We start from the raw sequence: 57,671 nt of genomic DNA on the forward strand, positions 1-57,671 counted from the left end.
CCTTGATGTGATCGACCGGCAACTCGCCGAGCTCGCGCAGCTACGCACCACGATCGCCGACCTGCGCGAGGACGCCGCCGCCGGCGACCCGGCCACGTGCTCCCCCGAGGATGTCTGCCGCTACCTGTGACACCGAAGTTCACGGGCCCGTGGCAGCGCATGGCGGCCCACTCTGTTGCGTTGGGGTGTTAGACCTTTCGCAACGGTTCTGTTGCGCGGGGTGCACCCTATCGCGACGCCTATTCCTCCGGCCTGCCGTCGGCCGCTGTCCCGGTGAAGGATCGGCTTGCGGAACGTGAGCCTCACTCGCAGCGCCCTCTTGCCCGCGTGCTTGGAGGCCGCCACTGAGCTCCGACAGAACCCCGCCATATAGCGGCGCAAGCCACACATGACACCGGGCGGCACACCGAGCAGCCGCCACAAACGACCGATTTAGCCGTTACACGCCCGTGAGTCGGAGCATGACTGAGCCCATTGAGGCCGGAATGGGGGGCGAGGCCACTGTGCCGATTCTGATTCTTTGTCCACACCACCGCGGGGGCCGTTTCAGCGGCCCCCGCGGTGGTGTTGCCGAGGTGTGGACTCAAGCCGCGCGGGGCAACACTCCGCGCAAGACGTCGGTGAGGGTGACGACCCCAGTGAACCGGTTGTCCTGGGTTACTGCGGCCAGCTGGCGGCTGTTGCGGCGCATGGAGGCAAGTGCTTCGTGCAACGGTGTGGTGGAGGGCAGCGTCAGAGCCTGCTGGATAAGCGGCTGGATTGGCGCAGAAGGCTCCATCGTGAGGGTGTCCCGCACGTGGACGACGCCCGGAACGCTCTCAGGGGTATGGTCCGGCTGGACCAGGATACGCAAGTGCCCTGAGCACGCAGCGGCATTCTGGACCGCCTCGACGTCGGCGTCGGGGGCGACCTTGACCGGGTGCTGACCCTGGGGGAGGAGGTCCCCGAGAGTGAGGGTCTGAAGGTCCAGGGCACCGGCCAAGGCTTCATGGTTCTGCCGGTCCAGGGTGCCGGCGGCGGCGGAGTGCTCAACCAGCTGACGAATGGCCGCTGCGTCGTAGCCGCCCACGGCGGCTTGGTCCACGGGGGTGACGCCGCTGAGGGTCACCAGGCGGTTGGCCAGCCGGTTGGCCAGCAGCAGCAGGGGGCGAACGGTCCAGACGAAGGCGCGTGCGGGCACGGCCACGGCTTTGGCTGCGGTCTCGGGGTGGGCAATGGCCCAGGACTTGGGGGCCATCTCCCCGATGACCAGGTGAAGGAAGGTCACGGCCAGCAAGGACAGGACGAAGGAGGCGGTTCCGGCTGCCGCTGCGGGGATGCCCCAGTCCTCCAGGACGGGGCCGAGCCATGCGTCGACGGCCGGCTTGGTGATCGCCCCCAGGGCGAAGGTGCACAAGGTGATGCCCAACTGGGCTGCGGCGAGCATGAGGGTCAGCTCGTCGACTCCCTTGAGAGCGGCCCGCGCGGCGCGGCTGCGTCCTGCCTCGGCCTCTAGCCGGTGCCGGCGGGCGCCCAGCAGGGAGAACTCCATGATGACGAAGATCGCGCTGAGCACGATCAGCGCTGTGGTCACGAGCATGACGATCAGTGGACCGTGCATCATCGCTCCTCGTCCGTGGTGGCGTCGGGCTGGGCCTCGTGGGCGGCATGGCTGCCGGCGGTGTCAGAGCGGGGCACCTCGATGAGGTGGATCCGCAGTCGAGCCGGGACCCTGCGTTGGATGGAGAGGACCTCGACCTGCAGGTGGCGGTCGTAGACCTCCTCAGCCCCGAAGTCTCGTGGGTCCTCGGGCAGGTCGATCGTGATGACCTCGCCTTCCCGGGGCAGACGGCCCAGAGCGTCGATGGTCAGACCGGCGGCGGACTCGGCCTCGGTCACGGGCAGGGGGTGCCCGACGAGGCGCTCGAGCTCGTCCAGGTGGGCCTCTGCGCTCAGGACCCAGGAGTGCAGGCCTGTGGCGGTGATCTCCTCCTGGGGGTGCAGGTCGTGCTCGTCCGTGAGCTCGCCCACGAGCTCCTCCGCGAGGTCTTCCACTGTGAGCACGCCGACGAAGCCGCCGAACTCGTCCACGATGCACGCCATCTGCTGCCCTGAGCCGTCGAGCTCCCGGGCTGCGTCGGGCAGGGACATCATCGTGGGCAGCACCAATGCAGGGCGCATCAGGGCGGACACGGGGGTGTCCGGGGCCATCCGGGTCTCACCGAGCAGGTCGGTGAGGTGGACTACCCCGAGCGGTTCGTGTTCGTTCGAGATCACCGGGTAGCGGGTGTGGCCGGTGGCCATCAGGTCGCGCACCTGAGCCAGGGAGGTCTGGGGCTGAACCTCGTCCACACGCGAGCGGGGCACCATCGCGTGCTGCACGTCCTGGTCTGGGAAGTCCAGCACCCGGTCGATCAGGACGGAGACCTCCGCGGGCAAGGATCCGGAAGCTCTGGAGTCCAGGGCAATGCGGTCCAGGTCCTCGGCGGAGGCGGTGCTGTCGACGTCGTGCACTGGCTCGATGCGCAGGAGCTTGAGCAGCACCTCGGCCGCCTTGTCGAAGACCCAGATGAGCCAGCCGAACAGGCCGAGGTAGATCTGTGTGGGCCGGGCCAGAGCGCGGGCCAGGGGCTCGGGGTTGGCGATGGCCAAATTCTTGGGGTATAGCTCGCCGATGATCATCTGCACCAGGGTGGCCACCACCAGTACGCCCAGCGTGGAGATGGCGATGACCACTTCAGAAGGCAGTGCGGTGCCGCCGAGCAACTCGGTCAGGGCCGCACCCACCATCGGCTCTGCCACGTAGCCCACCATGAGGCCTGTGACCGTGATCCCCAGCTGCGCGCCGGAGAGCATGAAGGAGGTGCGGCGAGTGACCTGCAGTGCGCGGGCGGCGGCGCGGTCGCCGGCCTTGGCAGCGGTCTGCAGGCGGACGCGGTCTACAGACATGTACGCGAATTCCTGGGCCACGAAGAAGCCGTTGGCGGCGATGATCGCCAGGATGATGAGGGATCCGAGGATCAGTGTCAGGACTGGATCCATGCCTGAGTCACCTCCCCACGAGGTGCAGGCGACCCCGCCAGCTGCGGGGTGGGGTGGGGGTGACGCTCGGACTGTCACCAGGGCAGGCGGCTGGGCCGTCGCTCATGTATTCAGGGGCTCCATAAAGGGTCGAATGAATAATGGCGGCACATTACCACCGGTAACCGGTCGCAGGGCAAGGTGGGGTGTGGCCTCGCCGCCGACATCGGGCATCTGCCCGCCAGGATGTCCAGCCGGGTATACCCCTTTACACGCCCCGTCCGCCCACGAGAGCATCACGTCAGAAACGGTCCCAAACCGAGCTGTTGGACAGAAGTGTCGGAGGGTCTGAGACGTGGTGGGACAGACCGTCGGGTGCGTGTGAGGCCACCCCCGTGGGAGTCGGCCGACGCCCCGCACCCACGAACGTCGGCTCACGTCAGGGCGAGCATGGCGACGCGCCGAGGGGACGGGCGCCGAAGCCTTCTCCCGATAGAACGAGCACGTGGCGAGCCGGTGGTTGAGGGGGCCCGGCACCAGGTCTGCGACGAAGGCCCATGAGGATCTCCAGCCCCGGAAGCCAGGCTCCAGCGCTGGGCAGCTCGGCACTGCTGGGCAGCCGAGCCATCTCCACGAGCTGCGCATCACCGGGATCCCGCTCCCATTCCATGCCTTCCACCGCATTGCCCGTGGCCACCCGCCAGCGGGAGAGGATCTTCTGCGCTCGCTGCAACCGGGCGCTCACTCGGTGTGCGGGACGGGATGGGTCGCCTTCATCGTGGTGGGTCATGCTCCAGTTCGCGGGTCCGAGCGCGGGGCTCTGCTCCTCGTCCGGGAAGGGGAGGAGGGCCACGACGGCTACCCCCAGATCCTCTCGCCGCATCATTCCTGTTCCCCGTCGGCGACGTGGGCGCGGCCGCGCCGCCCGCCGGTGACCTCCAGGGCCTGGACCCGAGGCCCGGACGCGTGGACAGTCGACGAGATGGATGTGTGCGTCGCGGAAGAGATCTGGTGCGGTGGGCCCGGGCGGGGTTCGGGGCAGTGATCGACCTGGTGGTGTCTCAGGTGTGCAAGGAGCGGTGTCGTCGCTGGGGTCAGAAACGAGCGTGTCGTGCCCACCTGTCGGAGGTCGCCCGGGCCATGCGTGCGGACCGGACGGGCACGTTCAGCCCGTCATCCCCACGTCCACGGCCGCCTCGCGCGCGTGCCCCGATGGGAGTGAAGGAACGTGCAGACATGGGAGGGGGAGGACGCTGAGCGGCCGGCACGTCCCACGTGGGCCCGTAGGTGCAGCGCGTGGCGAAGACCCCGCCGTCCCGTACGTCACAATGACCGACTCCGGTCTGGGCTGGAGGGGCAGGGTCGCTAGGGTGGTCCCGTGAAGACCTTCGACGAGCTGTACGCGGAACTGACGCGCAAGGTGCAGGAGCGCCCCGAGGGCTCCGGCACCGTGGCCCAGATCGACGCCGGCGTCCATGCGATCGGCAAGAAGGTCGTCGAGGAGGCGGCCGAGGTCTGGATGGCCGCCGAGTACGAGTCGGATGAGGCCGCCGCCGAGGAGATCTCGCAGCTGCTGTACCACGTGCAGACCATGATGATCGCCCGCGGCATCAGCCTCGAGGACGTCTACCGCCACCTCTGAGGCCGCCGGCCCCGTTCCCCGCCCGCCCCACCGCACCCCGAGGAGACCGACGCGTGCTGCGCATCGCCGTGCCCAACAAGGGCGCCCTGTCCGAGTCCGCCCGTGAGATCCTGACCGAGGCCGGCTACCGGCAACGCCGGGACTCCCGCGAGCTCGTCCTCGTGGACCCCGAGAACAACGTCGAGTTCTTCTACCTGCGTCCCCGGGACATCGCCGTCTACGTCGGCCAGGGCACCCTCGACGTCGGCCTGACCGGCCGCGACCTGTTCTGCGACGCGCAGGTGGGGGACACCGCCGAGGAGATCATGGCGCTCGGCTTCGGCCGCTCCGTGTTCCGTCTCGCTGCCCCCGTCGGCTCCTTCACCTCCGCCGAGCAGCTCGCCGGCAAGCGCATCGCCACGAGCTACGACGGCCTGCTCTCCGACTACCTGGCCCGCACCGGCCTGGACGCCACGGTGGTCCACCTCGACGGCGCCGTGGAGTCCTCCGTCAAGCTCGGCGTGGCGGACGCGATCGCCGACGTCGTGGAGACCGGCAGCACTCTGCGCGCCGCCGGCATGGAGGTCTTCGGCGAGCCCATCCTCGACTCGGAGGCCGTGCTGATCGGCCGCGCAGGGGAGCGCCCCGAGGGCCTCGACGTGCTGCTGCGCCGCCTCAAGGGCGTGCTCGTGGCCCGCCGCTGGGTCATGATCGACTACGACATCCGCCGTGACCTGCTGGAGGCGGCCACCGCGGTCACCCCGGGGCTGGAGTCACCGACGGTCTCCCCGCTGCGGGACGAGACGATGGTCGCCGTGCGCTCCATGGTCCGCAAGCCGGACGCCAACCGCGTCATGGACGAGCTGTACGCCCTGGGCGCCCGCGGCATCCTGATCTCCGCGATCCACGCGATCCGCCTCTGACGGCCCGCGCCGTCCCGCCCGAGCCCCCCGAGACGAAGGAGCCGACGTGAGCCTCGCCGTGCGTGTCATCCCCTGCCTGGACGTGGACGCCGGGCGCGTGGTCAAGGGCGTGAACTTCGAGAACCTGAGGGACGCGGGCGACCCGGTCGAGCTCGCTCGCCGCTACAACGCCGCGGGCGCCGACGAGATCACGTTCCTCGACGTCACCGCCTCCACCTCGGACCGCGCCACGACCTACGACGTCGTGACCCGCACGGCAGAGGAGGTCTTCATCCCGCTGACCGTGGGCGGCGGCGTGCGCACCGTCGAGGACGTGGACCGGCTGCTGCGCACGGGGGCGGACAAGGTCTCCGTCAACACGGCGGCCGTGGCCCGGCCCGAGGTGATCACGGAGATCACCCGCCGCTTCGGGTCCCAGGTCCTCGTGCTCTCCCTCGACGCCCGGCGCACGGAGGACCCGGGCTGCGCCTCCGGCTACGAGGTCACCACCCACGGCGGCCGCCGGGGCACCGGCATCGACGCCGTCGCCTGGTGCCGGGAGGCCTCCGAGCGCGGGGTGGGGGAGATCCTGCTCAACTCGATCGACGCGGACGGCACCCGCGAGGGCTTCGACCTGGAGATGATCCGGGACGTGCGCGCCGTGACGCGCGTGCCGCTGATCGCCTCCGGCGGCGCCGGCGAGCCCGAGCACTTCCCGCCCGCCGTCGCGGCCGGCGCGGACGCGGTGCTCGCCGCCTCCCTGTTCCACTTCGGCCCGGACGACATGCTCGCCCGCGTCAAGGACGCCCTGCGGCAGGCGGGGCACACCGTCCGCTGACCCCGGCGGCCACGCCCCGCTCCGGCTCCCTAGACTGGACCTCCATGAGCATCTCCCCGCCCGACGACCTCGTGGCCTCCGTGACCTTCGACGACCGGGGCCTGGTGCCCGCCATCGCCCAGCAGGAGGGCACCGGCGAGGTGCTCATGATGGCGTGGATGAACGAGGAGTCCCTGCGCGCGACGCTCGAGACCGGCTGGGCCACCTACTGGTCCCGCTCGCGCGGCGAGCTGTGGCGCAAGGGGGAGACCTCGGGCCACCTGCAGCGGGTGCGCGCGGTCCATGCGGACTGCGACGGCGACACCCTGCTGCTCACCGTGGACCAGACCGGCCCCGCCTGTCACACGGGCACCCGCACCTGCTTCACCGGCCGCGAGCTCGTCATGCCGCCGGCCGCCGTCGACCCCGAGGAGGCCGCCCGATGACCGCCGCCACCACTCCCTCCCGTGCGGAGTTCCTGCGTCTGGCGGACACCGCCCGCGTGATCCCCGTGGTCCGCACGGTGCTGGCGGACGGCCTCACGCCGCTGGCGATCCATCGGCGCCTGGCCGGCTCCCGCCCCGGCACCTTCCTGATGGAGTCCGCCACCCCGGGCGCGGCCTGGTCCCGGTACAGCTTCATCGGGGCCGGCTCCGCCGTCACCCTGACCTCGCGAGACGGCGAGGCGCAGTGGCAGGGCACCCCGCCCGAGGGGCTGCCCACGCAGGGCCGAGCCCTGGACGTGCTCGCGGCGTGCCTGCGCCTGCTGCGCACGGACGTGCGCGCCGAGATCGGAGGCGTTCTGCCGCACCTCGTCTCCGGCATGGCCGGCTTCCTGGGGTGGAACACGGTCCGCGCGTGGGAGCGCCTGCCGCACCCGCCCGAGGACCACCTCGGCCTGCCCGACCTCGCGATGAACCTCGTCACCGACCTGGCCGTGCACGATGCCCTCGACGGCACCGTGACGCTGATCGCCAACGCGGTGAACGGCAACGGCCTGGCCACCGGCGCGGACCGCGCCTACGACGACGCGCTCGCCCGCCTGGACGCCATGGTGGAGCGCCTGGCCGCCCCGGCCGCGGACCCGGTCAGCGACGTCCCGCGCCGCTGGCTCGAGGCGGACGCGGACGAGGTCGCCGCCCAGGCCGAGGACCGGTGGGGTGCCGAAGGCTTCCGCGAGGCCGTCGCGAAGGCCCAGCGGGCGATCCGCGACGGCGAGGTGTTCCAGGCCGTCGTCTCCCGCCGCCTCTCGGTCACCACGGACGCCACCGGTCTGGACGTGTACCGCGTCCTGCGCATGGTGAACCCGAGCCCCTACATGTACCTCTTCTCCTTCGAGACCCCGGACGGGGAGCCGTACGAGATCGTGGGCTCCTCGCCCGAGGCGCTCGTCACCGTGCGGGACCGCCGTGTGGTCACCCATCCGATCGCCGGCTCACGGCGGCGCGGGGCCACCGAGGAGGACGACCGCCTCCTCGGCAAGGACCTGGTGGAGGACGAGAAGGAGCGGGCCGAGCACCTCATGCTCGTGGACCTCTCCCGCAACGACCTCTCGCGCGTGTGCCGCCCCGGCACCGTCGAGGTCACCCAGTTCATGGAGCTCGAGGCGTTCAGCCACATCCTCCACCTGGTCTCGCATGTGGAGGGCCGCATGCGCGACGACGTCGACGCGCTCGACGTCCTCCGCGCCGCCTTCCCCGCCGGCACGCTGTCCGGCGCCCCGAAGCCCCGCGCCCTGCAGCTGCTGGACGAGTGGGAGCCGACCGAGCGCGGGCCCTACGGCGGCGTCGTCGGCTACTTCGACCTGGCGGGCAACATGGACATGGCGATCAACATCCGCTCGGCCACGCTGCACCGCGGCCAGGCACATGTGCAGGCCGGCGCCGGCATCGTCGCCGACTCCGATCCCGACGCCGAGACCGCCGAGACCGTCACCAAGGCGACGGCGCCGCTGCGGTCCGTGCTGACCGCGGGCGAGCTGGGGCAGGCGTGATGCGCCGCCGCACCGTGGTCCTCGCCGCGCTGGCCGCCGGCGCGCTCGTGCTGCTCACGGCGGGCCGCACCTGGGTGACCGCCACGGGCCTGTCCGGCGGGATCGCCTCCGAGGCGACGACGTCGGGCGGCGCCGCCGCGCCCGTCGCCACCGCCATGGCCCTGGTCGTGATGGCCGGTGCCCTCGCCCTGACCACCGCCCGGCGCCTCGGCGCCGTGATCGTCGGCGTGCTCATGGCGCTGGCTGGGGTCGTGATCGCCTCGACCTCGGTCACCGCCGCCCTGGATCCGGCGACGACGGCGGCCGCCGCGGTCGCCGACGCGACCGGGACCACTGCGCTCGCGCAGGACTACGCCGTGACGGCGTGGCCGTGGGTCGCGGCGGCCGGCGGCGTGCTCGCGGCGCTGTGCGGCGTCGTGGCGGCACTGGCGGGCCGTGGCTGGCGTTCGTCCCGGCGCTACGAGAAGGCGCCTGCGGCCTCCGAGCCCGGCCCGGCCGCCGCCGGGGAGCAGCCCGCGCAGTCCGCCCGCGAGGCGGCCCAGCGCCGGCGCGTGGACCAGATGGACGCGTGGGACGAGCTGTCCCGCGGCAACGACCCCACGTGAGCGCCCGTCTCTCGGACCGCCCCGCACCGCCCGGGTCGTCCCGGGTCACGCGGGCCCGGTCCCGTGCCCGCATGGCACAATGAGGGACAGTCGTCATGTACACCACGCACCAGTGAGGGACAGCCATGAGCCACACCGCGAACACCGCGCACACCGAGCCCACCACCCGTCGCGCCGCCCGCCGCGGCGCCGTCGAGGACGTCGTCGTCACCGAGGACGGCCTGGTGCTCAACGACCCGACCCACCTCGAGCTGCCGGGCCACGGCAACTCGCCCGGCGCGTGGGCCATGGTGGCGCTCGTGCTCGTCGGCTTCGTGGCCGGCTGCGTCGGCCTGCTCGCCGACTGGAGCGTCGTCGTGTGGATCGGCCTGGCCCTGATGGCCGTGGGCGTCGTCGTGGGCATCGTCGCCGGCAAGGCCGGCGCGGGTCGCGGCCAGCACGGTCACTGATCCGCGTGTCCGTCCTCCAGGAGATCATCGACGGCGTCCGTGAGGACCTCGAGCCTCGCCGCCGTGCCCTGCCCGAGGCGCGCCTGTCCGAGCTGGTGGCCGCCACCCCTGCGCCGCGCGACGCCCACGCGGCCCTGCACGGCGGACGCACCGACCCCGCGGGGATCCGGGTGATCTCCGAGGTGAAGCGGGCGAGCCCCTCCAAGGGGGCGCTCGCCGAGATCCCCGAGCCGGCCACCCTGGCCCGCGCGTACGAGCGCGGCGGCGCCAGTGCCGTCTCCGTGCTCACCGAGGCCCGCCGCTTCGGCGGCAGCCTGGCCGACCTGGACGCCGTGCGTGCCGCCGTCGATCTGCCGGTCCTGCGCAAGGACTTCACCGTCACCGAGTACCAGATCCACGAGGCCCGCGCCCACGGGGCCGACCTGGTCCTGCTGATCGTGGCCGCCCTCGACGACGCCGAGCTGGCCGGCTTCCTGCAGCTCACCGAGTCCCTGGGCATGCACGCCCTCGTGGAGGCCCACACGCCCGAGGAGATCGAGCGCGGCGTCGCCGCCGGCGCCCGCATCCTCGGCGTCAATGTGCGCAACCTCAAGACCCTCGACGTCGACCCGGCCCGCTACGCCGCGCTGGCCGACGGGCTGCCCGAGGACGTCGTCCGGGTCGCCGAGTCGGGCGTCGAGTCCGAGGAGCAGATCAAGGCCTACGCCGCCGCGGGCGCCGACGTCGTGCTCGTGGGCGAGGCCCTCGTGCGCCACGGCGCCCCCGAGGAGGCGCTGCGCGCGTTCCGCGCCGCGTCCCTCACCGTCCGCTGACCGAACCAGACCCGAGGAGCGTGGTCGCCATGAGCGCCGACCGTCCGAGCACCGAGCCCGCGATCGAGTTCGAGGGGCCGTATCAGGGTCAGGCCGGGCCCTACTTCGGCGACTACGGGGGGCAGTGGATGCCCGAGTCCCTCATGGCCGCGCTGCAGGAGCTCACCCGCACCTACGAGGAGGCGCGGCAGGACCCCGCCTTCGAGGCCGAGCTGCGGACCCTGTTCCGGGACTACGTGAACCGGCCCTCCCTGCTGAGCGAGGTGCCGCGGTTCGCCGCGGACACCCCCGGCGTGCGCATCTTCCTCAAGCGCGAGGACCTCAACCACACCGGCTCGCACAAGATCAACAACGTGATCGGCCAGGCGCTGCTCGCCCGCCGCATGGGCAAGACGCGCCTGATCGCGGAGACCGGCGCCGGCCAGCACGGCGTGGCCACGGCGACGGCGGCCGCGCTGTTCGGCATGGAGTGCACCGTGTACATGGGGGAGGAGGACACCCGCCGCCAGGCCCTGAACGTGGCGCGCATGCAGATGCTCGGCGCCGAGGTGGTGCCCGTGGCGATCGGCGCCCGCACCCTGAAGGACGCGATCAACGAGGCCCTGCGGGACTGGGTCGCCTCCGTGGACACCACGCATTACCTGATGGGCACGGTCACGGGCCCGCACCCGTTCCCCGCCATGGTGCGCTACTTCCACTCCGTGATCGGCGAAGAGGCCCGCGAGCAGATCCTGGCGCAGGCCGGCCGCCTGCCGGATGCCGTCGCGGCGTGCGTGGGCGGCGGGTCCAACGCGATGGGCCTGTTCCACGGCTTCCTCGACGACCCTGGGGTGGAGCTCTACGGCTTCGAGGCCGGCGGCGAGGGCCTCGAGACCGGCCGCCACGCCGCGTCCATCACGCTCGGACGCACCGGCGTGCTGCACGGCGCCCGCACGTACCTGATGCAGGACGAGGACGGGCAGACGATCGACTCCCACTCGATCTCCGCGGGCCTGGACTACCCGGCCGTCGGCCCGGAGCACGCCTTCCTGCACGACACGGGCCGCGCCGTCTACGAGCCGGTCTCGGACACCGAGTGCATGGACGCCTTCCTCCGGCTCACGCGCACCGAGGGCATCACGCCCGCCATCGAGTCGGCCCACGCCCTGGCCGGCGCGCTGCGCCTGGCCCGCCGCTGGGCGGACGAGGGCCTCGTGGGGCCGGACGCCCCGGAGGGTCAGGAGCGGATCATCATCGTGAACCTCTCCGGCCGCGGGGACAAGGACGTCGCCACCGCGGCGGCCTGGTTCGGCCTCGGCACGGCCACGGAGGAGAAGGACCCGCTCGAGGAGATGACCCCCGGAGAGGAGCAGTGACCGGCATGACCGTGCACTCCAAGACCGCCGCGGCCCTGGATGCCGCGAAGGTGGCCGGCCGCACCGGCCTCGTCGCCTTCCTGCCGGCCGGCTACCCGTCCGTGGACGAGTGCGTCGAGGCCGTCGTCGCCGCCGCGGACAACGGCGCCGATGTCATCGAGCTGGGCCTGCCCTACACGGACCCCGTGATGGACGGCCCCGTGATCCAGGCCGCGACCCAGGCCGCCCTGCAGGCGGGTTTCCACGTGGCCGACGTCTTCGACATCATCCGACGGGTGACCCAGCGCACTGACGCCGCGGTGCTGGTGATGACGTACTGGAACCTCGTGGACCGCATGGGCGTCGACGAGTTCGCGCGCCGCCTCGCCGAGGCCGGGGGCGCCGGTCTCGTCACCCCTGACCTCGTGCCCGAGGAGGCCGGCGCCTGGATGGAGGCCTCGGACCGTCACGGCCTGGACCGCGTGTTCCTCACCGCGCCCTCGTCCACGGACGAGCGGGTGCGCCTCACCGTCGACTCCTCCCGCGGCTTCGTGTACGCGGTGTCGGTCATGGGCGTCACCGGCACCCGCGACGCGGTGTCCACCGTCGCCGAGACCGTGGTCCGCCGGGCCCAGGATGCCGGGGCGGAGCACGTGTGCGTCGGCCTCGGCGTCTCCCAGGCCGCGCACGTCCGCGAGATCGGCGCCTACGCCGACGGCGCGATCGTCGGCACGGCCCTGGTGCGCGCGCTGACGGACGGCGGGCCGCAGGCCGTCGGCGCCCTCGCCCGCGAGCTGGCCGCCGGCGCCGTCCGGGAGGGCTGAGCATGACCGCCCTGGCCTCCCTGGCGTCCCCCGCCGCCCTCGCACCCCTGGCCGCGTTCCCCGCCCCCACCTGGGACGGCTTCGAGATCGGCCCGGTGAAGATCCACGCGTACGCGCTGAGCATCATCCTGGGCATCGTCCTGGCGCTGTGGCTCGCCGAGCGTCGGTGGCGCGCCCGCGGCGGCCCCGAGGACCGTGTGCTCGACATCGCCCTGTGGGCCATCCCGTTCGGCTTCGTGGGCGGTCGGCTCTACCACGTGTTCTCCTCACCGGACCGGTACTTCGGGCCCGGCTTCGACGGCACGGGCGACCCGATCCAGATCCTGTACGTGTGGAACGGTGGACTGGGCATCTGGGGCGCGATCGCCCTCGGCGCCGTGGGCGCGTGGATCGCGTGCCGCCGCTACGGGCTGCGGCTGACGGCCTTCGGCGACGTCGTCGCGCCGGGCATCCTGCTGGCCCAGGCCATCGGCCGGTGGGGCAACTGGTTCAACCAGGAGCTCTTCGGCGGCCCGACGACCCTGCCCTGGGGGCTCGAGGTCGACCCGGCCAGCCCGAACTTCCCGGCCGGCTACGCCCCGGACACGCTGTTCCACCCCACGTTCCTCTACGAGTGCCTGTGGAACCTGGCCGGGGTCGCGCTGCTGCTCCTCGTGGACCGCGCGCTGCACCTGCGCCACGGCCTCATGCTGTGGTCCTACGTCGCCTGGTACACCGTGGGCCGCACGTGGATCGAGATGCTGCGCATCGACGACGCCGAGATGGTCACGCTCTTCGGCGTCACCCAGCGGCTCAACGTGTGGACGTCCCTGCTGGTGTTCGTCATCGCCCTCGCGTTCATCGTCGGGATCCTGCTGCGCCATCGCGGCGCGGCCGCCGGCCCCCACGCCCACCAGAGCGTGTGGCGCGCCGGGCACGCCCCCGAGGGCGACGACGGCGCCGCCGTCGCCGCGGGCCGCTCCGGGTCCCACGCCGTGGGCGCGGCGGAGGACGACGCCGTCCGGCGCTGACCCGCTCCCCGGCGCGCCCGCGAGGGGCGCCCGGGGCCCCGGTGTCCCACATGGTGGACATTCGGCGTGTCACAGTAACGTCCGGTTCCGCACAGTGGGACGTCGCGCCCGGTAGTGTGTCTTCCACCTCGGGGCCGTCGGCCCCGTGCGTCGGGGCCAGCGCCGTCCCCGTCCGAGCCCCTGCTCTCCGGAAAGGACGGCACCATGCCCGTGGCATCCTCGCCCGCCTCGGCCCCCCGCGCGGGGGGACCGGTGGATCCCTTCGTCCGCTATGCGGACATCCCCGCCGCCCAGGGCCTCTACGACCCGTCCCGGGAGACCGAGAACTGCGGCCTCGCCGTCATCGCCACCCTGCGGGGCACCCCGGGCCACGACATCGTCCAGCACGCGCTGACCGCCCTGCGCGCGCTCGAGCACCGCGGGGCGGTGGGCGCCGACGAGGGCACCGGCGACGGCGCCGGCCTGCTGACCCAGATCCCCGACGAGCTGTTCCGTGCCGTCGTCGACGCCGAGCTGCCCCCCGTGGGCGAGTACGTCGCCGGCACCGCCTTCCTGCCGCCCGTCGACGGCGAGCGCGCCGAGGCGAAGGAGGCCGTCGAGCGGCTGGCCGAGGAGGAGGGGCTGCAGGTCCTGGCGTGGCGCGAGGTGCCCACCGACCCCTCGGCCCTGGGCGTCGGCTCCCGGGCGGCCATGCCCGCGTTCGAGCAGCTGTTCCTGTCCCTGGCGGACGGTCAGGACGGCACCGAGCCGGGGCAGTCGCTGGACGTGCGGGCGTGGCGGGTGCGCCGCCGCGCCCAGTCCCGCGCCGGCGTCTACTTCCCCTCGCTCTCGTCCCAGACGATCGTCTACAAGGGCATGCTGACGACGGCCCAGCTGGAGCCGTTCTACCCGGACCTCTCCGACGAGCGGTTCACCACCCGGCTGGGCGTGGTCCACTCGCGGTTCTCCACCAACACGTTCCCCTCGTGGCCGCTGGCCCAGCCGTTCCGCACCATCGCGCACAACGGCGAGATCAACACGGTCAAGGGCAACCGCAACTGGATGCGCGCCCGTCAGGGCCAGCTCAAGCACCCGATGCTCGGCGAGGTCCCCGAGGACCTGTTCCCGCTGATCAGCCCCATCGGCTCAGACTCGGCCTCCTTCGACGAGGTCGCGGAGCTGCTCATGCTCTCCGGGCGCCCGCTCACCCAGGCGATCATGATGATGATCCCGGAGGCGTGGGAGAACCACGCGACCATGGACCCGGCCCGCCGCGCCTTCTACCAGTACCACTCCATGCTCATGGAGCCCTGGGACGGACCGGCCGCCGTCGCCTTCTCCGACGGCACCCAGGTGGGCGCCGTGCTGGACCGCAACGGCCTGCGCCCCGCCCGCTGGTGGGTCACCGACGACGGCCTCGTCGTCCTGGCCTCCGAGGTCGGCGTCGTGCCGATCGAGCCCTCGGCGGTGGTGCGCAAGGGGCGCGTGGCCCCGGGGCGCATGTTCCTCGTGGACACCGAGCAGGGCCGGATCATCGGCGACGACGAGATCAAGGCCGAGGTCGCCTCCGCCCAGCCGTGGGAGGACTGGGTGCGCCAGAACCTCCTGGACCTGGAGTCGCTCCCCGAGCGCGAGCACGTCCGCCACACCTCCGAGTCGATCCTGCAGCGTCAGCGCATCTTCGGGTACACCTCGGAGGAGCTGCGCATCCTCGTCGGGCCGATGGCCCAGACGGGCGCCGAGCCGCTCGGTGCGATGGGCACGGACACGCCCATCGCCGTCCTCGCCAAGCGGCCCCGGCTGCTCTTCGACTACTTCGTGCAGTCCTTCGCCCAGGTGACGAACCCGCCGCTCGACGCGATCCGCGAGGAGCAGGTGACCTCGATGCGCACCGCGATCGGCCCGCAGGGCAACGTGCTCTCCCTCGAGCAGGTGCGCACCCGCCAGGTCGACGTCCCGTTCCCCGTGATCGACAACGACCAGCTGGCCCGCATCCAGCACCTGCGCGACGCCGACGGCACCCGCCTGACCCTCAAGGTGAACGGCGTGTACCGGGTGGCCGGAGGCGTCGAGGAGCTCCGCGCCCAGCTGAAGGCGATCTGCGAGCAGGTCTCGGCCGCCGTCAACCGCGGCGTGGAGTACGTGGTGCTGTCCGACCGCGGCGCCACCGCCCAGTGGGCGCCGATCCCGTCCCTGCTGCTGACCTCCGCCGTGCACCACCACCTGCTGGCCTCGGCCAACCGCACCAAGAGCTCGCTGATCGTCGAGGCGGGCGACGTGCGCGAGGTCCACCATGTGGCCGTCCTGCTCGGCTACGGGGCCTCCGCGGTCAACCCGTACCTGGCCATGGAGTCCGCCGAGGAGCTCGTGCGCACGGGAGAGGTCTCGGGCGTCACCGCCGAGCAGGCCGTGGCGAACCTGATCAAGGCGCTCGGCAAGGGCGTCCAGAAGATCATGTCCAAAATGGGCATCTCCACGGTCGCCTCCTACACCGGCGCCCAGACGTTCGAGGCGCTCGGCCTGTCCCGGCGCTTCGTGGACCGCTACTTCGTGGGCACCACGAGCCCGCTCGACGGCGTGGGCATCGACGTCGTCGCCGCCGAGATCCAGGCGCGCCACGAGTTCGCGTATCCGCCGGACGGCAACGACATCAACCCGTACCGCGAGCTCGAGGTGGGCGGCGAGTACCAGTGGCGGCGCGAGGGCGCGCCGCACCTGTTCAACCCCGAGACCGTGTTCCGCCTCCAGCACTCCACGCGGGAGCGGCGCTACGACGTCTTCAAGGACTACACGCGTCGCGTGGACGACCAGGCGGAGGAGCTCATGACCCTGCGCGGGCTCATGCGCCTGCGCACGGGCGAGCGGCCGCCGGTGCCCGTCTCCGAGGTGGAGCCCGTCGAGTCGATCGTGCGCCGCTTCTCCACCGGCGCGATGTCCTACGGCTCCATCTCGCAGGAGGCGCACGAGACCCTCGCGATCGCCATGAACCGCCTCGGCGCCCGCTCGAACTCGGGCGAGGGCGGCGAGGACCCCGAGCGCCTGCTGGACCCGGAGCGCCGCTCGAAGATCAAGCAGATCGCCTCGGGCCGGTTCGGCGTCACCAGCCTGTACCTGGCCACCGCGACCGACCTGCAGATCAAGATGGCCCAGGGCGCCAAACCCGGCGAGGGCGGCCAGCTGATGGGGACCAAGGTGTACCCGTGGGTCGCCCGCACGCGGCACTCGACCCCGGGCGTCTCCCTGGTGTCGCCGCCGCCGCACCACGACATCTACTCGATCGAGGACCTGGCGCAGCTGATCCACGACCTCAAGCGGGCCAACCCGACCGCGCGGGTCCACGTCAAGCTCGTCTCCGAGTCCGGCGTGGGCACGGTGGCCGCGGGCGTCGCCAAGGCGCGCGCCGACGTCGTGCTCATCTCCGGCCACGACGGCGGAACGGGCGCCTCCCCGCTGAACTCCCTCAAGCACGCGGGCACCCCGTGGGAGATCGGCCTGGCCGAGGCGCAGCAGACGCTCATGCTCAACGGCCTGCGCGAGCGCGTCACCGTCCAGGTGGACGGGCAGCTCAAGACCGGCCGGGACGTCGTGATTGCCGCACTGCTCGGGGCCGAGGAGTTCGGCTTCGCGACCGCCCCGCTCGTGGTCTCCGGCTGCATCATGATGCGCGTGTGCCACCTGGACACGTGCCCCGTGGGCGTGGCCACCCAGAACCCCGAGCTGCGCGCGCGCTTCACGGGCAAGCCCGAGTTCGTCGTCAACTTCTTCGAGTTCATCGCGCAGGAGGTCCGCGAGCTGCTCTCGCAGCTGGGCTTCCGCACGCTCGACGAGGCGATCGGCCACCGCGAGCTGCTCGACGTGGACGCGGCCCTGCACCACTGGAAGTCCGAGGGCCTGGACCTCTCGGGCATCCTCGCGGACCCCTCCGTCGGCCGGCGTCCGGGCCGCGAGGACGCGCCCATGCGCCGCACCACCGAGCAGGACCACGACCTCGCCTCCCACATCGACCACCGGTTCATCGCCCGGCTGGGGGACACGCTCACGACGGGCACGCCCGTCGTGATGGACGAGGCCGTCGTGAACACGGACCGGTCCGTGGGCACGCTGCTGGGCTACCACGTCACGAGCACGCGGCTCGCCGACGAGCTGGACGACGACACGATCACCGTGCGCCTGACGGGCGAGGCCGGCCAGTCCCTCGGCGCCTTCCTGCCCGCCGGCGTCACCCTGCGGCTCTCGGGCGACGCCAACGACTACGTCGGCAAGGGCCTGTCGGGGGGACGCGTGATCGTCCGCCCCGACGCCGAGGCCCCGTTCGTGGCCGAGGAGAACACCGTGGCCGGCAACGTGATCGGCTACGGCGCCACCTCGGGCCAGCTGTTCCTGCGCGGCCGCGTGGGGGAGCGGTTCCTCGTGCGCAACTCCGGCGCCACCGCGGTGGCCGAGGGCATCGGCGACCACGGCCTGGAGTACATGACCGGCGGTGAGGCGCTGATCCTCGGCGAGACCGGCCGCAACCTCGCCGCCGGCATGTCCGGCGGGCGGGCCTGGGTGCTGGACCTGGACCGGGAGGACCTGAACCCACTCGCCGTCCGCGAGGACGCCCTGATCCTCGAGGCGCCGTCCGCGCAGGACCGGCTGCGGATCGCCGAGCTGCTGGAGCTGCACCGCGCGGAGACGGGCTCCGCCGTCGCCGCCGCGCTGCTCGCCGACCTGCGGGCCGGCGGGGACGCCGCCGACGCCGCGTGGGACCGCTTCACGACCGTCCTGCCCCGGCAGTACGACCTCGTGCTGCGCACCCGTCAGGCCGCGACGGCCGAGGGACTCGACCCGGACGGGGAGGCCGTCTGGGACCGACTGCTGGAGGTGACCCGTGGCTGATCCGCGCGGATTCCTGAAGAACCGGGAGCGCGTCGAGCGCCCCACGCGTCCGGTGCCGGTGCGCATCATGGACTTCAAGGACGTGTACGTCCGCCAGGACGAGGCGATCGTGCGCACCCAGGCCGGCCGGTGCATGGACTGCGGCATCCCGTTCTGCCACTCCGGGTGCCCGCTGGGCAACCTCATCCCGGAGTGGAACGACCTGGTCCGGCGGAGACGCTGGGACGAGGCCGCCGCGCGACTGCACTCGACCAACAACTTCCCCGAGGTCACCGGGCGGATCTGCCCCGCCCCGTGCGAGGACTCCTGCACCCTGGGCATCAACCAGCCCGCGGTCACCATCAAGCAGACCGAGGTGGCGATCGCGGAGCAGATCTTCGACAACGACTGGCTCGAGCCGGTCGTGCCGGCCCGCCTGAACGGCCACACCGTGGCCGTCGTCGGCTCGGGCCCGGCGGGACTGGCCGCGGCGCAGCAGCTCACCCGCGCCGGCTTCACCGTGGTGGTCTACGAGCGCGACGAGCGCCTCGGCGGCCTGCTGCGGCTGGGCATCCCGGACTTCAAGCTGGAGAAGGACGTCCTGGACCGGCGCCTGGCGCAGATGGAGGCCGAGGGCACCCGGTTCCGCACCGGCGTGGAGATCGGCGTCGACCTGCCCTGGGACCAGCTCAAGGCCCGCTTCGACGCCGTGATCGTGGCGACCGGCGCCCCCGTGGCCCGCGAGCTGCCCGTCCCCGGCCGCGGCCTCGACGGGATCCACCTCGCCATGGACTACCTCGTGCAGTCCAACCGCGCGGTCGCCGGCGACGAGGTCCCGGACCAGATCTCCGCCGAGGGGCGCCACGTGGTGATCCTCGGCGGCGGCGACACGGGCGCGGACTGCATCGGCACCGCGCACCGCCAGGGGGCGGCGTCCGTGACGACGCTGGCGATCGGCCAGCAGCTGCCGGTCGAGCGCCCCGTCCACCAGCCGTGGCCCACGATCCCCAAGGTCCACCAGCAGACCACGGCCGACGCCGAGGGCGGCGCCCGCGCGCACCTTGCCTCCACGGTCGAGTTCCTCGGCGACGAGCACGGCCGCGTGCGCGCCCTGCGCGTGGCGGAGACCGAGTACCGCGAGGACGGCACGCGCGGGCCCAAGGCGGGCACCGAGCGCGAGGTCCAGGCAGACCTGGTGCTGCTGGCGCTGGGCTTCACCGGCATCGAGGAGGGGCTGCTCACGCAGCAGCTCGGCGTGCACGTGACACGCGGGCTCGTGGCCCGGAAGGACGGGTACGAGACCGACGAGCCGGGCGTGTTCGCGTGCGGCGACGCCGGGCGCGGCGCCTCCCTGGTGGTCTGGGCCATCGCCGAGGGGCGTGCGTGCGCGCAGGAGGTCGACGAGTCGCTCGAGCGCTGGTCCCGACTGCCGCACCCCGTGGACCCGGACGACCGCGGCCTCGTCCTCGGCTGAGTTCTCCGTCTCATCTTCCGACGCCACGCGGGCCCGCCCTCCACCGAGGGCGGGCCCGCCCCCTATCGTGGGTCGCATGCGACACGCGAAGATCATCGCCACCTTTGGGCCCGCCACCGACTCCGACGAGACCACCCGCGCCATCATCCGCGCGGGGGCGGACGTCGTCCGCCTCAACATGAGCCACGGCGACCACGCGGTGCATGAGACGTCCTACGAGCGGGTGCGTCGGCTGAGCGTGGAGGAGCGGCGCCCGGTCGCGATCTTCGCGGACCTCCAGGGCCCCAAGATCCGCCTCGGCCGCTTCACCGACGGCCCGCATCTGCTCGAGAGGGGCGATCGGATCACCATCACCACCCGGGACGTGCCCGGGACCCGCGAGCTGGTGGGCACCACCCACAAGGGGCTGCCCGGGGACGTCGCCCCCGGTGACGTGCTCCTGGTGGACGACGGCAAGGTGCGCCTGCGCGCCGTCGAGGTCACGGACACGGACGTGCTGGCCGAGGTCGAGGTGCCGGGCATGGTCTCGGACAACAAGGGGATCAACCTGCCCGGCGTGGCGGTGAACGTGCCGGCCCTGTCCGAGAAGGACGAGCGGGACCTGCGCTGGGCGCTGCGCACCGGCGTGGACATGGTGGCGCTGTCCTTCGTGCGGGACGCCGCGGACGTGGACCGGGTGCACGAGATCATGGACGAGGAGGAGCGCCGGGTCCCGGTCATCGCCAAGATCGAGAAGCCCCAGGCGGTGGAGAACCTCGAGGCCATCGTGGACGCGTTCGACGCCATCATGGTGGCCCGCGGCGACCTCGGCGTGGAGCTGCCGCTCGAGGACGTGCCCGTGGTGCAGAAGCGCGCGGTGGACCTCGCCCGCCGCTGGGCGAAGCCGGTCATCGTGGCCACGCAGGTGCTCGAGTCGATGATCGACAGCCCGCGCCCGACGCGCGCCGAGGCCTCGGACTGCGCCAACGCCGTGCTCGACGGCGCGGACGCCGTCATGCTCTCGGGCGAGACCTCGGTGGGCGCATATCCGGTCGAGACGGTCCAGACGATGGCCCGGATCATCGAGTCCACCGAGACCCACGGCCTCGAGCTCATCCACCCGCTCGGCTCGCGTCCGCGCACGCGCGGCGGCGCGATCACCCGGGCCGCCGTCGAGGTCGCGAACCAGCTCGAGATCCCGTTCCTCGCCACGTTCACCGAGTCCGGCGACTCGGCCCGTCGGCTCAGCCGCCTGCGGCCGCGTCAGCCGATCTACGCGTTCACCCACCACGAGCACACGCACAACATCCTGTGCCTGACCTGGGGCGTCTACCCGAAGATGGTCCCGTTCCAGGACTCCACGGACAAGATGACCCTCCAGGTGGAGCAGTCGCTCACATCGGAGGGCATCGCCCAGCACGGCGACCTCGTGGTCATCGCCGCCGGGTCCCCTCCCGGGGCCGTGGGCTCCACGAACACGCTGCGCGTGCACCGCGTGGGCGACGACGCCGCGGGCGGCTCGTCCGCCGCCTCGCCGCAGACGCGCGAGCCGCTCGGCTTCTGGCCGGCCCGCTCCCCGCTCTGACGAGCGCGCGGGCGCCGCTCAGCCGACCTGGTCGATGACGGCCTGCGCGACCTCCCGCATGGTCAGGCGCCGGTCCATGGAGGTCTTCTGGATCCAGCGGAAGGACTCGGCCTCGGTCAGGCGCATCCGCTCCTGGAGCAGCGCCTTGGCCCGGTCCACGATCTTGCGGGTCTCCAGGCGGTCGCCCAGGTCCCGCACCTCGGCCTCGAGGCTGCGCAGCTCGTCGAAGCGGGCCACGGCCAGTTCGATGGCGGGGACCAGGTCGGCCTCGGTGAAGGGCTTGACCACGTAGGCCATGGCCCCGGCGGTCCGGGCGCGCTCCACCAGCTCGCGCTGACTGAAGGCGGTCAGCATGACCACGGGGGCGAGCCGTTCCCCGGCGATCTCGCTCGCGGCCGCGATGCCGTCCATCACGGGCATCTTCACGTCCATCACCACGATGTCCGGGCGGTGCTCGCGCACGGCCTCGACGGCGGCGCGGCCGTCGCCGGCCTCGGCGACCACCCGGTATCCCGCCCCGGTGAGCACCTCCACCAGGTCGAGGCGGATCAGGGTCTCGTCCTCGGCGACGACGGCCCGCAGGCCGGTCTCCTCGGGAGGCGTCAGCGTGGACACGGCAGCTCCTTCGTGCGGGCCGGGACGGCGTCGGTGCGGCGCCGCTGGTGGTCCACCAGGCTACCGTGCGCGATGGGCGCGGCGCGGGCGCGGCGGCGGGGACCCTCGCCGGAAGGCCGAGGACGCCGGGTCGGGGCGCTGATAGGGTGATCGAGTCCCGCCTCCGGGCGGCACTGCCCGAATGGTGGAATCGGTAGACACGCCGCACTCAAAATGCGGTGCCGAGAGGCGTGTGGGTTCGAGTCCCACTTCGGGCACCGTCGGCGCGCGGCCACCCGCCGTGGGCGCCGTGTCCGTGACCGATCGACCCGAGCTGAGTGGTGTCCTGTGCTCCTGACCAGTCTCCTGCTGACCCTCCTCTCGGTGGTGGCGGCCGTCCCGGCCTCCCGCGCGCTGGGCAGGGACGCGGGCTGGGTCCTGGCCGCACCCCTGCTCGCCGCCGCCGGCGTGCTGGTCGCGGCGTGGACGGGCGGCGTCCGGACGGAGCACCATCCGTGGATCCCCGCGATCGGGGTGGACCTCGACCTCCGGCTGAACGGCCTGGCCCTCGTGTTCGCCATGATCGTCCTCGTCATCGGCGCGGCGATCCTCGCCTACTCCAGCCGGTACCTCAGCCGGGACCGCGCGGAGAGCCGCCCCGGCTCCTTCTACCTGCTGATGACCGCGTTCGCGGCGTCGATGCTGCTGCTGGTGCTCGCCGACAACATCGTGGTCCTCTTCGTCGCGTGGGAGTTCACCTCCTTCACCTCCTTCTTCCTCATCGGGCGCTCGGGGGACCACGCCCGCGACCCCGCGATCCGGACCCTGCTCGTGACCGTGGGCGGCGGCCTCGCGCTGCTGGCCGCCGTCGCCCTCATGGCCGTGCGGACCGGCACTGCCTCGCTGTCCGGGGTGTTGGCCTCGGACGTGTGGTCCGAGGCGGGCTTCACCACCACGGTCGCCGTCCTGCTGGCGGTGGCCGCGTTCACCAAGTCCGCCCAGTTCCCGTTCCAGGCGTGGCTGCCGGACTCCATGGTGGCCATCTCCCCGGTCTCCGCCTACCTGCACGCCGCGGCGATGGTCAAGGCCGGCATCTTCCTGCTGCTGGTGTTCAGCCCGGTCCTGGCCGGGAACCCGGTGTGGTCCGCGCTGTTGATCGGCTCGGGCCTCATCACGGCCCTGCTGGGCGCCGTCTCCGCGATCCGTCGCCACGACCTCAAGGGTCTGCTGGCCTACTCCACGATGAGCCAGTTGGGCCTGCTGGTGACCGCCATCGGCATCGGCACCCCCGTCGCGCTTACCGCGGCGATCGTGCACACCGTGGCGCACGCGCTGTTCAAGTCGGCGCTGTTCATGCTGATCGGCGTGGTCGACCACGAGGCCGGCACCCGCGACCTGCGAGAGCTCGCGGCCCGCCACGTGCGCATGCCGGTCACCGGCACGGCGATCGCCGTCGCCGCCCTGTCGATGGCGGGCATCCCGCCGCTGTTCGGCTTCATCTCCAAGGAGGGCCTGGTCGAGGCCGCTCTCGGGACCCCCGGTCCCGCATGGCTCCCCGTCCTCGTCACCGCCGGCATCGCCCTGACCTCCGTGTTCACCGTGGCCTACTCCGGCCGTCTCGTGCTCGGCGCCCTGGGCCTCTGGGGTCCAAGCCCGGACGGGGCCGCCCATTCGTGGCCGACCGGCCGGGAGGACGAGGTCCACGAGGCTCCTGCCACCTTCTGGGGCGTGCCCGTGCTGGCCGCGGCCGCGGGCGTGGCCCTGGGCCTGCTGCCCGGTGTGCTGGACACCCCCGTCTCCTACGCGGCCGAGGCCGCCTCCGGCGCGGAGGTGCACGCGCACCTGGCGCTGTGGCACGGCGTGAACACGGCCCTGCTCGTCTCCGCCGCCATCATCGTGCTCGGTCTGCTGCTGGTGGCCTTGCGCCGCCCGGTGGAGCGCGTGGCCTCCCACGCCGCCCTGCCGTTCTCCGCCCTGGATGCGGTGGACGAGGTTCGGCACCGGCTGATCGGCGTCGGCGCGGTCGTCTCGCGCGCCTCCGGCACCCTGGCTCCCCGCCCCCACCTCCTCATCCCCGCCCTGGTCCTGGGGCTCCTCGCCGTGGCCGGTGTCGCCACGATCGAGGATTTGCCCGCCGTCGTCGGCCAGCCCTCGCGCTGGCACGACTGGGTGCTGGTCGTCCTGGTGGGTGCCGGCGTGATCGCCACCATCCGCGCCAAGACGCGCATCGCCGCCATGGTGGTGGTCGGCGTCGTAGGGTTCGGCATGACCCTGTGGTTCCTCACCCTCGGCGCCGTGGACGTGGCCCTGACCCAGCTGATGGTCGAGGTGCTCACGGTGTGCGTCATGGTGCTGCTGCTGCGCCGCCTGCCCGCCCGCTTCAGCGACGAGCCGACCCCGCGCAGGATGCAGGCGGTCCTCGCCGCCTCCGTCGCCGGCGTCGCCGCGACCCTGGGCGTGCTCGCGTTCACCGGCCGCTCCAGCATGTCGGAGATCGCCCACTTCTACCTGACCCAGAGCTATGCCCAGGCTGGGGGGACCAACGTGGTGAACGTGATCCTCGTGGACTTCCGCGCCGTGGACACGTGGGGCGAGATGACCGTGCTCGGGGCGACGGCGCTGACCATCGCGGCCCTGTTGCTCAACCGTCGGCCGACGCCTCCACAGCCCTCCGCCGTGGACATGCGCTCCCCACTCGCCCACGTGCGCGAGAACCTCGTCCACATCCGGGTGTTCGGCCGTGTCTTCGGCGTGCTGATCATCCTGCTGTCCGCGTTCCTGCTGCTGCGCGGGCACTACGAGCCCGGCGGCGGCTTCATCGCCGCACTGGTCGCCGGTGCCGGCTACGCCCTGCTCTACCTGGCCGCCGACTCGGACACGGCCCCGGAGTTGCGGTGGCCGTACCTGGCCTTCATCGGCTCGGGCATCGCCGTCGGCACCGCGACGGGGATCGTCGGTTACCTCACCGGCAAGGGCTTCCTCGGAGCCGCGGGAGTGAAGGTCCTGGACTACGGGCTCTCCACCACGCTCGCGTTCGACATGGGCGTGTACCTGGCCGTGATCGGCCTGATCGTGGCCGCGTTCTCCCTGCTCGGCCCCGAGCGGCCGGGTGAGGACCCGCTCCGCGCCTCGAGCCGTGACCCCGGCGTCGCGCCGGCGGCCCCGTCCTCCGATCCCTCGGCCCCGACCACCACGACTGCACGAGAGGAGGTCACCCGATGACCGTCGCCCTTACCGTGGGACTTCTGACCTTCGGCGCGTTCTACCTGTTCTCCAAGCGCGAGCTGCTGCGCGTGATCCTCGGCATGGTCCTGCTGGGCCACGCCGCCAACCTGGCCATCATCGCCGCGGGCGGCACCGACCGCCGCGGGCTGCCCTTCGCGGGGACCTCAGACGTCGAGGTGCAGGCCGATGCCCTGCCGCAGGCCTTCGTCCTGACCGCTATCGTGATCGCCTTCGCGATCACCGTGCTGCTGCTCGCGCTGGCCGTCACCGGGCGCGCGGACGACGCGGTGGCCTCGCCGGGGGAGACCCGCGACTCCCTGGAGCAGGCCGCCGCCGACGCACGCTTCCCGCGCGAGGAGCGGCACGCCGCGGCCGGCCGGATCGCGCAGCACTACGCCGGCCAGGGCCCGGAGGTGCGTCGATGAGCGCCGTCCCGCTGGGCCAGCTGCTGCCCCTCTTCGCCGCCGTCCCGCTGCTGTCCGCCGGTCTGCTCGTGCTGGCGGGGGAGCGTCCCCGCCTCCACCGGGCAGTCCTGTTCGCGGTGCTCGGACTCGTCACCACCGGCGGGCTGGCCCTGGGCGTCCACGCCCTCGACGGGTCCGTGCTCGCCACCTCGCTGGGCGGCTGGCCCGGGGGCATCGGGATCGGCTTCGCAGCGGACATGCTGTCCGCCCTGATGCTCGTGCTCACGAGCGCCCTCACGATCGTGGGCGCGGCGTTCGCCTACGGCTCCCGCGTCGCTAACTCCCAGTTCTTCGCCCCGCTGCTCCTGATCCTCATCGGCGGAGTCAACGGCGCCCTGCTGACGGCGGACCTGTTCAACCTGTTCGTGTTCATCGAGGTCATGTTGGTGCCCAGCTACGGCCTCTACGTCCTCTCCGCCAACCGCCGTGAGCCCCTGCGCCGAGTGGACGGGGCGCGGCTGTACGTCACCCTCAACCTGCTAACCTCCACGATCCTCCTGGTCGGCGTCGGCTTCGTCTACGGGCTGACCGGCTCGGTGAACCTCGCGATGCTCGCCGGGTCCGCCGCGGCGGACCCACGCATCGCGATCGCCGCGGGCATGGTGCTGTTCGCACTGTCCATCAAGGCCTCGGTGGCCCCGCTGCACGGCTGGCTGGCCTGGGCGTACTCCTCGACCTCCCCGGCGGTGACGGCCCTCTTCGCCGCCCTGCACACCAAGGTCGCCGTGTACGGGCTCTACCGGATCTACTCCGTCATGTACGACGGCGATGCGCGTCTGCTGCCGCTCATCCTGGTCCTGTCCCTCGCCACCCTCGTGGTGGGTGCGCTCGCCTCGGTCGGTGAGCACGGTGTGCGCGCCGTGTTGTCGTGGCAGATGGTGAGCGGCATCGGCGGCATCCTCGTCGGACTCGGGCTCTCCACGCGCCTGGGTCTCGCGGCGGGCCTGTTCTACCTCGTGCACCACATGGTGGCGATGGGCTGCCTCCTGATGGCGGCCGGCGCGATCGAGGTGCGCTACGGCACCGGCCGTCTCGCGGACCTGCAGGGCCTGGCCCGGCGCGAGCCGCTGATCGCCGTCGCCTTCTTCGTGGGCCTGCTCTCCCTGGTCGGCATCCCGCCCTTCTCCGGGTTCGTGGGCAAGCTCATGCTCGTCAGCGCCGGCCTGGACGCCGGCCGCGGTGTCACCGCTGCGCTGGTGCTGGGCGCCTCCCTGGTGAGCCTGTGGGCTCTGCTGCGGGTGTGGGACGCCTGGTTCTGGGGCGCTCCGACGGCCCCACACGGGCACCGCGAGCGCCTGGCCACCGCGGCCATGCCCATCGTGGGCCGGGCGGGCTCCGTGCCGTCGCCCTCCGGCCGCGGCTCGAGCACCGACCACGAGCGCACCGAGTCGTGGGCCTCGCAGGAAACCCTCGATCCGCCCACGGGCGTGCTGCCGGTGACCGTGGATCCGGACGAGGACGTCACGCGCTCCCGCATCCCAGGCCGGCTGGCCGCCCCCGCCGTCGTCCTAGCTATGGCCACCCTCGCCCTCGGGCTCGGCGGTCAGGCCCTGTGGACCGTCACCGACCTCGCGGCTCAGGGCCTGATGGACCCCAGCAGGTACATCGAGGCGGTGCTCAACCCATGAGCACCGCACTCCCGCAGCCTCCGGAAGGAGACGCCCCCATGCACACCGTCGCCCCCGCCGACGGGACCGTCGACCTGGCGCCCGGCACGGCCTCCGCCGTGTCCTGGCCTTGGCGGTGGCTCGTGTTCTGGTGCTGGTACGCGTGGGCCCTGGTGACCTCTTCGAAGGCGGTCATCAAGGACCTCGTCACCCCCGGCGTCCAGGCGCGCTCGGGCATCGCCCGCGTGCGCAGCAACTGCCGCACGGACGCCGAGGTCACCCTGCTCTCGGCGCTGATCACCCTGACGCCCGGCACGTTGACGCTGGGCACCCGGCGTGCCGGCGCCGTCGGTGACGAGGACGGTGACCCGGACGCGCGGCGCCTGCTCTACGTGCACGGCCTGTACGCTGACGACGCCGACGCCCTGCGCGCGGAGATCCACGACATGGAGGCGCGCATGCTCCACGCGATGCGGAAGACGGGGGTGGCATGATGCCCTTCGCCTACGACTGGTCCCTGGTGGGGATCGACCTGGCCATCGCGCTGCTGACCGTGTCGGCGCTCGTGTCCGCGTACCGGATCGTGGTGGGCCCGCTCGACGCGGACCGCGCGGTCTCGGGCGACCTGCTCACGTTCAGCGTGCTCGGGATGCTCGTGCTGTTCGGCGTCCGGGCGGACAACCCGTGGACGTTCGACTTGGTCCTGATCGCCGCGGTCGTGGCCTTCCTGTCCGGCATGTCCCTGGCCCGCGCGCTCACGCGCGGCAAGCGTTGAGGAGGTCGCACCCGTGGACGTCGTCCTGACCGCCGCCGGCTCCGTGCTCGTGGTGATCGGAGCCCTTGCGTTCGTCACCGCGGGACTCGGTCTGATCCGGTTCCCCGACCCCTACACCCGCGTCTCCGCCGTGGGCACCGCCGGCGGCGTCGGGATGATCCTGATCGTGGTGGGCGCCCTGCTACTGGCCCCGGGGGTGGCCGCGTTCGTGAAGGTGGCCCTGATCGTGGTGCTGCAGCTGGGCTCGGCCTCGGTGGCCACCATGGCCCTGGGCCGCTCGGCCTACCTCACCGGGGTGCCCATGAACCCCGGGCACTACGACGAGCTCGCCGAGGACACCCCGGGGCGCGAGCACGGCGAGCCCGCTCCCCGCGCGCCGGACGAGGTCTGAGACCGCTCGCACGCGGCGTCGGACCGGCCCGTCCCGTCTCCCGGGGCGGGCCGTGCCGCCTCAGGGGCGCGGCGCCAGGACCAGGTTAGTGATGCGGGCGGTCGAGAGCCGCCGGCCCTGCTCGTCCGTCATCACCACCTCATGGGTGACGAGGGTGCCGCCCAGGTGGACGGCGGTCGCGGTGCCGGTCACGAGGCCCGAGCGGACGGCCCGGTGGTGCGTGGCGCTGATCTCGACCCCGACGACGTTGCGGTCCGGCCCGGCGTGGATCTTCGCGGCCATCGAGCCCAGGGACTCGGCGAGCACGAGGTGGGCGCCGCCGTGCAGCAGCCCGACGGGCTGCTCGTTGCCCGCCACGGGCAGGGTGGCGACGGCTCGCTCGGCCGTGAGCTCGAGGAAGCGCAGACCCATCTTCTGGGCGAGGGGGCTGATCGCCGCGCCGCCGAGCGCGGCGACGAGCTCGGGCGTCAGACCGGCCTCGGCGCAGGCCGCCGCCAGCTCGGCGGGGCTCAGCTCGGGGGTGACGCCGGGGCGGTACACGCGGTCGGAGGCGGCGGGGGTGGTCGCAGTGTGCTCACTCATGAGCACTAGGCTGGCACACGCGACCGGTGCGCCCCGCGCCGCGCGCCGAGAGGAGACGTGAGCACCCATGGCGGCAGATCCGACCCCAGAGGCCCCGCAGCGGCTGCTGGTCCTGGACGGGCACTCGATGGCGTTCCGCGCGTTCTACGCGCTGCCCGCCGAGAACTTCGCCACGGACACGGGCCAGCACACGAACGCCGTGTACGGCTTCACCGCCATGCTCCTGACCATGATCCGGCAGCAGCGGCCCACGCACGTGGCCGTGGCGTTCGACCTCTCCGGGCCCACGTTCCGCTCCGAGGAGTACGGTGAGTACAAGGCGGGCCGCTCCGAGACGCCCGCGGAGTTCGCGGGCCAGATCGAGCTGACCGTGAAGGTCATGGAGGCCCTGGGCATCCCCACGCTCACGCTGGAGGGCTACGAGGCCGACGACATCGTGGCCACGCTGTCCGCGCGCGCCGAGGAGGCGGGGTGGGAGGCCGTCGTCGTCTCCGGTGACAGGGACGCGTTCCAGCTCATCTCCGAGCGCACCACCGTGCTCTACCCCAAGAAGGGCGTCTCCGACATCCCGCCGATGGACGCGGACGCCGTCATGGCCAAGTACGGGGTCGCCCCCGCCCAGTACCCCGAGCTCGCGGCCCTCGTCGGCGAGGCCGCGGACAACCTGCCCGGCGTCCCCGGCGTCGGTCCCGGGTTCGCCGCGAAATGGCTGAAGCAGTACGGGGACCTCGACGGCGTGCTCGCACACGCGCACGAGATCACGGGCAAGAAGGGGGAGGCGCTGCGCGAGCATCTCGAGGACGTGCGCCGCAACCGCCGCCTCAACGCCCTCGTGCGCGACCTCGACCTGCCGATCGGGCTCGAGGCGATGCGGCTCGAGATGCCGGAGCGCGAGCCCGTGGAGGAGCTGTTCGACGCGTTGCAGTTCAACCGCATCCGGGAGCGCGTGTTCGAGGTGTTCGGTGAGCGGGTGGGCGAGGACGCGCCGCCCCCCGAGGTCGAGGCCGCCCCGGAGTTCACCGAGGCGACGACGGCCGAGGACGTGCGATCCTTCCTCGCCGCCGAGGCCGGCAACCTGCTCGGCGTCCACGTGGACGTCGAGGGCCCGGCCCTGCTGCCCCGCCGCAAGGTGCCCGTGCCCGGCACGTTCGGCACGCCCGTCGGCGTCGCGCTGGTGGGCGAGCACGCGGGCCTGCACGTCACCCTCGACGGCGACGCCCCGGACCCGGCGCTGGTGGCCGCCGTGCGCGAGGCCCTGGGCGAGGGCGGACTGGCCAAGGCCGTGCACGACCTCAAGCGCACGCTCAAGGCGCTGGCCGCGCCCACCGAGGGGGACGGGCTCGGCCGGGACGCGGCCCTGGACGGCGTGGTGGACGACGTGCTGCTTTCGGCCTACCTGATCCAGCCGGACCGGCGGGACACCTCGCTCGAGGCGCTGGCGGAGGCGCATCTGCACACCCCCCTCACCGCCCCGCGCGAGCCCGCGCAGCAGCGGGCGCAGGGGACGTTCGACCTCGACGGGGGTCAGGCCGCCGCCGAACGCGCGGACCGCGCCGCGGACGCCGTGAGGGCCGCCTGGGTGGTGCGCCGTCTCTCCACCCAGTTCACGCCCCAGGTGCTCGACCGCGGGGCCCAGCGGCTGCTGCAGGAGCTCGAGATCCCGCTCTCGCGGCTGCTCGCCCGGATGGAGCTGACCGGCATCGCCGTCGACGTCGACGCCCTGACCGGCCTGCGCGAGGACTTCACCGACGCCGCCGACGCCGCCAAGGAGTCCGCGTGGGCGTCCGTCGCGGAGGAGACCGGCGGGATGCAGGTCAACCTCGGCTCGCCCAAGCAGCTGCAGGAGGTGCTGTTCGAGCGGCTCAACATGCCGCGCACGCGCAAGACGAAGACCGGCTACTCCACGGACGTGGACTCGCTGCAGGACCTGCTCGAGCAGACCCGGCACCCGTTCCTCGAGAACCTGATGGCCCACCGTGACGCCACGAAGCTCCGGCAGACCGTGGAGGGGCTGCTCGAGACCGTCGCCCCGGACGGCCGCATCCACACCACCTACTCGCAGACCGCCGCCGCCACGGGCCGGCTGTCTTCGCTGCACCCGAACCTCCAGAACATCCCGGTGCGCACCGAGGCGGGCCGCCGCATCCGTGAGGTGTTCGTGGCGGACGAGGTGGCCGGCGAGCAGGCCGTGCTGCTCTCGGCCGACTACTCCCAGATCGAGATGCGCATCATGGCGCACCTGTCCGAGGACGAGGGGCTGATCCAGGCCTTCCGCGAGGGCGAGGACCTGCACTCGTTCGTCGGCTCGCAGGTGTTCGGCGTGGACCCGGACGACGTCACCGCCGAGCAGCGCGCCAAGGTGAAGGCGATGAGCTACGGCCTGGCCTACGGGCTGTCCTCCTTCGGGCTGTCCAAGCAGCTGAAGATCTCGGTGGACGAGGCGCGCGGCCTCATGAAGGGCTACTTCGACCGCTTCGGCGGCGTGCGCGACTACCTGCGCGACGTCGTCGCGCAGGCCCGACAGGACGGGTACACCTCGACGATCGAGGGGCGCCGCCGCTACCTCCCGGACCTCAGCTCGGACAACCGTCAGCTGCGGGACATGGCCGAGCGCGCCGCGCTCAACGCCCCCATCCAGGGCTCGGCCGCGGACATCATCAAGCGCGCGATGCTCGACGTGCAGGCCGGCCTCGAGGAGCACGGGCTGGCCTCGCGGCTGCTGCTGCAGGTCCATGACGAGCTCATCCTCGAGGTCCCGGCCGCCGAGCTCGAGCAGGCCACGGCGCTCCTGAAGGAGCGGATGGGCCGGGCGGCCGAGCTCTCCGTGCCGCTCGACGTGCACGTCGGCCGGGGAAGGAGCTGGCATGACGCCGCACACTGACACACCGGAGGGTCCGTCGCTGCGGCGGCTGGCCGACGCCGCCGAGGCCCGGCTCGGCGAGCACGGCCTCGCGCTGCGCGACCTCGGGGTCCTCGGCCCCGAGGACCCCGCCGCATCGCACTTCGCGGCCGCGGTCGAACGGGGCTTCTACGAGACGGTGCCCACGGGCGCCGCGCTCCGCCAGCAGCTCGAGGCCCACGCGGCCGACGGACGGCGCCGGCTCGGCGTCTACGCGCCGGGGGACGACCCGGCGGCCCGCCGCCCCGCCGCCACCTTCGAGGACTTCGTGCAGCCGCTGACCACGTGGCCCGGCCGCACCGTCGACGCCTGGCTGATCACCGACGTGACCGTCTCGCCGGACGCCCGCCGGCGCGGCGTGCTGCGGGCCATGATGCTCAGGTCCCTCGCGGACGCCCGCGACGCCGGCCTGTGCGCGGCCGCCCTGACCGCGACCGAGGCCGCCATCTACGGCCGCTTCGGCTTCGGGGCCGCCACCCGGTGGCACGCCGTGCGGATCGACGTCTCGGGCGCCCCCGCGTTCACGGGCGCCCCGGCCGGCGGGCGGGTCACGGTCGAGGAGCCGCGGGAGATCCCCGGCCTCGTGGACGAGCTGTACGGGCGGGTGCTGCCGGCCACCCCGGGCTCGGTCCAGCGGACCTCGTTCAGCGTGCATCGCTGGGAGGACCGCGAGGCGAGTCGGAACGAGGGGCGCGGCTCGGGGCTGTACGCGGCGGTCCACCGCGACGACGACGGGCGGGTCCAGGGCGTCGCGCTGTATCGGTTCGAGGGCTGGGAGAAGGAGCCGCCCACGATCACCGTCACCGCGTTCCTCGCGGCGACCGCCGACGCGCGGCGCGGGCTCGTCCACCACCTGGCCCGACTGGACCTGGTCGAGCGGATCGAGTGGGGCCGCGCGCCCGAGCCCGGTTGGCTCGAGGCGCTCTTCGTCGACGAGCGGCGGGTGAGTCGGCACCGCGGCTCCGACGACCTGTACCTGCGGGTCCTGAACCTGCCCGCCGCCATGGCGGCCCGTGGCTGGGCGGGCGACGGGGAGGTCGTCGTCGCCGTCGAGGACGCGCTCGGCGCGATCGACGGGACGTGGCGGCTCACCGTCCGCCAGGGGCGCGGCGCCGCCGAGCGGTTGGGCCCCGCGGCCGACGCCGTGGGCCTGGGCGCGGGACTCCGGCTCGACGCGGCCCGGTTCTCCGCGCTCTGGCTCGGCGGGCACTCCCGCGGGGCCGGCGCCGCGGTGCTGGCGGAGGCCGGTGTCGTGGCGGAGCTGCGGGCCGGCGCGGCGGAGGCGTTCGACGGGCTTGTGCGACCCAGCCGACCCCTGCACACCCTCGTCGGCTTCTGATACGCTGGACGAGCACATTCGTGCGCGTTTGATACATGTCCATCACGACCCACGCCGGGTGGGGCCCCTCTGGTGCCCGGATGCCGCCCACCGGCGGCATCGATCCCGACGTGACCCCCGATCCCAACGGAGTCCCTCCTACATGACCACCACTTCCAACGCCCCGCAGGTCGCCATCAACGACATCGGCTCTGCCGAGGACCTGCTCGCCGCCATCGACGCGACCATCAAGTACTTCAACGATGGCGACCTCGTCGAGGGCACCGTCGTCAAGGTGGACCGCGACGAGGTCCTGCTCGACATCGGCTACAAGACCGAGGGCGTCATCCCGTCCCGCGAGCTGTCCATCAAGCACGACGTGGACCCGGACGAGGTCGTGGCCGTGGGCGACACCGTCGAGGCCCTGGTCCTCACCAAGGAGGACAAGGAGGGTCGCCTGATCCTCTCGAAGAAGCGCGCCCAGTACGAGCGCGCCTGGGGCGACATCGAGAAGATCAAGGAGGAGGACGGCGTCGTCGAGGGCACCGTCATCGAGGTGGTCAAGGGCGGCCTCATCCTCGACATCGGCCTGCGCGGCTTCCTCCCGGCCTCCCTCGTGGAGATGCGCCGCGTGCGCGACCTGGCCCCCTACATCGGCCAGAAGCTCGAGGCGAAGATCATCGAGCTGGACAAGAACCGCAACAACGTGGTCCTGTCCCGCCGCGCCTGGCTCGAGCAGACCCAGTCCGAGGTCCGCTCCAACTTCCTCCACAAGCTGGAGAAGGGCCAGGTCCGCAACGGCACCGTGTCCTCCATCGTCAACTTCGGCGCCTTCGTGGACCTGGGCGGCGTGGACGGCCTCGTGCACGTCTCCGAGCTGTCCTGGAAGCACATCGATCACCCGTCCGAGGTCGTCGAGGTGGGCCAGGAGGTCACCGTCGAGGTCCTCGAGGTGGACATGGACCGCGAGCGTGTCTCCCTGTCGCTGAAGGCGACCCAGGAGGACCCGTGGCAGCTCTTCGCCCGCACCCACGCCCTCGGCCAGGTCGTGCCGGGCAAGGTCACCAAGCTCGTGCCGTTCGGTGCGTTCGTCCGCGTGGAGGACGGCATCGAGGGCCTCGTGCACATCTCGGAGCTGGCCTCGCGCCACATCGACACCGCCGAGCAGGTCGTGTCGGTCAACGACGAGCTGTTCGTCAAGGTCATCGACATCGACCTCGAGCGTCGCCGCATCTCCCTGTCCCTCAAGCAGGCCAACGAGGGCGTGGACCCCGAGGGCACCGAGTTCGACCCGGCGCTCTACGGCATGGCCGCGGAGTACGACGAGGAGGGCAACTACAAGTACCCCGAGGGCTTCGACGTCGAGACCAACGAGTGGATGGAGGGCTTCGAGACCGAGCGCGCCGCCTGGGAGCAGCAGTACGCCGACGCTCAGGCCCGCTGGGAGGCCCACAAGGAGCAGGTGCGCCGCTCCCTCCAGGAGGAGGCCACCGCCGGCGCCGACGCCGGTGCGGGCCTGGGCGGCTCGTCCTACTCCTCCGAGGCCCCGTCCTCGGACGGAGGCACCCTGGCCTCCGACGAGGCCCTCGCCGCCCTGCGCGAGAAGCTCACCGGCAACTGATCGCCGCGGTGCGTGACCGTCCCTGACGGCCCGCGCCGAGCACCCGACGCCCCGTCCCTCCCTCCGGAGGGGCGGGGCGTCGTCGCGTCCCGGGGGGCTGGCCGTGGGGGAGCGGACGGGACCCGACGGCCGCGCTCAGCGGCGCTCGGAGACCGTCACGGTGAACGTGCGGTCGCGCGCCGTCTGCCGGGTCGGCCCGACGAGGTCCTCCAGCACCGGCCGGTACCGCAGGTGCGAGTTCCAGACGCACCACAGCCGGCCGCCCGGCTCCAGCACCCGCGCCGCGGCCGCCACCAGCCGGTGGGCCACGGAGGGGTCCACGGCGTTACCGTCGTGGAACGGGGGATTCAGGAGCACGCACTCCTCCGTCCCGTCCGGCCACGTGGTCAGGGCGTCGTCGCGCACGGCCCGGACGCGGTCCGCCACGCGGTTCGCGCGGGCCGTGGCGAGCGTCGAGGCGACCGCCACGGCGGACTGGTCGGTGGCCAGCACGGTGACGTGCGGCCACAGCCGCGCCGCCCCGACCGAGAGCAGCCCGTTGCCGCACCCCAGGTCCACGAGGCGCCCCGGCGGGCGCGGGTCGTCGGCGAGCGAGGTGAGCAGCAGACGGGAGCCCGGGTCGGCGGCGGCTCCACCGAAGGCGCCGGCGTGGGCCACCAGGTGCAGGCGCCCCACGCCGGGGACGTCGCGGTCGGCCTCCTCCGGCGGCCGGGGGGTCACGCCGGGACGCGGGCCCCGGGCCGTGAGCACGCGCGCCTTGCGGCGTCCCCGTCCGGCGACGACGTCCTCGAACGCCGCGCCGAGCACCGCGTTCATGCGCGGACTCATGTGCTTGTCGCGGCCGCCGGCCAGCAGGACCACGCCGGGGTCGGCCACGGCTGCGACGATCCGGGACAGCCGGTCGAGCTCGTCGAGCGAGCGGGGCAGCGGCAGCAGGACCGTCCGGGCGCCCCGGGCCGCCTCCTCAGGCGTGGCCGTTCGCTCGAGCTCGCCCGTCTCCCCGCCGAGGCGACCGGCGGCGCGCCACGCGGCGAGGTTCGCGTCCAGCGAGCGCTCGGCGGAGGCGTCGTCCTGGTGGATCCGCACGTCGTGGCCGGCCGTGAGCAGGGGCAGGGTCAGCGCGCCGTGCCGGTCCTCCAGGACGGCCACCGGGCCGGGGACGTGCCCGCTCGCGATCCACCCGGCCAGGGTGTCGAGCAGGAGCAGGTCCGCCGCGTCGTGGGCCTGACGGTCGGGCTCGGGCGGCAGCGGCCACCGATCCAGCGCCCCGAAGTCCACGCCCGCGGTGAGGTCGTCCGGCAGCCCGCCACGGGCGACATCGGGGGTGACCCCCCGGGGCAACGGCTCACTCATGGTCCACCCAGTCCTCTCCGATCCGCTCCGCATGCTCCGCGCCGGCCGTGACGTCCGCGAGCCGCGCCGCGAACGCCGCGCGGTCCTCCTCGGTGTCCGGCACGCCGACCGTCAGGCGGACCCCCGCGGCGCCGTAGCTCGCCTCCAGCACGGACACGCCCGCCGCGCGCAGCTCGTTCTCCCACCGGCCGGCGTCGGTGTGGGGCGCCTCCACCGCGAGCAGGGCCAGCCGGGAGCGGGTGCGCAGCGGGGCGGCGTCGAGTGCCCCGGACACCGAGTCCGAGTAGGCGCGCACCAGGCCCCCGGCGCCCAGCTTGATCCCCCCGAACCAGCGCACGACGACGGCGCACACGTCCGTCAGGTCGGTCCGGCCCGGCGCGGTCTCGCGCTGGAGGACGGCCTCGAGCATGGGGACGCCGGCCGTGCCGGCGGGCTCGCCGTCGTCGCTGGAGCGCATCCGGTCCCGGGCGGGGCCGAGGACGAACGCGCTGCACACGTGCCGCGCGTCGTGGTGCCGGCGCCGCAGGACGGCGACCATCTCGCGCGCCTGCGCCTCGTCCTCGACGCGCCCGAGGTAGGTGAGGAAGCGGCTGCGGCGGATCTCCACCCCCCGTTCCAGCCAGCCGTCGGGGTCGCGGGCGGACGCCGGCAGGACCGTGCAGCGCGCGGTCGGGGCGGGGGCGGGATCGGGCATGACCCCACCCTAGGGGCTGGCCGAGGACGGGCACGCCGTCGAGCCCCGACGTGAGCTTCGGTACAGTGGAAGACCGTGCCACCCGGCACCGGCCCACCGGTGAGCGAGCACGCGTGCCGCCGCGGGCCTCCCACGACCCTGTCCCGGGAGACTCATGACTTCCCCGCTCACTCGCCTGCACGACACGTTGGGGCTCCGCACGAGTCCGGCGATCTTCTTCGGATCGGCCGCCGCGGTCGTCCTCTTCACCGCCGCGATGGGCCTGTTCCCGGGCCCGGTCCAGGCGGCCTTCGGCGTGGTCTCGAGCTGGCTGCGCTACGACGTCGGCTGGATCTACACGCTCAGCCTGACCCTGCTGGTGGCGTTCCTGTTCATCCTCGCCGTGACCCGGTACGGCCGGGTCAAGCTCGGCGACGACGACGCGGTGCCGGAGTACTCCGGCCTGACCTGGTTCGGCATGATGTTCGCCGCCGGCGTCGGCGCGGTGCTGATGTTCTGGGGCATCGCGGAGCCGATGAACCACTACGCCAACCCGCCCATGGCGGGGACGGAGCCGTTCTCCGACCGCGCGGCCTCGGAGGCCATGGCGATCGCGAACTTCCACTTCGGCATCCACATGTGGGCGATCCTGCTCGTCCCGGGCCTGTGCTTCGGCTACTTCACGTACAAGCGCAAGCTGCCCCCGCGCGTGTCCTCCGCCTTCCAGCCCCTCCTCGGCGATCGCATCCACGGCCCCATCGGCAAGACGATCGACATCATCGCCGTGGTCTCCACCGTGTTCGGCCTCGGCGTGTCCGTGGGCCTGGGCGCCCTGCAGATCAACGCGGGCATGAACTACGTGCTGGGCACCCCCGTGGCCGGCTGGGTCCAGGCGCTCATCCTGGCCGTCGTCACCGCCGTGGGCACGGCCTCCGTGCTGGTCGGCATGGACAAGGGCGTCAAGCGGCTGTCCTACGCCAACATCCTGCTGGCGATCGCCCTGCTCGTGTACGTCCTGATGTGGGCCGTCTCCAGCATGGACGTCATCCGCGGCACCGTGCAGGCGATCGGCGAGTACGCCTCCATGCTGCCCGTGCTCTCCACCTACAACGACACGTACAACTCGGGCCAGTGGTCCGGTGACTGGACCGTTTTCTACTGGGCCTGGACCGTGACGTGGGCGCCCTTCGTGGGGATGTTCTTCGCCCGCATCTCACGCGGCCGCACCATCCGCTCCTTCATCATGGCCGGCCTCGGCCTGCCCACGGCGTTCGTCATCATCTGGATGGGCATCTACGGCTACTCCGCGTTCCAGTCGGACCGCGCCACCGCGCCGGCGCCGGGCCAGGGCGGTGACCTCACGCAGACGATCGTCACCGACGGCAACGTCCAGGCCGCCCTGTTCCAGCACCTGCAGGGCACGCCGCTCTACACGGTGGTCGCGGTCGTGGCGCTCGTGGTCATTACGCTGTTCTTCATCACCTCGATCGACTCGGGCGCGCTCGTGATGGACGCGATGGCCAATGGCCACGAGGATGCCGCGCCCCGCCGCCAGTCCGTGTTCTGGGCCGTGTCCATCGGCGCGGTCTGCGCGGCCATCATCCTCACCGCGGGCGAGAACGGCCTGGCGGCGCTGCAGGAGGTCATCATCGTGATCGGCCTGCCCATCCTGCTCATCACCGTCACGCAGGCCGCACTGCTGCTGCAGGCCCTGCGCGAGGACGCGGGTGCCGCGCGGCCCATGCGGACCCGCCAGTGGAAGCAGGTGCTGCCGGTCGAGGAGTACCGCCGCCGCGCCACCGAGGACGGCGTGGACGTCTCGGACTTCGTGATCCGCCCCGAGTTCGAGGTCGGCACCGAGCCGGAGAACGACACGCACACCCCGAAGACGTGGCACCAGCAGCGCATCGACGCGGCCAAGGCCCTCGTCACCGTCGGCCTGACCGGCGGCATCGCCTCGGGCCGCACCGAGGTCGGCGCGGAGCTCGAGCGGCTGGGGGCCGTCGTCGTGGAGTTCGATGACCTGATGGGGGAGATCCTCGTGCCCGGCAGCCCCGTGCTCGAGGAGCTCCGCTCGGTCTTCGGCGAGGACATCGTCCGCGCGGACGGCACCCTGGACGCGCGCACCCTCAACCGGCTCACCGCCGAGAGCTCGACCGCCCGGACGCGCATGTACGAGATCGTCGCCCCGGCGGTGCGCGACGAGGCGAACCGCCGGGCTCGCGAGGTCGGCGAGGACTCCGTGCTGGTGGTCGACCTGGCCCTGCTGGCCGAGACCGGCTCCGAGCACGACTTCGACCAGGTGCTGGCCGTCTCTGCTCCCGCCGAGGTGCGTGTCGCCCGGCTCATGGAGTCCCACGACATGACCCGCGAGCAGGCCTGGGCCTTCATCGATGAGGAGGCGGCGGACGAGGAGCGGGCCGAGATCGCGGACACCGTGATCGAGAACGACGGCTCGCTCGAGGACCTGAAGGAGGCCGTCCGGGCATACTGGGAGGCCAAGATCCAGCCTCAGCTCGAGGCTGCCCGAGGAGAGCGCGTATGACCGAGACCGACCCGGTGGCCGAACGGCCGCGCGTCCATGTGGGCCTGACCGGCGGGATCGCCGCCGGCAAGTCCGCGGTGGCCCGCGTCCTGCAGGAGCGTGGCGCGCTCCTGGTGGACTCGGACGCCCTCGCCCGGTTGGTCCTCGAGAAGGGCACCGATGGGCTGGCCGCCGTCCAGGACGAGTTCGGGGACCGCGTCATCACCGCGGACGGTGAGCTCGACCGCGTCGAGATGGCCCGCATCGTCTTCGGGGACGAGGGCGCCCGACAGCGCCTGAACCGCATCGTGCACCCCCGGATCAGGGCTGCGGCCCGGCGCATCGTCGCCGAGGCCGGGCCGGACGCCGTCGTGGTCCAGGATGTGCCGCTGCTGGTGGAGACCGGGCAGGCGGACGCGTTCGATCTCGTGATCGTGGTGGAGGCTCCGCTCGAGGAGCGCCTGCGCCGGATGGTGGAGGACCGCGGCATGAGCCGCGCGGACGCCGAGGCGCGGATCGCGGCCCAGGCCACGGACGAGCAGCGGCGCGCCGTCGCGGACGTGGTCATCGTCAACGACGCCGACCTCGAGCGGCTCGCGTCCGTGGCGAACCAGGTGTGGGACCGGTTCCTCGCCCCCGGCGCGGCTGAGCCCTCGGCGGACTGACCGCCGGGGTGTCCGGGGCGCGACGTAGGGTTCTGCCATGAGCCTGGCCCAGAAGATCAACCGCGTCGTCGCCCCGTTCGAGGTCATCTCCCCCTACCAGCCCTCCGGTGACCAGCCGAAGGCCATCGCCGAGCTCGCCGAGCGCGTGGAGGCGGGGGAGAAGGACGTCGTCCTGATGGGCGCCACCGGCACGGGCAAGTCGGCGACGACGGCGTGGCTCGTCGAGCGCCTCCAGCGGCCCACGCTGGTGATGGTGCAGAACAAGACGCTCGCGGCGCAGCTGGCCAACGAGTTCCGGGAGCTGCTGCCCAACAACGCGGTCGAGTACTTCGTCTCCTACTACGACTACTACCAGCCCGAGGCGTACGTCCCGCAGACGGACACCTTCATCGAGAAGGACTCCTCCATCAACGAGGAGGTCGAGCGGCTGCGCCACTCGGCCACGAACGCGCTGCTGACCCGGCGGGACGTGATCGTGGTGGCCACCGTCTCCTGCATCTACGGCCTCGGCACGCCCGAGGAGTACATCGAGCAGATGGTCACCCTGCGCCGCGGTGCGGAGATGGACCGGGACGTGCTCCTGCGGCGGTTCGTGCAGATGCAGTACGTGCGCAACGACGTCGACTTCCACCGCGGCACCTTCCGGGTGCGGGGGGACACCGTGGAGATCATCCCCATGTACGAGGAGCTCGCGGTGCGCATCGAGTTCTTCGGGGACGAGATCGAGTCCATCCAGACCCTGCACCCGCTCACCGGCCAGGTGGTGCGCGAGGAGGAGGAGATGTACATCTTCCCGGCCTCGCACTACGTGGCCGGCGACGAGCGCATGGGCCGGGCGATCACCACCATCGAGGACGAGCTGCGGGAGCGGCTGCAGGAGCTGGAGTCCCAGGACAAGCTGCTCGAGGCGCAGCGGCTGCGCATGCGCACCACGTACGACCTCGAGATGATGCAGCAGATGGGCTACTGCAACGGCATCGAGAACTACTCGCGCCACATCGACGGCCGTCCCGCCGGCTCCGCCCCGCACTGCCTGCTGGACTACTTCCCGGACGACTTCCTGCTCGTGGTGGACGAGTCCCACGTGACCATCCCGCAGATCGGCGCGATGTACGAGGGGGACATGTCCCGCAAGCGCACCCTCGTGGAGCACGGCTTCCGCCTGCCCTCGGCCATGGACAACCGCCCGCTGAAGTGGGACGAGTTCCTCGAGCGGATCGGGCAGACCGTGTACCTCTCCGCGACGCCGGGCGCCTACGAGCTCGGCCAGGCGGACGGCTACGTCGAGCAGATCATCCGGCCCACCGGGCTGGTGGACCCGCAGGTGGTGGTCAAGCCGACCGAGGGCCAGATCGACGACCTGCTCGAGCAGATCCGCGTGCGCACGGCCAAGGACGAGCGCGTCCTGGTGACCACGCTGACCAAGCGCATGGCCGAGGACCTCACGGACTACCTGCTCGAGGCGGGGGTGAAGGTCGAGTACCTCCACTCGGATGTGGACACGCTGCGCCGCGTGGAGCTGCTGCGGGAGCTGCGCAAGGGCACCTTCGACGTGCTGGTGGGCATCAACCTGCTGCGCGAGGGCCTGGACCTGCCCGAGGTCTCGCTCGTGGCGATCCTGGACGCGGACAAGGAGGGGTTCCTGCGCTCCACCACCTCCCTCATCCAGACCATCGGCCGCGCCGCCCGCAACGTCTCCGGCGAGGTCCACATGTACGCCGACAACGTCACGGACTCCATGCGGCGGGCGATCGACGAGACCGAGCGGCGCCGGGCCGTGCAGATCGCGTACAACGAGGAGCACGGGATCGACCCCCAGCCGCTGCGCAAGCGCATCGCGGACATCACGGACCAGCTGGCCCGGGAGGACGCGGACACCGCCGACTTCCTCAAGGGCATGGGCGGCGTGAAGTCCGGGTTCGACTTCGGCATGGGCCACCGCGGCCTCAGCTCACTGGACCGGGCCCCGGCCACGGGGGAGGGTGCCGAGGCCCCGGCGGTGGACCCGGCGTCGCTGCCCGCCAAGGACCTGGCCGATCTGATCGAGCAGATGTCGCAGCAGATGCACCAGGCGGCGGCGGACCTGCAGTTCGAGCTCGCGGCCCGCCTGCGCGATGAGGTCGGCGAGCTCAAGAAGGAGCTGCGGCAGATGAAGCGGGAGCAGTGACCGCCCGGCGCGTTCCGCGCCCCGGGGTGTTATGAAAACACTGATGAATATCTTCATATCAGTGATAGTGTGACGCCATGAGCGCAGCACCCCCGGTCGCGGCCGTGATCGCGGACATCGTCGGCTCCCGCGCCCTCCCGGACCGGGACCGCGCGCAGGAGCAGATCCTGGCCGCCTTCGCGGCCGCGGAACAGGACGTCCCGCCGCTGCGTCCCGCCTGGGCCAGCGTCGGCGACGAGTTCCAGGCGCTGCACCGCACCTGGCCGGACGCGCTCCGGCTGACCGTCCGCGTCACGCTCGCCCTGCCCCCGGGCCTGGACCTGCGCTTCGGGATCGGCCTGGGGCAGCGGCGGGCCCTGGACGCCGGCGGAGACGGCATCGAGGACGGACCGGCCTGGTATCGGGCCCGCGAGGCCGTCGAGCGCGCGCATGAGCGGGCTGTCGGAGCCGCGACCGTCTTCCGCGCCGCGGACCCGTCCCTCACCGCCGCCGTGGACGGGCTCGTCCTGCTGCGCGACCATGTCCTCGGCCGACTCAAGGCCCGCGAACGCCGAATCGCCGCCGCCCTGCTGGGCGGGGCGACCCAGGCGGAGGCGGCACGGGCGGAGCGGATCACGCAGTCCGCGGTGTCACAGGCCGTCGCGCGGTCCGGGATCGACCGGCTGCTCGAGCTGGACGCCGAGCTCGCCGCCGCGGCGACGGAGGTCGCGCCGTGACCGCCCTCGCCCTGCTCGCGCTGGGGCTGCACGACCTGCTCGACGCCGTCCTGCCCGGCGCCTGGCCCACCCCCCGGCGGCGGTGGCTGGCCCGGGCCGGCGCGGCGGTGGCCGCCGTCCTCGCCGCGGTGCTGGTGGCCGTCCTGGCGCCGACCGGCATCTCCGTCGCGGTGGGCGGCGGCCTGGTGGCCCTCGGCCTGCTGATGGGCTGGACGTGGCTGCACCCGGACCGGCCGCTCGGGGTGGTCGCGGTGGCGGCCGCGGTCGGCCTGGTGGCCGTGCTCGAGTCGACCCTGGCGCCCGCGGGTCTGCGCTCCGCGCCCCCGGCACTCACGCTGCTGGCGGTGACGGTGGCGCTGACCGAGACCGGCAACCGGGTCACCCGCGCGGTCCTCGCCCTGGCGGGCCGGTCCGCCGACGGGGGCGACGAGGAGGCGGGGGACCCCGCGGCGGAGCCCACGACCGTGCCGTCCGCCGCGCCCACGGACCCCGCGGCCGACGGCCTGCGCGGCGGTCGCTACATCGGGCCCATGGAGCGACTGCTCATGGTCGTCCTGGGGCTCGCGCAGGCCTATCCGGTGATCGCGGCCCTGATGGCGGCCAAGGGCATCGTGCGCTTCCCGGAGATCTCGGCGGACCGCGGAGCCGGCTCGCGCGCGGAGGAGTTCCTCATCGGCTCCCTCGCCAGCTGGGGCCTGGCCGCCGCCGGCGCCGTCGTCGTCTGGCTCGCCCTCGGCTTGACCGCCCCCGGCGCAGCCTGAGACCGGGCCCACCCGCATCCGCGCGCGGGACCGCACCCGTCTAGACTGGCGCGGCCCCCACGAGCCCTCCATGAAGGAGGCCGGCCTGTGGATCGGGTTCTACGTGGCGCTGGCGCTGGTCTTCGCGGGGCTGCTCTTCGCCCTGGGCGATGCGCAGCACGGCACCGAGTTCCTCGCCGGCTGGGTCACCGAGTACAGCCTCAGCGTGGACAACCTGTTCGTGTTCCTCATCATCATGGCCAAGTTCCAGGTGCCCCGCCGCTACCAGCAGGAGGTGCTGATGGTGGGCATCATCATCGCGCTGATCGCCCGCGCGGTGTTCATCGCGGTCGGCGCCGTCGCCATCGAGCACCTGACGTGGGAGTTCTACATCTTCGGCGCCTTCCTGCTCTGGACCGCCTGGCAGCAGCTCAAGGACGACGGCGGGGACGAGGAGTCCGAGCCGGGCGTCGTGGCCCGCCTGACCCGCCGCCTCAACGTGGCGCCGGACTACGACGGCAACCGACTGCGCACCACCGTGGACGGCCGGCGCATGTTCACCCCCATGGTGGTCGTGTTCATCACGATCGGCCTGACGGACGTGATGTTCGCGGTGGACTCCATCCCGGCGATCTTCGGCCTCACCCAGAACTGGTTCATCGTCCTGACCGCCAATATCTTCGCCCTCATGGGCCTGCGCCAGCGGGCCCGACGACGCCCCGCTCCGCCCGCCGCGGGTCGGGGCGTCGTCGTGCGACCGGGTAGACTGACCGGCGACGTAGGGGAGTATCCCGAACACTGTGGACGTCAGCACGCCGCGGCCGCCGAGAGCGCGCCGCCGGCCGGACACAGGGGCCCGGGCCGCGGCCGCGGCGGGCGGAGAGACTTGCGGCACCGTCCTGACCCCTGACGCCGAGAGGTGACCCGTGGAAATCAACGGCCTGACCTGGGGCCTGACGATCGCGCTGATCGTCGGGCTCCTCGCGTTCGACTACTTCGCCCATGTCCGCAAGGCGCACACGCCGTCGATCCGGGAGGCCGCGATCTGGTCCGGCGTCTACGTCGGCCTCGCGCTCGTCTTCGGCCTCGTGTTCTTCGCCTTCGGCGACACCCAGCACGCGGTCGAGTACTACACCGGCTACCTGCTGGAGAAGGCGCTCAGCGTCGACAACCTGTTCGTCTTCCTGGTCATCATGGCCAGCTTTCGGGTGCCGCGCGAGTACCAGCAGAAGGTGCTGCTGTTCGGCATCACGTTCGCGCTGATCTCGCGCACCCTGTTCATCCTGCTGGGCGCCGCCGTCATCGCCGCGTGGTCGGACGTGTTCTACCTCTTCGGCCTGTTCCTGCTGATCATCGCCGGCGGCCAGCTCAAGGGCGAGATGTCCGGCGACGCCGAGGGCGCCCAGGACGAGGCGGACAACGTGATGGTCCGCCTCGTCAAGCGGTTCCTGCCCGCCTCCGAGCAGTTCGACGGCGACCGCCTCTTCACGACGGTGGACGGCAAGCGCCTCATGACGCCGATGCTCCTCGTGATGATCGCGATCGGCGCCACGGACATCCTCTTCGCCTTCGACTCCATCCCCGCGATCTTCGGCGTGACCCAGGAGGCGTACATCGTCTTCACCGCCACGGCGTTCTCGCTCATGGGCCTGCGCCAGCTGTACTTCCTGATCGACGGCCTGCTCGACCGCCTCGTCTACCTGGCCTACGGGCTCTCCGCGCTGCTGGCGTTCATCGGCGTGAAGCTGATCCTGCACGCCCTGCACGAGAACAACCTGCCGTTCATCAACGGCGGCGAGAACGTGCCCGTCGTCGAGATCCCCACGACGCTGTCCCTCGTGGTCGTCGTCGTGATCCTGGCGATCACCGTGGCGATCTCCCTGGCCTCGCCGAAGGGCCAGGCCCTGCGGGCGCTGCAGAACGCCGAGAAGTACTCGTACCGGTACTCGAAGCTGCCCGAGGACGCCGACCCGGCCGAGCGCGAGCGCGCCGCCGCCCTGATGGATCGCTGGACGGCCCGGGCCGAGGCCGTGGACCAGCGCTGGCGCGACCAGCTGCTCGAGCACAAGGACGCGTGGTCGGCCATCATCCGCACGGCCCACGAGACCCGGCTCGCCGATCCCCGTGACGACGACGCGCGCGGGGTCTCCGAGCAGATCGTGCGGCAGGACGGGCCCACCGTCTGAGCCGATCACGGCGCCGGGGAGCCCTCCGCCGGCGCCCGGGCCCCCGGGCCGGTCAGTCGACCGGGTCGGGGGCCGTCGTCGTCCCGGCGCCGTCCGGCGCGGTCATCGCCAGGAGCCGCTCGAGGATCGCCGGTCCGTCGTCGGCGATGCCGTCGTGGTGGAAGGCGTCGGTCTCCCACACCTGCAGGCCGCGGACGCGCCGCGCCGTCTCGAGCGAGAGGTCCCGGTCCACGTACACGTCGTCGGCGTAGACCGCGGCGGCCACGGGGACGGTGTTCTGCGCCAGGGCAGCCACGTCGTAGAGCGGGCCCCACTGCGTGCGCTCGGCGAGCAGCCGCGCCGTGCCGGCCAGGGGCCGCAGCCGGGGGTCGACCTCGACGGACCAGGGCATGACGTGTTCGCCCGTGGGCAGCGGGACCGTGGTCGCCTCCGGGTCGAAGTCCGGGTGCTCGGCGAGCATCCGGGACGCCGACCAGCCGGTGTCCGCCCGGCCGCCGGCCAGGTCCGCCGGCTGCGCGTAGATCGCCTCGTGCAGCACGGTGTAGAGCGGGTTGACGAGGCGGTCGTCCTGGTCGGCGACGGCGGCCAGGAACGTCTCGGACAGGCGCGGCGCGGGTCCGGTGCGGTCCACGGCCTCGGCGAGGACCCAGTGCAGGCGGTCCACGCGGGTGTTGCCGCCCAGCAGCATGCCCAGACCCTGGGCCCGTCCCACGGTGAGCGGCCCGCCGCCGGGCAGGGGGATCGGGGCGCCCGCGGCCTCGGCGGCGCGGATCAGCCCCACGGCCTCCGACCACGCGTCGCGGTCGGCCGGGTGCCGGTCGAAGAACTCCTCGGTGCGGGCGCGCATCCGGGCGTAGGTGGCCCGGTAGACCCGGTCGGCGTGGCCGGTGAGCGGGGCGAGGCCGCCGGTCACCAGGCTGCGCTGCAGGCCCTCCGGGTGGAAGGAGAGATAGCTCAGCGTGCAGAACCCGCCGAAGCTCTGGCCCAGTGTGGTCCACGGCCCGGCGCCGAGGGCGAGGCGCAGCATCTCGGCGTCCCGCACGATCGAGGGCGCCCGCAGGTGCACCAGGTGCTCGGCGCGCGCCTCGTCCGTGGCGAAGGCGCCCGGGGCGGTCAGGGTCGCCACAGTGGCCGGGGTCGAACGCCCCGTGCCGCGCTGGTCCAGCAGCAGCACGCGGTGGCTCTCGGCCAGCGCGCCGAGCCAGCCGCTCAGGCGCGCCGGGCGGGGCCCGGCACTGCCGGGGCCACCCTGGAGGTACAGGGCCCAGGGGCGCTCGCCCTCGGGGTCGTCCTTCGCCCGGATCTCGCGGGCGAAGACGGTCAGCGTGCCGCGCCCGTGCGGCCCGACGCCGGTGCCCGCCGCGTCCTGCGCCTCGGCCTCGGCGAGGCCCAGCGCGTGGTCGATCGGCACCGAGAACCAGTGGTCCACCGTGACGGTGCCGTCGTAGAGCTCGGTGCGCTCGCCCACGCGGTGGCGGGCCGGCTCGAGGGGAGCGAAGCCGCGCGGGTCGCCCGCCACGGGCCGTCCTGCCGCCCGAGCGTCCCCGGCGCTCACAGGCCCCACCCGGACTCGGGCGCGCCCACGGAGACCACCCGGATCACGGGATGGCCCGCCTCGTCGGAGGCGTCCAGGTCGACCACGGCGTTGATCCCGTGGTCCAGGTCCCCGTCCGGGTCCTTCAGGACCTGCCGCACCGCCCACCAGCGCGGGCCGGCCAGCTCCAGCGGGGCGGCGACGTCGGGGGCCGCGGCCACGCGGAACAGCTCGGGGCCGCGCGCGGCGGGGCCGTCGTCGATGTCCTCGTGGTCGTCGAAGTAGGCGTCGAGGGCGTCGGCCCAGTCGTCGGCGGACAGCTCGCCGGACAGGCGCGCGAGCGCCTCGTCCCGCTCGTCGCCGAACAGGCGCACCCGCTGGAACATCGCGTTGCGGACCATCACCCGGAACACGGGCTCGTTGTCCGTCAGGCGAGGCGGGGCCGGCGGCTCGAGCGCCTCCATGTCCCGGCGCAGCTCGTCGATGTCCCCGGCCACCAGGTCCTCCCACTCCTCCAGGAGGGACGAGTCGGTCTGCTTCACCATCTCGTCGAGCCAGTCCAGCAGCACCTGGAGCTCCTCGGTGCGGGCCGCCTCGGGGACGGTGTGGCGCAGTGCCTTGACCGCGTCCGTGAGGTAGCGCAGCAGCACGCCCTCGGACCGGGCGATCCCGTAGAACCGCACGTAGTCGCCGAAGCCCATGGCCCGCTCGAACATGTCGCGCACCACGGACTTGGGGGTCAGCTCGAACTCCGCGAGCCACGGGGCGTCCTGCCGGTAGAGCTCGAACTGCTGCTCGAGGAGCTCGGCCAGCGGCCGCGGGTGGGTGATCTCGTCGAGGGCCCGCATGCGGTCGTTGTAGTCCATGCCCTCGGCCTTCATGGCGGCCACGGCCTCGCCCTTGGCGTGCTTGACCTGGGCGGAGAGCACCTGGCGCGGCGGGTCGAGGGTCGCCTCGATCACGGAGACCACGTCGAGCGCGTGGTCGGGATCGGCCGGGTCCAGCAGGTCGAGCGCGGCGAGGGCGAAGGGGGAGAGCGGCTGGTTGAGCGCGAAGTCCGGCTGCAGGTCCACCGTGAGGTCCACGGTGCGGCCCTCGGCGTCCGGTTCGGGCAGACGCTCGACGACGCCCGTGGCCAGCAGCTCCCGGAAGATCCCGAGCGCGCGGCGCATGAGCACCGCCTGGCGGGCCGGGGTCTCGTGGGTGCCGCGCAGCAGGCGCCGGACCGCGATCACCGGGTCGCCGGGCCGGTCGAGGATGTTCAGCAGCATGGAGTGCGTGATCCGCATGCGGGAGACCAGCGGCTCCGGCTCGGCGGAGACGAGGCGCTCGAACGTCGCCGGCCCCCACGAGACGAAGCCGGCCGGCGGGGTCTTGCGCTTGCCGGACTTCACGGACTGCTTCATGCGCTTGGCCCGCTCGGCCTCGTCCTTGACGTTCGCGAACTTCGCCGCGGCCTTGCGCTCGGCCGCCTTGTTCTCGATCACGTGCTCGGGGGCCTGGACCACCACGGTGCCGGAGGTGTCGAAGCCGGCCCGGCCCGCCCGGCCGGCGATCTGGTGGAACTCGCGGGCCTGGAGCAGGCGGGTCTTCTCGCCGTCGAACTTGGAGAGCGCGGTGAGCAGCACGGTGCGGATCGGCACGTTGATCCCGACGCCCAGCGTGTCCGTGCCGCAGATGACCTTGAGCAGCCCGTCCTGGGCCAGCTTCTCCACGAGGCGGCGGTACTTGGGCAGCATGCCCGCGTGGTGCACGCCGATGCCCGCCCGGACGAGGCGGTTCAGGGTGTGCCCGAAGCCCGCGGAGAAGCGGAAGCCGGCGATCCGCGCGGCGATCGCCTCCTTCTCCTCCCTGGACGTCACCGAGATCGAGGACAGACCCTGGGCCGTCTCCACAGCGTCCAGCTGCGAGAAGTGCACGATGTACACCGGTGCCTGGTGGGTGCCCACGAGCTCCTCGACCTTCTCCTGCAGCGGCACCTCGGACCACTCGAACGTCAGCGGGATGGGGCGCTGCGCGTGGGCGACGACGGCGACCTCGCGCCCGGTGCGCTCGGTCAGGTCCGCCTCGAGGCGGGTCGTGTCGCCGAGGGTGGCCGACATCAGCAGGAACCGGGCCTGCGGCAGCTCGAGGAGGGGCACCTGCCAGGCCCAGCCGCGGGAGGGGTCCGCGTAGTAGTGGAACTCGTCCATCACCACGGTGCCGATCTCCATGCCCGAGCCCTCGCGCAGCGCGCGGTTGGCGAGGATCTCGGCCGTGCAGCAGATGATCGGCGCGTCACCGTTGACGGTGGAGTCACCCGTGACCATGCCCACGTTCTCCGCGCCGAACACGTCCACCAGCGCGAAGAACTTCTCCGAGACGAGCGCCTTGATCGGCGCCGTGTAGTAGGAGACGGCGTCGTGGGCGAGCGCGTCGGCGTGCGCGGCCAGCGCCACCAGGGACTTGCCGGAGCCGGTGGGCGTCGCCAGGATCACGTGCCGGCCCTGGACGAGCTCGAGGGCGGCCTCCTCCTGGGCGGGGTAGAGCGAGATCCTGCGGTCCTCGGTCCAGGCCGCGAAGGCCCCGAAGACGTCGTCGGCGTCCGGGGCCGGCGGGAGCGCGTCGATGCGGTCGGTCAGCGAGGGCGGGTTCGTGGCGGCAGAAGTCATCGCCCCCAGGGTATCGGCCGCTCCGCGCGATACGGTGCCGCCATGAGTCAGATCGCGCCCGAGAGCCCGCACCCGGACACCGACGCCGTCGTGGGGGACGTGACCGGCCGACAGGGCGGGGGGTTCACCTGGGATCCCGCGCAGTACGAGGGCTTCGCCGAACACCGCGCCCGCCCCTTCCACGACCTGGTGGGGCGCGTGCGCGCCGAGGCCCCGCGCGTCGTGGTGGACCTGGGCTGCGGCCCGGGGACCCTGACCCGGACGCTGGCCGAGCGCTGGCCGGACGCCGAGGTGATCGGTCTGGACGACTCGCCCGCCATGCTGGAGCGGGCCCGGGAGCAGGCGGCCCGCACGGGCGCCCCCGCCAACCTGCGCTTCGAGGCGGTCGACGCCTCGCAGTGGCGCCCGTCGGGGGCGACGGACGTCGTGGTGTCCAACGCGATGCTCCAGTGGATCCCGACGCACCGTCGCCTGATCCGGCGCTGGCTCGGGGACCTCACGCCGGGGGCGTGGTTCGCGGCGCAGATCCCGCGGCCCTACGAGCAGCCCTCCCACGCGGCGATCGTGGCGCTGGCGGAGGACCCGGCCTTCTCCGAGCCGCTGCACGGGGTGGCGACGACCCGCACCGTGGCGCCGCCCGAGGAGTACACGCGGCTATTCCTCGAGGCGGGGTGGTCCCCGGTCGTCTGGGAGACGGAGTACCAGCAGGTGCTGACGGGCGAGGACCCGGTGTTCCGGTGGACCTCCGGCGCGGCCCTGCGACCGAGCCTGCAGGCCCTGGCCCGCTGGGACGCCGAGGAGGGCGCCGCCGAGGGCGCCGGGCTGCTCGAGGCGTTCGTGGACCGGTACCGCGCCGCCATGCGCGAGGCGTACCCGCCGGTGCCCGGTGTCACGGCCGACGACGGCGGCCCGGTCACGATCTTCCCGGCCCGGCGCCTGTTCATGGCGGGGCAGAAGCCGGCCTGACGCTGGGCCCGGGACCGCCCGGGCGCACCGTCACCAGCCGCGCTCGGCCCACTCCGGCAGGTGGGGGCGCTCGGCGCCCAGGGTCGTGGAGGCGCCGTGGCCGGGGTGGACCACCACGTCGTCGTCGAACGCGTCGAAGATCCGATCGCTCACGTCCGTGAACAGCTGACGGAACCGGCCGTCGTCGCCCTCGGTGTTGCCCACCCCGCCCGGGAAGAGGGAGTCGCCGGTGAAGAGCACGGCCGGCTCGTCCGCCTCGGGGCGGCACACCAGCGCGATGGACCCGGGCGTGTGGCCGCGCAGGGCCACCACCTCGAGCCGGAGCCCGTCCGCCCCCACGGTGTCCCCGTGGCGCAGGCGCACGTCGGGGGCGACCCCCGTGGCCTCGGCGATCGCGTCGGCGTCGTCCTCGCCGGCCGCCGTGCGGGCCCCGGTCAGGGAGGCCAGCGCCGGCAACGCGCGCACGTGGTCCCAGTGTCGATGCGTGGTGACGATCATCTCGAGGCGCGGCTCGCACGGGGTGTCGTCCGCGGCCGAGGCGATGAGGTCGCGGATGGCCTCGGCCTCGGCGGCGGCGTCGATCAGCACCTGCGCCCCCGTGGTCTTGGAGGTGAGCAGGTACACGTTGTTGTCCATCTCCGACACGGAGCAGGTGCGCACCGTGACGGCGGGCAGATCGTGCAGGAGGCGGTTCCGGGCGGTCTCGGGCATGCGCAACAGTGTACGGACGGGGCGGTGAGGCGCCAGGGCGGGCCCGGCCCGCGGTGGGTTCGCCCACAGGCGAGACCCCGGTGTCGTGTCCGTACCCGCCCCTATGCTGGCCGCGTGCCCAAGAACTCCTCCACCACCGTCTCCTCCGCCGTCGAGGCCCACCCCGGCGGCCTCGCCTCCGGCCCCGGCGGCGCGCGCTCGGGCGAGCGGGACCGCATCGTCGTCCAGGGCGCCCGCGAGCACAACCTGAAGGACGTGGACGTCAGCTTCCCGCGGGACGCCATGGTCGTGTTCACGGGTCTGTCCGGCTCGGGCAAGTCCTCCCTGGCCTTCGACACGATCTTCGCCGAGGGCCAGCGACGCTACGTCGAGTCGCTCTCCTCCTACGCCCGCATGTTCCTGGGCCGGGTGGACAAGCCGGACGTGGACTTCATCGAGGGCCTGTCTCCGGCCGTGTCCATCGACCAGAAGTCGACCAACCGCAACCCGCGCTCCACGGTGGGGACCATCACCGAGATCTACGACTACATGCGCCTGCTCTGGGCGCGTGTCGGGGTGCCGCACTGCCCGCAGTGCGGCGAGCCGGTGAGCCGGCAGACCCCGCAGCAGATCGTGGACCAGCTCGAGGAGCTGCCCGAGCGCACCCGCTTCCAGGTGCTCGCGCCCGTGGTCCGCGGCCGCAAGGGCGAGTTCGTGGACCTGTTCAAGGACCTGTCCACGCAGGGCTTCGCCCGCGCCGTCGTGGACGGGGAGACCGTCCAGCTCTCGGACCCGCCCGTGCTGAAGAAGCAGGTCAAGCACACCATCGCCGTCGTCGTGGACCGCCTCGCCATGAAGGAGGGCATCCGCCAGCGCCTCACCGACTCGGTGGAGACCGCCCTGAAGCTGGCGGACGGCCTCGTCGTGGCCGAGTTCGTGGACGTGGAGCCGGTCGCCGAGAAGGGCAGGAAGAACACCGCGGAGTTCGGCGGGCGGGACGCCGAGGGCAACCCCCGGTACCGCTCGTTCTCCGAGAAGCTCTCCTGCCCCAACGGGCACGAGCAGACCGTGGACGAGATCGAGCCGCGCTCGTTCTCCTTCAACAACCCGTTCGGCGCGTGCCCCGAGTGCACCGGCATCGGCTCCCGTCTGCAGGTGGACCCGGACCTCGTCGTCGCCAACGACGAGCTGTCCCTGCGCGAGGGCGCCGTCGTGCCGTGGTCGCTCGGCAAGTCCACCTCGGACTACTGGCTGCGCGTGCTCGGCGGGCTGGGCAAGGAGATGGGCTTCTCCCTGGACACCCCGTGGAAGGACCTGACGGAGGCGGAGCGCGACGCCGTCCTGCACGGCAAGGACTTCAAGGTGGAGGTGACGTTCCGCAACCGGTTCGGCCGCGAGCGCCGCTACACCACGGGCTTCGAGGGCGTCATCCCCTACGTGATGCGCAAGCACGGGGAGACCGAGTCGGACGGCGCCCGCGAGCGCTACGAGTCGTTCATGCGGGAGATCCCGTGCCCGGCGTGCCACGGGGCCCGCCTCAACCCCACGGTCCTGAACGTGCTCGTGGGCGGCCTGTCCATCGCGGACGCCACCCGCCTGCCCATGCGGGAGGCCATGGAGTTCTTCTCGGGGCTGCGGCTGACGGACCGGGAGCGGCAGATCGCGGACCAGGTGCTCAAGGAGATCCTGGCCCGGCTGGCGTTCCTGCTGGACGTCGGCCTGGAGTACCTCAACCTGGAGCGGCCGGCCGGCACCCTCTCTGGAGGCGAGGCCCAGCGCATCCGCCTGGCCACGCAGATCGGCTCCGGGCTGGTCGGCGTCCTCTACGTGCTCGACGAGCCGTCCATCGGCCTGCACCAGCGGGACAACCGCCGCCTCATCGAGACCCTCCTGCGCCTGCGGGACCTCGGCAACACCCTCATCGTCGTCGAGCACGACGAGGACACGATCGCCGAGGCGGACTGGATCGTGGACATCGGTCCTCGCGCGGGCGAGCACGGGGGCGAGGTCGTGCACTCGGGCTCCCTGGCGGATCTCAAGGCGAACACGCGGTCCGTCACCGGCGACTACCTCTCCGGGCGCCGCTCCATCGCGGTGCCGGAGCGGCGTCGCGTCCCGGAGAAGGGGCGCGTGCTGACGGTCCGCGGCGCCCAGGAGAACAACCTGAAGGACGTCTCGGTGGAGGTCCCGCTCGGGGTCCTCACGGCCGTGACGGGTGTGTCCGGCTCGGGCAAGTCCACGCTGATCAACGAGATCCTCTACAAGGTCCTGGCCAACCGGCTCAACGGCGCCAAGCTCGTGCCCGGCCGGCACCGGTCCGTGGAGGGGCTCGAGCACCTGGACAAGGTGGTCCACGTGGACCAGAGCCCCATCGGGCGCACGCCGCGCTCCAACCCCGCCACCTACACCGGCGTGTTCGACGCGATCCGCAAGCTCTTCGCAGAGACCCCCGAGGCGAAGGTCCGGGGCTACCAGCAGGGCCGGTTCTCCTTCAACATCAAGGGCGGGCGCTGCGAGGCGTGCGCGGGGGACGGCACGCTGAAGATCGAGATGAACTTCCTGCCGGACGTCTACGTGCCGTGCGAGGTGTGCCACGGGGCCCGGTACAACCGGGAGACGCTCGAGGTCACCTACAAGGGCAAGAACATCGCCGAGGTCCTCGACATGCCGATCGAGGAGGCCGCGGACTTCTTCAGCGCGTACACCCGCATCTCGCGGTACCTGGACACGCTCGTCGACGTCGGTCTGGGCTACGTCCGCCTGGGCCAGCCCGCCACCACGCTCTCGGGCGGCGAGGCCCAGCGCGTGAAGCTGGCGGCCGAGCTCCAGAAGCGCTCCAACGGCCGCACCATCTACGTGCTGGACGAGCCGACCACGGGGCTGCACTTCGACGACATCCGCAAGCTCCTGCACGTGCTCCAGTCCCTCGTGGACAAGGGCAACACGGTGCTCACCATCGAGCACAACCTCGACGTGATCAAGAGTGCCGACCACGTGATCGACCTCGGCCCCGAGGGCGGCTCCGGGGGCGGCACGATCGTGGCCGCGGGCACGCCGGAGGAGGTCGCACACGTCGCGGAGAGCCACACGGGCCGGTTCCTCGCGGAACTGCTCGCGTAGCATGGACCCCGCCCACGCAGGACGCGGACGAAGGAGAGCCATGGCGACGTCGGAGCCCGTGCGCAGGAGCGCCGCCGCGCTCCTGCGGCTCACCTGCCGCCCCGAGGTCGTCGGCATGGAGCACGTCCCTGCGCGGGGCCCCTTCGTCATGGCCTCCAACCACCTGTCCTTCGTCGACTCGGTGATCCTCCAGGCCCTCGCCCCCCGCCCGGTCCACTTCTTCGCCAAGGAGGAGTACTTCACGGGCGCGGGCCTGCGGGGCCGCGTCCGGCGGCGGTTCTTCGAGTCCGTGGGCTCCGTCCCCGTCCGCCGGGGCGAGCAGGCCGCCTCCGTGGCCGCGCTCGAGTCCCTCGTGGGCCTGCTCGAGTCCGGCCAGGGCGTCGGCATCTACCCGGAGGGCACCCGCAGCCGCGACGGCCGCCTCTACCGCGGCCGCACCGGTGCGGCCTGGCTGGCCCTGGCCACCGGCGCACCCGTGGTGCCCGTGGGCCTCGTCGGCACGCAGCACCTCCAGCCGCCGGACACGAACGGCTTCCGTCCCCACCGGTTCTCCGTGCGCGTGGGCGCGCCCCTGGACTTCGGCCACCCCGGGCGTCGACACACCCTGCCGCAGCGCCGCGACGCGACGGCGGCGATCATGGACGCCATCGGCGCGCTCTCGGGGCAGGAGCGGGTGGACGCCTACAACGCCGCCCCGGGTGCCCGTGGCTGATCCGGCCTCCTACCGCCCGGCTCCGGGCGAGATCTCCACGTCGCCCGGCGTCTACCGCTTCCGCGACGCGGACGGACGCGTCGTCTACGTCGGCAAGGCGAAGAACCTGCGCGCCCGCCTGAGCTCCTATTTCCAGGACCCCGCCCGGCTGGCCACCAAGACCCGGACCATGGTGTTCACGGCGGCCGCGGTCGAGTGGACCGTCGTCGGCTCCGAGCTGGAGGCGCTCCAGCTCGAGTACACGTGGATCAAGGAGTACCGCCCCCGGTTCAACATCATGTACCGGGACGACAAGTCGTACCCGTACCTGGCCGTGACCATGAACGAGCAGTTCCCGCGCGTCCAGGTGATGCGCGGCGACCGGAAGCCCGGCGTGAAGTACTTCGGCCCGTTCCACCCGGCCAAGGCGATCCGCGAGACCGTGGACCTGATGCTGCGCGTCTTCCCGGTCCGCACGTGCTCGGCCGGCGTGTTCAAGCGGGCCCGCGCCCAGGACCGGCCGTGCCTGCTCGGCTACATCGGCAAGTGCTCGGCGCCCTGCGTGGGCCGGATCAGCCCGGCGGACCATCGCGCGCTGGCCCAGGACTTCTGCGACTTCATGGCCGGGGACGCGAACCGGTTCATCCGCGAGCTGGAGAAGGCCATGGCCCGTGCCGTCGAGGAGCTGCGCTACGAGGACGCGGCCCGGCTGCGGGACGACATCGCCGCGCTGCGCCGCGTGTTCGAGCGCAACGCCGTGGTGCTGCCGGAGAACACGGAGGCGGACATCTTCGCCCTGCACGCGGACGAGCTGGAGGTCGCGGTGCAGGTGTTCCACGTCCGGCAGGGACGCATCCGCGGCCAGCGCGGCTGGGTCATGGAGCGCGTGGAGGACGTCGCCGAGCCGGAGATGGTCGCGCACCTGCTCCAGCAGGTCTACGGCGACCTCGAGGGGCCGGAGCGCATCCCGCACGAGATCCTCGTCCCGGTCGAGCCCGGCGACGCCGCACAGCTCACCGAGTGGCTCTCGGGCCTGCGCGGGTCCCGGGTCGCCGTGCGCGTGCCCCGGCGGGGCTCGAAGGCGGACCTCATGGAGACCGTCCGGGAGAACGCGGAGATGGCCCTCAAGCTGCACAAGTCGCGGCGGTCCGGGGACCTCACCACCCGCTCCGCCGCCCTGCGGGAGCTGCAGGAGGCCCTGGAGATCACCGAGCCCCTGCTGCGCATCGAGTGCTACGACATCTCCCACTCCCAGGGCACCAACGTGGTCGGCTCGATGGTCGTCATGGAGGACGGGCTGCCGAAGAAGAAGGACTACCGCCGCTTCAACGTCACGGGGGAGGCCGCCCGGGACGACACGGCGTCCCTGCGCGACGTCCTGCGGCGTCGTTTCGCCCGCCTGGCCAAGGAGCGCGCGGAGGGCGCCCCGCTCTCCGGTCAGGTCGAGGGGGACGATCAGGAGGCGGGGCGCCGCTTCGCGTACCCGCCCTCGCTCGTGGTGGTCGACGGCGGCCCGCCCCAGGTGGCCGCGGCCGCGGCGGTCCTCGAGGAGCTGGGCCTGGACGACCTGCCCGTGGTCGGGCTGGCCAAGCGGCTCGAGGAGGTGTGGCTGCCGGGCGACGAGTTCCCGGTGGTCCTGCCGCGCACCTCGGAGGGCCTGTACCTGCTCCAGCGCATCCGTGACGAGTCGCACCGGTTCGCGATCGCGGGCCACCGCAGCCGGCGGTCCAAGGCGATGACCGTCTCCGCCCTGGATGGGATCCCGGGCCTGGGCCCGGCCAAGCGCACCGCGCTGCTGAACCACTTCGGCTCCGTCGCCGAGATCCGGGCCGCCGGCGTGGACCGGCTGACCGAGGTCGCCGGCATCGGGCCGCGGCTGGCCGAGGCCGTCCACACGGCGCTCACGGCCGACACGCCCGCGGATACAGTGGAGTCATGATCGAGGAGACCCTCCAGCCGGAGAAGCCGCCGACATCCGAGGTGCTCGTGATCGCCGGGATGTCCGGCGCCGGACGGACCACCGCCGCGCACGCGCTCGAGGACCACGGCTGGGACGTGGTGGAGAACATGCCGCCGGCCCTGTTCGGCACGCTGGCCGAGCTCATCGCCCGCTCGCCGGAGGCGTTCCCGCGCCTGGCGATCGTGGTGGACGTGCGCTCGCGCTCCTACTTCGAGGAGCTGTACGCCGCCCTGCAGCACCTGGCCAACAGCGGAGTGGAGTATCGCACCGTGTTCCTCGATGCGGAGGACCACGTCCTCCTGCAACGCTTCGAGGCCG

Annotated in this window: 43 protein-coding genes, 1 tRNA gene and 1 pseudogene (1 of these 45 running past the window's edge); 36 read left to right on the top strand and 9 right to left on the bottom strand. The window is 72.6% G+C overall.

Features of this window, described 5'->3' with window-relative positions:
• Positions 1–583: 583 nt before the first annotated feature.
• Together DE149_RS09860 and DE149_RS09865 are read right to left on the bottom strand one after the other, a co-directional pair.
• Positions 584–1,600 carry a CNNM domain-containing protein gene (locus DE149_RS09860; protein WP_036337237.1) on the bottom strand — a complete coding sequence of 339 codons (1,017 nt, stop codon included), beginning with the start codon at positions 1,598–1,600 and terminating at the stop codon, positions 584–586.
• Entirely contained in the window at positions 1,600–3,021 is a 1,422-nt protein-coding gene (locus DE149_RS09865) for a hemolysin family protein (protein WP_036337238.1), read from the bottom strand. Before DE149_RS09865 ends, DE149_RS09860 begins: the two co-directional genes overlap by 1 nt.
• Positions 3,022–4,378: 1,357 nt before the next feature.
• Here DE149_RS09865 and DE149_RS09875 point away from each other — a divergent pair.
• From DE149_RS09875 to pyk, 14 genes are all read left to right on the top strand, one after another.
• Complete coding sequence (locus DE149_RS09875; RefSeq protein ID WP_010078767.1) at positions 4,379–4,642, top strand: phosphoribosyl-ATP diphosphatase; 264 nt, start codon at positions 4,379–4,381, stop codon at positions 4,640–4,642.
• Between the two features lie 53 nt (positions 4,643–4,695).
• Complete coding sequence (hisG, locus tag DE149_RS09880) at positions 4,696–5,544, top strand: ATP phosphoribosyltransferase (RefSeq protein WP_036315380.1); 849 nt, start codon at positions 4,696–4,698, stop codon at positions 5,542–5,544.
• Between the two features lie 46 nt (positions 5,545–5,590).
• Complete coding sequence (hisF, locus tag DE149_RS09885; protein ID WP_036382782.1) at positions 5,591–6,361, top strand: imidazole glycerol phosphate synthase subunit HisF; 771 nt, start codon at positions 5,591–5,593, stop codon at positions 6,359–6,361.
• 44 nt (positions 6,362–6,405) lie between these two features.
• Entirely contained in the window at positions 6,406–6,786 is a 381-nt protein-coding gene (gene hisI, locus DE149_RS09890) for a phosphoribosyl-AMP cyclohydrolase (RefSeq protein ID WP_036382780.1), read from the top strand.
• Complete coding sequence (locus DE149_RS09895) at positions 6,783–8,333, top strand: chorismate-binding protein (RefSeq protein ID WP_113914419.1); 1,551 nt, start codon at positions 6,783–6,785, stop codon at positions 8,331–8,333. Before hisI ends, DE149_RS09895 begins: the two co-directional genes overlap by 4 nt.
• Complete coding sequence (locus DE149_RS09900; protein ID WP_036338648.1) at positions 8,333–8,938, top strand: Trp biosynthesis-associated membrane protein; 606 nt, start codon at positions 8,333–8,335, stop codon at positions 8,936–8,938. Before DE149_RS09895 ends, DE149_RS09900 begins: the two co-directional genes overlap by 1 nt.
• A 125-nt stretch (positions 8,939–9,063) precedes the next feature.
• On the top strand, positions 9,064–9,387 hold the full coding sequence (locus DE149_RS09905) for an HGxxPAAW family protein (RefSeq protein WP_010078761.1): 324 nt from the start codon (positions 9,064–9,066) through the stop codon (positions 9,385–9,387).
• 5 nt (positions 9,388–9,392) lie between these two features.
• A complete protein-coding gene (trpC, locus tag DE149_RS09910; protein ID WP_063189271.1) occupies positions 9,393–10,199 on the top strand; it encodes an indole-3-glycerol phosphate synthase TrpC in 807 nt (268 codons plus the stop codon).
• Between the two features lie 29 nt (positions 10,200–10,228).
• The gene (trpB, locus tag DE149_RS09915) at positions 10,229–11,554 is read left to right on the top strand and encodes a tryptophan synthase subunit beta (RefSeq protein WP_060973957.1); all 1,326 of its coding nucleotides are present in this window, start codon (positions 10,229–10,231) and stop codon (positions 11,552–11,554) included.
• Entirely contained in the window at positions 11,551–12,357 is an 807-nt protein-coding gene (gene trpA, locus DE149_RS09920) for a tryptophan synthase subunit alpha (protein ID WP_020624216.1), read from the top strand. Before trpB ends, trpA begins: the two co-directional genes overlap by 4 nt.
• Positions 12,358–12,359: 2 nt before the next feature.
• Positions 12,360–13,367 carry a prolipoprotein diacylglyceryl transferase gene (gene lgt / locus DE149_RS09925; protein WP_020624215.1) on the top strand — a complete coding sequence of 336 codons (1,008 nt, stop codon included), beginning with the start codon at positions 12,360–12,362 and terminating at the stop codon, positions 13,365–13,367.
• Positions 13,368–13,571: 204 nt separating this feature from the next.
• Positions 13,572–18,224 carry a glutamate synthase large subunit gene (gene gltB, locus DE149_RS09930; protein WP_113914420.1) on the top strand — a complete coding sequence of 1,551 codons (4,653 nt, stop codon included), beginning with the start codon at positions 13,572–13,574 and terminating at the stop codon, positions 18,222–18,224.
• Complete coding sequence (locus DE149_RS09935) at positions 18,217–19,677, top strand: glutamate synthase subunit beta (protein ID WP_020624213.1); 1,461 nt, start codon at positions 18,217–18,219, stop codon at positions 19,675–19,677. Before gltB ends, DE149_RS09935 begins: the two co-directional genes overlap by 8 nt.
• 76 nt (positions 19,678–19,753) lie before the next feature.
• The gene (pyk, locus tag DE149_RS09940) at positions 19,754–21,241 is read left to right on the top strand and encodes a pyruvate kinase (RefSeq protein WP_113914421.1); all 1,488 of its coding nucleotides are present in this window, start codon (positions 19,754–19,756) and stop codon (positions 21,239–21,241) included.
• A gap of 18 nt (positions 21,242–21,259) precedes the next feature.
• Here pyk and DE149_RS09945 read toward each other — a convergent pair whose 3' ends face one another.
• Positions 21,260–21,856, bottom strand: coding sequence for an ANTAR domain-containing response regulator (locus DE149_RS09945; protein WP_113914422.1), 597 nt, complete (start codon positions 21,854–21,856; stop codon positions 21,260–21,262).
• A gap of 175 nt (positions 21,857–22,031) precedes the next feature.
• Between DE149_RS09945 and DE149_RS09950 the strand changes: the two genes are divergently transcribed.
• The 7 genes from DE149_RS09950 to DE149_RS09980 all read left to right on the top strand — a co-directional run bounded on the left by DE149_RS09950 (position 22,032) and on the right by DE149_RS09980 (position 28,297).
• Positions 22,032–22,113 (top strand) — tRNA-Leu (locus tag DE149_RS09950).
• Positions 22,114–22,183: 70 nt separating this feature from the next.
• Entirely contained in the window at positions 22,184–25,057 is a 2,874-nt protein-coding gene (locus DE149_RS09955) for a DUF4040 family protein (protein WP_113914423.1), read from the top strand.
• Positions 25,054–25,485, top strand: a complete 432-nt coding sequence (locus DE149_RS09960) for a cation:proton antiporter subunit C (protein ID WP_010078750.1) — start codon at positions 25,054–25,056, stop codon at positions 25,483–25,485. The genes DE149_RS09955 and DE149_RS09960 overlap by 4 nt, the downstream gene beginning before the upstream one ends.
• Positions 25,482–27,152 (top strand): monovalent cation/H+ antiporter subunit D family protein, encoded by a 1,671-nt coding sequence (locus DE149_RS09965; RefSeq protein ID WP_010078749.1) that lies wholly within the window; start codon positions 25,482–25,484, stop codon positions 27,150–27,152. Before DE149_RS09960 ends, DE149_RS09965 begins: the two co-directional genes overlap by 4 nt.
• 38 nt (positions 27,153–27,190) lie before the next feature.
• Positions 27,191–27,625 carry a Na+/H+ antiporter subunit E gene (locus DE149_RS09970; RefSeq protein WP_010078748.1) on the top strand — a complete coding sequence of 145 codons (435 nt, stop codon included), beginning with the start codon at positions 27,191–27,193 and terminating at the stop codon, positions 27,623–27,625.
• Positions 27,622–27,906, top strand: a complete 285-nt coding sequence (locus DE149_RS09975) for a monovalent cation/H+ antiporter complex subunit F (protein WP_010078747.1) — start codon at positions 27,622–27,624, stop codon at positions 27,904–27,906. Before DE149_RS09970 ends, DE149_RS09975 begins: the two co-directional genes overlap by 4 nt.
• Before the next feature lie 13 nt (positions 27,907–27,919).
• Positions 27,920–28,297, top strand: coding sequence for a monovalent cation/H(+) antiporter subunit G (locus DE149_RS09980; protein ID WP_036315347.1), 378 nt, complete (start codon positions 27,920–27,922; stop codon positions 28,295–28,297).
• A 60-nt stretch (positions 28,298–28,357) separates the two neighbouring features.
• On the opposite strand, the gene DE149_RS09985 is transcribed toward DE149_RS09980, so the two are convergent.
• The gene (locus tag DE149_RS09985; protein ID WP_070708811.1) at positions 28,358–28,879 is read right to left on the bottom strand and encodes a PaaI family thioesterase; all 522 of its coding nucleotides are present in this window, start codon (positions 28,877–28,879) and stop codon (positions 28,358–28,360) included.
• 67 nt (positions 28,880–28,946) lie between these two features.
• On the opposite strand from DE149_RS09985, the gene polA reads away from it, so the two are divergent.
• The 3 genes from polA (at position 28,947) to rpsA (ending at position 34,717) form a co-directional block, all read left to right on the top strand.
• Positions 28,947–31,760: a DNA polymerase I gene (gene polA, locus DE149_RS09990; protein ID WP_060973951.1), complete on the top strand. Its 2,814-nt coding sequence runs from the start codon at positions 28,947–28,949 to the stop codon at positions 31,758–31,760.
• Positions 31,744–33,117 (top strand): GNAT family N-acetyltransferase, encoded by a 1,374-nt coding sequence (locus DE149_RS09995; RefSeq protein WP_113914424.1) that lies wholly within the window; start codon positions 31,744–31,746, stop codon positions 33,115–33,117. The genes polA and DE149_RS09995 overlap by 17 nt, the downstream gene beginning before the upstream one ends.
• Before the next feature lie 142 nt (positions 33,118–33,259).
• The gene (rpsA, locus tag DE149_RS10000) at positions 33,260–34,717 is read left to right on the top strand and encodes a 30S ribosomal protein S1 (RefSeq protein WP_036315338.1); all 1,458 of its coding nucleotides are present in this window, start codon (positions 33,260–33,262) and stop codon (positions 34,715–34,717) included.
• Positions 34,718–34,852: 135 nt separating this feature from the next.
• On the opposite strand, the gene DE149_RS10005 is transcribed toward rpsA, so the two are convergent.
• Positions 34,853–36,070 carry a methyltransferase gene (locus tag DE149_RS10005; protein ID WP_233490737.1) on the bottom strand — a complete coding sequence of 406 codons (1,218 nt, stop codon included), beginning with the start codon at positions 36,068–36,070 and terminating at the stop codon, positions 34,853–34,855.
• Positions 36,063–36,764 (bottom strand): YigZ family protein, encoded by a 702-nt coding sequence (locus DE149_RS10010; protein WP_113914426.1) that lies wholly within the window; start codon positions 36,762–36,764, stop codon positions 36,063–36,065. The genes DE149_RS10005 and DE149_RS10010 overlap by 8 nt, the downstream gene beginning before the upstream one ends.
• A 154-nt stretch (positions 36,765–36,918) precedes the next feature.
• Between DE149_RS10010 and coaE (DE149_RS10015) the strand changes: the two genes are divergently transcribed.
• The 7 genes and pseudogenes from coaE (DE149_RS10015) to DE149_RS10045 all read left to right on the top strand — a co-directional run bounded on the left by coaE (DE149_RS10015) (position 36,919) and on the right by DE149_RS10045 (position 45,741).
• Positions 36,919–39,288, top strand: coding sequence for a dephospho-CoA kinase (gene coaE, locus DE149_RS10015; protein WP_073116858.1), 2,370 nt, complete (start codon positions 36,919–36,921; stop codon positions 39,286–39,288).
• Entirely contained in the window at positions 39,285–39,932 is a 648-nt protein-coding gene (gene coaE, locus DE149_RS10020; protein ID WP_036315330.1) for a dephospho-CoA kinase, read from the top strand. Before coaE (DE149_RS10015) ends, coaE (DE149_RS10020) begins: the two co-directional genes overlap by 4 nt.
• Positions 39,933–39,969: 37 nt before the next feature.
• On the top strand, positions 39,970–42,099 hold the full coding sequence (uvrB, locus tag DE149_RS10025) for an excinuclease ABC subunit UvrB (protein WP_070709409.1): 2,130 nt from the start codon (positions 39,970–39,972) through the stop codon (positions 42,097–42,099).
• A gap of 77 nt (positions 42,100–42,176) precedes the next feature.
• Positions 42,177–42,815: a SatD family protein gene (locus DE149_RS10030; protein WP_113914427.1), complete on the top strand. Its 639-nt coding sequence runs from the start codon at positions 42,177–42,179 to the stop codon at positions 42,813–42,815.
• Positions 42,812–43,576, top strand: coding sequence for a hypothetical protein (locus DE149_RS10035; protein WP_113914428.1), 765 nt, complete (start codon positions 42,812–42,814; stop codon positions 43,574–43,576). Before DE149_RS10030 ends, DE149_RS10035 begins: the two co-directional genes overlap by 4 nt.
• A 49-nt stretch (positions 43,577–43,625) precedes the next feature.
• A pseudogene (locus tag DE149_RS10040) lies at positions 43,626–44,465 on the top strand (TerC/Alx family metal homeostasis membrane protein); the annotation flags it as partial.
• A gap of 16 nt (positions 44,466–44,481) precedes the next feature.
• Positions 44,482–45,741 (top strand): TerC family protein, encoded by a 1,260-nt coding sequence (locus DE149_RS10045; RefSeq protein ID WP_049147868.1) that lies wholly within the window; start codon positions 44,482–44,484, stop codon positions 45,739–45,741.
• A 52-nt stretch (positions 45,742–45,793) separates the two neighbouring features.
• Here the strand turns inward: DE149_RS10045 and DE149_RS10050 are convergent, their stop codons facing one another.
• Both DE149_RS10050 and DE149_RS10055 read right to left on the bottom strand, forming a co-directional pair.
• Positions 45,794–47,260 (bottom strand): alpha/beta fold hydrolase, encoded by a 1,467-nt coding sequence (locus DE149_RS10050; protein ID WP_063189259.1) that lies wholly within the window; start codon positions 47,258–47,260, stop codon positions 45,794–45,796.
• A 32-nt stretch (positions 47,261–47,292) separates the two neighbouring features.
• Positions 47,293–49,926 (bottom strand): RNA helicase, encoded by a 2,634-nt coding sequence (locus DE149_RS10055; protein ID WP_101967467.1) that lies wholly within the window; start codon positions 49,924–49,926, stop codon positions 47,293–47,295.
• Positions 49,927–49,968: 42 nt separating this feature from the next.
• On the opposite strand from DE149_RS10055, the gene DE149_RS10060 reads away from it, so the two are divergent.
• Entirely contained in the window at positions 49,969–50,892 is a 924-nt protein-coding gene (locus DE149_RS10060; RefSeq protein ID WP_036382741.1) for a methyltransferase domain-containing protein, read from the top strand.
• Positions 50,893–50,922: 30 nt separating this feature from the next.
• Here the strand turns inward: DE149_RS10060 and DE149_RS10065 are convergent, their stop codons facing one another.
• On the bottom strand, positions 50,923–51,603 hold the full coding sequence (locus DE149_RS10065; RefSeq protein ID WP_036315309.1) for an MBL fold metallo-hydrolase: 681 nt from the start codon (positions 51,601–51,603) through the stop codon (positions 50,923–50,925).
• Between the two features lie 114 nt (positions 51,604–51,717).
• Between DE149_RS10065 and uvrA the strand changes: the two genes are divergently transcribed.
• The 4 genes in view from uvrA to rapZ are tightly spaced (at most 40 nt apart) and all read left to right on the top strand, a layout consistent with a single transcriptional unit that may run on beyond the window.
• Entirely contained in the window at positions 51,718–54,702 is a 2,985-nt protein-coding gene (gene uvrA, locus DE149_RS10070; protein ID WP_036315307.1) for an excinuclease ABC subunit UvrA, read from the top strand.
• A gap of 40 nt (positions 54,703–54,742) precedes the next feature.
• Positions 54,743–55,414 carry a 1-acyl-sn-glycerol-3-phosphate acyltransferase gene (locus tag DE149_RS10075; protein ID WP_095346652.1) on the top strand — a complete coding sequence of 224 codons (672 nt, stop codon included), beginning with the start codon at positions 54,743–54,745 and terminating at the stop codon, positions 55,412–55,414.
• The gene (uvrC, locus tag DE149_RS10080; RefSeq protein ID WP_170747622.1) at positions 55,407–57,332 is read left to right on the top strand and encodes an excinuclease ABC subunit UvrC; all 1,926 of its coding nucleotides are present in this window, start codon (positions 55,407–55,409) and stop codon (positions 57,330–57,332) included. Before DE149_RS10075 ends, uvrC begins: the two co-directional genes overlap by 8 nt.
• Positions 57,329–57,671, top strand: partial view of an RNase adapter RapZ gene (gene rapZ, locus DE149_RS10085; RefSeq protein WP_070709578.1) — the 5' end (the start) only. Its footprint extends 554 nt past the window's final position; the window shows 343 of its 897 coding nt (coding positions 1–343); its start codon is at positions 57,329–57,331; the stop codon falls past the right edge of the window. Before uvrC ends, rapZ begins: the two co-directional genes overlap by 4 nt.

Origin of the sequence: Micrococcus sp. KT16 (assembly GCF_003315015.1) — a bacterium.
GTDB classification, from domain to species: Bacteria; Actinomycetota; Actinomycetes; order Actinomycetales; family Micrococcaceae; genus Micrococcus; species Micrococcus luteus.

Excerpts from the sequence above, each read along its gene's own strand:
- gltB (WP_113914420.1), top strand. The coding sequence starts at position 13,572 with ATGCCCGTGGCATCCTCGCCCGCCTCGGCCCCCCGCGCGGGGGGACCG.
- coaE (WP_036315330.1), top strand. The coding sequence starts at position 39,285 with ATGACCGAGACCGACCCGGTGGCCGAACGGCCGCGCGTCCATGTGGGC.
- DE149_RS10065 (WP_036315309.1), bottom strand. The coding sequence starts at position 51,603 with ATGCCCGAGACCGCCCGGAACCGCCTCCTGCACGATCTGCCCGCCGTC.
- DE149_RS10075 (WP_095346652.1), top strand. The coding sequence starts at position 54,743 with ATGGCGACGTCGGAGCCCGTGCGCAGGAGCGCCGCCGCGCTCCTGCGG.
- polA (WP_060973951.1), top strand. The coding sequence starts at position 28,947 with ATGGCGGCAGATCCGACCCCAGAGGCCCCGCAGCGGCTGCTGGTCCTG.
- DE149_RS09865 (WP_036337238.1), bottom strand. The coding sequence starts at position 3,021 with ATGGATCCAGTCCTGACACTGATCCTCGGATCCCTCATCATCCTGGCG.
- DE149_RS09895 (WP_113914419.1), top strand. The coding sequence starts at position 6,783 with ATGACCGCCGCCACCACTCCCTCCCGTGCGGAGTTCCTGCGTCTGGCG.
- lgt (WP_020624215.1), top strand. The coding sequence starts at position 12,360 with ATGACCGCCCTGGCCTCCCTGGCGTCCCCCGCCGCCCTCGCACCCCTG.
- coaE (WP_073116858.1), top strand. The coding sequence starts at position 36,919 with ATGACTTCCCCGCTCACTCGCCTGCACGACACGTTGGGGCTCCGCACG.
- DE149_RS09970 (WP_010078748.1), top strand. The coding sequence starts at position 27,191 with ATGCACACCGTCGCCCCCGCCGACGGGACCGTCGACCTGGCGCCCGGC.
- DE149_RS09995 (WP_113914424.1), top strand. The coding sequence starts at position 31,744 with ATGACGCCGCACACTGACACACCGGAGGGTCCGTCGCTGCGGCGGCTG.
- DE149_RS09975 (WP_010078747.1), top strand. The coding sequence starts at position 27,622 with ATGATGCCCTTCGCCTACGACTGGTCCCTGGTGGGGATCGACCTGGCC.
- DE149_RS09900 (WP_036338648.1), top strand. The coding sequence starts at position 8,333 with ATGCGCCGCCGCACCGTGGTCCTCGCCGCGCTGGCCGCCGGCGCGCTC.
- DE149_RS10060 (WP_036382741.1), top strand. The coding sequence starts at position 49,969 with ATGAGTCAGATCGCGCCCGAGAGCCCGCACCCGGACACCGACGCCGTC.
- DE149_RS10010 (WP_113914426.1), bottom strand. The coding sequence starts at position 36,764 with ATGCCCGATCCCGCCCCCGCCCCGACCGCGCGCTGCACGGTCCTGCCG.
- DE149_RS09960 (WP_010078750.1), top strand. The coding sequence starts at position 25,054 with ATGACCGTCGCCCTTACCGTGGGACTTCTGACCTTCGGCGCGTTCTAC.
- DE149_RS10030 (WP_113914427.1), top strand. The coding sequence starts at position 42,177 with ATGAGCGCAGCACCCCCGGTCGCGGCCGTGATCGCGGACATCGTCGGC.
- rpsA (WP_036315338.1), top strand. The coding sequence starts at position 33,260 with ATGACCACCACTTCCAACGCCCCGCAGGTCGCCATCAACGACATCGGC.
- DE149_RS10005 (WP_233490737.1), bottom strand. The coding sequence starts at position 36,070 with ATGAGTGAGCCGTTGCCCCGGGGGGTCACCCCCGATGTCGCCCGTGGC.
- hisI (WP_036382780.1), top strand. The coding sequence starts at position 6,406 with ATGAGCATCTCCCCGCCCGACGACCTCGTGGCCTCCGTGACCTTCGAC.
- DE149_RS09905 (WP_010078761.1), top strand. The coding sequence starts at position 9,064 with ATGAGCCACACCGCGAACACCGCGCACACCGAGCCCACCACCCGTCGC.
- DE149_RS10055 (WP_101967467.1), bottom strand. The coding sequence starts at position 49,926 with ATGACTTCTGCCGCCACGAACCCGCCCTCGCTGACCGACCGCATCGAC.
- uvrB (WP_070709409.1), top strand. The coding sequence starts at position 39,970 with ATGAGCCTGGCCCAGAAGATCAACCGCGTCGTCGCCCCGTTCGAGGTC.
- pyk (WP_113914421.1), top strand. The coding sequence starts at position 19,754 with ATGCGACACGCGAAGATCATCGCCACCTTTGGGCCCGCCACCGACTCC.
- DE149_RS09965 (WP_010078749.1), top strand. The coding sequence starts at position 25,482 with ATGAGCGCCGTCCCGCTGGGCCAGCTGCTGCCCCTCTTCGCCGCCGTC.
- DE149_RS09860 (WP_036337237.1), bottom strand. The coding sequence starts at position 1,600 with ATGCACGGTCCACTGATCGTCATGCTCGTGACCACAGCGCTGATCGTG.
- trpB (WP_060973957.1), top strand. The coding sequence starts at position 10,229 with ATGAGCGCCGACCGTCCGAGCACCGAGCCCGCGATCGAGTTCGAGGGG.
- DE149_RS09985 (WP_070708811.1), bottom strand. The coding sequence starts at position 28,879 with ATGAGTGAGCACACTGCGACCACCCCCGCCGCCTCCGACCGCGTGTAC.